The following is a 57,671-nucleotide window of genomic DNA, read 5'->3' as shown; positions in this document are numbered from 1 at the left end:
GAATCGCTGTTTACCCAGTCGGGTATCGAGCTATCACGTACCACCATGGCTAGGTGGGTCATCCAAGTCAGTGAGAAGTTCGCCCCGCTGTATGCGGCCTTGAAGGAGAACCTGCTTCAACAAGTGGTGGTTCAGGCGGATGAAACGCCGCTCAATGTGCTCAAAGAAGAGAAGAAGTGTTATATGTGGCTCTACTGCTCAGGCGCTGACTCACCCGAATCGGCACTGCGAATGTGAAAAATATTGCCTTGTACAACTATCAAAACAGTCGCGCGAGGGCGTGTCCCGTGGACTTTTTAGGTGACTACAACGGTTATCTACAAACCGATGGCTACGCGGCTTATGATGGACTTCATCACGTCACCAAGGTAGGGTGCTTAGCGCATGCTCGTCGCAAGTTCATGGATGCGAAGAAGCTTCAAGGGAAAGGTAAATCAGGCAAGGCTGATAAGGCGCTGGCTAAAATCCAAAAACTCTACGGGATAGAATCACGCTTAAAAGGTGCGCCTGCCGAAGAGCGAAAAGCAGAGCGTCAAGCGCTTGCCAAGCCGATACTGGATGAGCTTTACCAATGGATGACGACCCAGAAGGTGATTGGCTCTAGCCCACTAGGCAAAGCGATAAAATATACGCTTGGGCAGTGGTCAAAGCTTATTCGTTATATCGACGATGGTCACTTATCTATTGATAATAATCGCGCTGAACGCGCAATTAAACCACTGGTCATTGGCAGGAAGAACTGGCTGTTCTCTAACACACCAAACGGTGCTGATGCGAGCGCGATGCTTTACAGCATCATCGAGACCGCGAAAGCCAACGGTCTTATCCTCTACGACTACATGGTCAAGTGCATGAAAGAGCTGGCGAAAGCTGAGCCTGATATCGACGCACTCCTGCCTTGGAACTTCAAACACTGACAAGTCGCCCCGTGGGTTCATGGGGCGGATACTGTTATCTCGTTCTTTATGAACAATCAAAAAAGTCCACTGAATGTGGGCTTTGATGTAGATCTTGTCGTCTTCTAAGCTAAGCTCGAATGATCATTTGCTCGCGCTCAGGACCTACCGATACCATCACGATTGGCACACCCATCAGCTCTTCGATACGAGTAACGTAATCTTGCGCTGCTTGAGGAAGGCTCTCAAACGTGCGGCAACCCGTGATGTCTTCATCCCAGCCAGCCATATCTTCATATACGGGCTTTAGCTCAGCCGTTTGTGGCCAAATCGGGTTCTCAGTATGTTCACCTGAGTAAGCGGTACAGATTTTAAGTTCAGACAAACCAGACAGGCAATCGATCTTAGTCAGTGCTATTTCCGTTGCAGCTTGTAGGTCAACACCGTTGCGAGTTGCCACTGCATCAAAGTAACCCATGTCACGTGGGCGGCCTGTTGTTGCGCCGTATTCGTTAGAGCTTTCGCGGAAGCTGTCTTGTTCTTCCATTGCAGTTACTAGCGTGCCAGTACCAACAGACGAGCTGAATGATTTAGCAACAGCGATAACACGTTCAGGACGAAGTGCAGGTAAACCGCTACCAATGCCAGCATAAGCTGCGGTTACATTCGAAGATGTTGTCCAAGGGTATTCACCGTAGACAAGGTCGCGACCTGCGCCTAACTGAGCTTCAAACAGTAGGTTTGCGTCTTGTGATTGCAGCGCTTTAAGCGGCTCAGTTACGTTGCAGATGAACGGGCGCCACGCTTTAGTTACTTCAAGTAGCCATTCTGTCATTTCAGAAGCAGTCTGGGAGAAGTCACATTGAGGGTAGAGCGCTTTAAGCTGAGGCATCTTCCAATCAAGTAGGAATTGAATACGCTGCTCTAAAATTTCAGGTTGATTCAGCCAACCGACAAGAATGCCTTTCTTCATTACACGATCGCCGTACGCTGGTGCAATGCCTTGACGTGTAGAGCCGTAAGCGCCATCGCCCAAACGCTCTTCTTCAAGCGTATCTTCAAGAGCATGTAAAGGGAGACACAGTGTCGCACGATCTGAGATCGCCATTTTCACTTTGATGCCAGCCTCTTGAACTTCTGCAATCTCTTCAGTTAGCGCAGCAGGGCTGATCACCATGCCAGGGCCAAGAACCGCCGTACAATTAGGATTAAAAATACCACTAGGTAGTTGGTGCAGTTTGAATGTACCGAAGTCATTTACCACAGTATGACCTGCATTGTTTCCGCCTTGGAAACGAATGCTAGCAGAAGCTTGGTCTGCTAAAAAATCGACGATGCGGCCTTTGCCTTCATCACCCCAGTTTGCGCCCACAACAACGATAGATGGCATAATTTTTCTCCTAACTGATTGAGGAATCATGTTAGGCCTACAAGGTGGATAAGAGAAATTAATTATCTTTATTATCTTGATAAGGATTTCATATATCCTTAAAGTCTTAAGCTACAAACGAGATTCCCTATCACGTTCGTTCCTCACTGTAGGGAATGACGATGGGGCATTCTTTACTTTTAGGGAATGATATTAGTGACACGAGAGAGAGGACATGATGCTCGATATTAATTTGTTGAAGACGTTTGTGACGCTTGCGGAGTACAAGCATTTTGGGAAAGCGGCCAATGCACTGCACATGACACAACCCAATGTGAGTTTGCACCTAAAACAACTGGAACAACAAACACGCATAAAGTTGATAGAGAGAAGCCCTTTTCAATTGACTCAAGCGGGTGAACGGCTATTGGAAACAAGCCAAAGAACGCTACTCGAACTGCAGATTTGTCAGGCCGATCTCAATGCCATTAACGACCTTAAAATAGGGACGTTAACCATTGCCGTAAGTGACATCATTTCTCGATTTTTGCTAATTCGTCCGTTCCAGAAGTTCAAAGCGCAGTATCCCGGTATTGACCTTACGCTCTTGAATACCACGTCATCTCAGGCATCGAATTTAGTTAAAAATGCTCAAGCGGATATTGGTTTTGTTATCGCCAAAGAGCAGCACAACGAGTCTTTGTATTTCACTAAGCTGCAAGAGCTTTCTTGGTGTGCGCTTGGCGATGGGTTTGATATCCGAGACTCTGATGCAGAGCTCACTTTGATTCTACTAGGTCATGATACGAGAACGCGTGACTTTATTGATGAAGGTTTACCAAGCCTTAATCTACCTAATTATAGGGTGATGGAAGTAGGGAGTGTCGATGCTCAAATCGACTGGGCAGAAGCGGGATTTGGTGTGGCTATTGTCCCGGAGTTTGCGGTATCAACCAAGCAGCACCTGCATTCGAAAGTGACACCATTGACCAACTTCTCGAGCACCAGTCTTGGTTATATTGTTCGGCAAAACCAAGTCTTGTCGAAAGCAACCAAGCAGCTGTTAGGTTGGGTGAATGATGAGATTATTTCATTGCAAAACAAATAAATACAATCATTGAGTTTGACTCAATCAGCCCACCTCGAGTGGGCTTTTTTGTCCCTGGAAAGCCTCGTTTTTACTGAATCAATAATCTTTGGAACAAACTAGCGCTCACCATCAACTATTCGTCCCGCAAATCAGAGTTTCAAAATTCATCGTTGACAAAGTTTGATAATCAAACTAAATTTCAAATTATTACTTTGATTGTCAAATTACTTGTCAATCAAAGGGCTTTTATTTGCAACGATCATCTAACCACAAACACAAGCTAAGGACGCCATTTTGAGTTTTCCAACACGTCACCAACACAACTTTTCTTCACATAACAGTCAAGGTGAGAAACGCACGTTCTATGTCCTGTTATTGACCGTCGTTACCATGGTTGTCGAAATTGTTGCAGGTACTATTTACGGCTCGATGGCATTGCTTGCCGATGGTTGGCACATGGGGACGCACGCCGCAGCGTTTGGTATCACCTTATTTGCATACCGTTATGCGAAGAAACATGCCGAGAGCGAACGTTTCTCTTTCGGTACTGGCAAAGTCAGCGTGTTAGGGGGCTACACCAGCGCGATTGCATTGGGGATTGTGGCATTGTTGATGCTGGTGGAATCAGTACATCGTTTGTTTAACCCACAAGCGATTCAGTTCAATGAAGCGATCATCGTTGCTTGTATTGGTTTAACTGTGAATGTGGTGAGTATGTTTTTACTTGGCGATCACCATCATGATCACGGACACGAGCATGGCCACAATCATAGTAAGAATCACGGTCATTCACATAGCCATGAGCACGACAGCGACCATGGTCATAAACATGGCGAGCATCACGGACACCATCATGATCACAACCTACGCGCAGCCTACATGCATGTGTTGGCGGATACTCTAACTTCGCTGCTTGCGATTGTTGCGCTGCTATTTGGTAAGTTTTACGGTTGGAACTGGTTAGATGCAGCAATGGGAATGGTTGGCGCATTCGTGATTGCTAAGTGGACGATGAACCTTATGAAACAAACCAGCCCAATCCTGCTGGATGAGAATATCGACCAAGATTATCGTGACTCAGTGACCAAAACCTTAACGCCTTATGCGTCGGTCACCGATTTCCATATGTGGAAGGTGAGTGGGCATCACTATTCAGCAGCGATTACTCTTGAATCAAACAGTGATAAAACCGTCTCTGAATATAAACAAATGCTCGCCAAGTTTGATAAGATTAATCATCTTACTCTTGAAGTGCATTCAAACGACCATGCGAAATATAGAACAGCTTAACCAAATACTGACTGAGTTCTACGATAAAATGTCTTCGTGGGAGCAGTCTGTTGTCAAAGAGACGGGTTATTCCCTGGCTCAAGTACACACCATTGAAGTACTTGGTATGCATGGTGCGTTAAGAATGAAAGAGCTCGCTGAAAAGTTGGGTATTACCACGGGTACACTTACTGTTCAAATAGAAAAGTTGGTTAAAGCTGAATTGATTGAGCGCCATGAACACCCAACAGATCGTCGTGCGATTGTGGTTGCCTTGACGGATGAAGGGCAGAAGATACACGTTCACCACAATCAGCTTCACTTGAATTTGGTTAATGAGCTGACGCAAGATATCGAAGAAGACGAGAAAGCGGTGTTATTGAAGTGCCTAACCAAGATGGTAAAAGCGTTTTAGCCACCCTTGAATTCGCACCTAACTCTTTAGCTGCAAAGCGATTGACTAGAAAATCAAAAGATGGACCTGACTCGAATTGAGTAGGTCCATTTTTTTCGCCGTTTACGCTCTACTGTACAATCATCAATAGACGGATTCACTGTTTAAAAACCAAGTCAAAACCTCCAATATTGCGCTTCGTTCGTGCTCTTCTGGAGAGCCAAAAAAATGTCATCATAAATAATGCATCCAAATGTGCGTCAAAGTCTTTTAATTCAATGCCTTGTATACCATGACATTCAAGCCATTTATGTTCCGTCAAATAGCTGTCTCTCACTTTTATCATTCAACTAATGTACATGTATTCAATTTGTGTTATTGATGCTTTTATCTTTAGTGAAAAGATTCATTCTCTGTTTGAATACCATTGAGAATGTCACTGCTGGTGGGCTGAACAGTCGCTAGATTTAGTGCTCATTACTGATACAAAAAATATAACAATAACCAGGTCGCGCAAGTTGGATATCCATTCTTTGATGCGATTTATTTAGATACTCATAGTTAATTTAGTAAAGACGAGCCACGTATATGAATATAAAGAAAAAGCTCTATTCGTTGGGGATGTTCTCCATCTTCGGCATGATTTCACTGCTGTTTACCACATCACAATTTGCAGACACCACCGCTCAAATGAGCGAAGCCAAACAAATTACCAAAGAGGTTGAAGTGCGTTTGCTCAACCTTCGCCGTAACGAGAAAGATTTTTTACTGCGTAGCGATATGAAATACCTCGACAAGTTCGACGTAAACTACAAAAAATTCTTAGCGTCTGAATCTGAGCTAGATACAGTGCTCAGTGATTTAGGTTTAGCCAACAGCACACACCTACGTGAAGACATCGAAACTTACCACACCAGCTTTGTTAACTTAGTTAAAGCGAGCGAAGTCTATGGGCTATCACGTGACAAAGGTATGCTAGGCGAGTTTCATGTTTTGCTCGATAACATCAGCGCGACAGCCAGTGCGGAACAAAAAATCGAGCTTTACCTGTTCAATGACTTAATTGAGAAGGGGGAGTTTGACCCGAGTGTTCTTTCTATAACTTCAAATATGAGTAGCTCAGCGGCTTTGATAGACGCTGCTCGCCAAGTGGTTGAGCAAAAGCGCGTGATCGGTTTGAAGCATAACGAAGGCCTGCTAGGCGAAGCGCGTTCTGGTTCGCACGTTATCGAGACTCAGTTTAAAGAATTCTCGGCGGTGCTAGACCAACAAACGCAGCAAGAGATGGACAAACTATCGCTGATCAACAACATCCTTTGCGTCACACTACTTGTGTCGATCATTCTGTTCAGCTGGTTAATCGTCCGTTCTATCATTGGCAAAATTGAGTCACTGCTTTCGGTTATCCGTAATATCGTTAACTCAAACGACGTGTCTATTCGCTCTCACCTAGATGGTAAAGACGAACTCAGCACGCTAGGCCAATACTTCAACCAACTGTTGGATCAACTGGAAGGGCTTATCGCTGCCTCTCAATCTAAGTCACTGCAACTGACACAAAGCACATCGAACATGCATGATGAGCTAGAGTCAGTAATCAAACAGTTTGAAGTTCAAGCAAATCACACATCTACAATGACAACGTCAGTTCAAGAGATGGTACTCACCATTGGCGAGATCTCTGAAAGCACATCGGTTGCCGCTGAAGGTGTACATCAAGCGAAAGTGAATGCCGATAAAGGCCGTGAAGTGGTGGTTGAAACCATCAGCAACATCACCCAGTTGTCTGAACGTCTTTCAAGCAGCCAAGATTCGATCAGTTCACTGAACCATCATGTTGACCAGATCGGCGATGCAGTAAACATCATCCAAGGCATTGCAGAACAAACTAACCTATTGGCATTGAACGCAGCAATTGAAGCAGCACGTGCGGGTGAACAAGGTCGTGGCTTTGCGGTAGTTGCCGATGAAGTACGCGCACTAGCAAGCAGAACGCATCAATCGACCACAGAGATAACTTCCGTGGTGAGTGCAATTCAAAGCCAGATGCAGGCGTCGATGACAGAGATTGGCGAGTGTAATCAACAAGGTCAACTAACGCTGAAAGATTCGGAAGAGCTGGATGCGAGCTTGCAACTTATCTTGAGCGACATGGAAAGCATCCAAGGTAATTCAGAACGTATTGCTTCAGCGATTGAAGAGCAGGGCGCAGTAATGGCGCAAGTGAGTGACTCAATTACTGAGCTGAACACTATCTCGAACGACAATAACGCTTCGGCGCAGCATTGCTTAGTTGAAGTGGACAAGGTAGCAGAGCAAGCGAACGATATGGACCAAGCGGTCGCGCAGTTCAAGACTTCATAAACAACATAGAACTTACTAAAACAAAAGGCGTGGATCATCTACGCCTTTTTTGTGCCTGAAATTCAAATAGATAAATGACGAGAATAAAAAAACGGCCCGATCTGGGGGAAGATCTGGGCCGTTATATTACGTATTAAAGGGGGGACTACTTATTTCGGCCTTCCAGCACATCTAGTGCCAGTTCAACCGCTTTATCAATATTGTCGCATCCCGCTAACTTACCTGAGCTGATAGGACCAAGCACATTAGCGTATAACGAGAGCTGCTTGTTAAATGGCAGGCTCAACTGCTCATATAAACGCTGGCGAATCTCGGCATGTTGCTCAGGAGCGTGAGCAGCAAGGCTTTTCAAAGTGTCATAAACAAGAGTGGTGGTAGTGTTCATTCGTCTCTTTATCTTTGAGTGGGGGATTTCTATTTTAATATCATTTGGGTACAAGTTGCTGTGATATATGTCATACAATAAGTCAAATAAACTTAGGGTGAGCATTTTGGTCTTAACTGACAAGTGAGAAATCATCAATGATTTTTAACGCACCTGAAAAATCATTGTTTATGTTGAAAGAATGTTGAAATGCAATGACTTCACAACCACTAGCTAAACCAGCCTGAAGTCCTGGAGCCGAGTCTTCAAAGATAATGGTTTTACTTGCGGTTACATTTAATCTAGATAGCGCCAACAAATAAGCTTCCGGATCTGGCTTGTGCATTGAAACATGCTCTTTAGCGATGACAAGATCAAACAAGTGCTCAAGTTTACAAGCTTCCAGTATTTGGTTAGCCATCCACTGTTGCGCAGAAGTTACAACCGCACATCGCTTCCCAGAAGATTTTAGTTGCTGTAGGAGGCCAACGACACCTTTATTGATAGATAATCTTTGTGAAAGGAGTAATTGATAATGTTCCTTAAATTTATCGTTAAACTCTTGTCTCTCTGGTTCGATTTCTCCAACTTTGAAAAAATACTGAACGACATTTTCCCATTTCATACCCATTACATTTTGATAAATACGGTGGTCAACGATGGAACCATAGTCTTTACAGGTCAGCGCTAATGCTTGGCCTTTGAGCGGCTCGGAGTTTACTAATGTTCCATCCATATCAAAGATAAAGGCGTCGTAATAAAGTTTTATTGGTTCCATTTCAATACGTTAACTCAGGATTAATTCGTTAATGGTGGGTAGCATTCAATAATCTCGACGCCATCGTCTGTTTCTATCGTGATATTTTCAATGCCAGCCGGGCAGAAAAATTTATCGTACTTATTGAGTACTAAAATTTCTTCGTCTAATTTAATCGTACAACTGCCAGCAGCAATAACACCGACATAAAAGTCGTTCTCAGATTTGGTGATGCTGCTAATGACTTTTGTGCGACAAACTCGATATCTGTCGGTTGTTTTGTCATCAATGAGAGACTCTTTTACCGATCCGTCAGCATAAGCTGTTAATAGTTGAGGTGTCTTTTTGTTCTGAGTTGCCACAGCTTCAACCGACTTCTCTGAATAGTCAAAAACATCAAGGCAAAAGTCCAAATCTCGCTTCATGTAGCGAGCTTCTTCAGGAAGTGTATAACCAGCTCGTTCAAACTCAAATCGAACAGCCCAGTCCGATGGTTCCATTATCTCAATCATTAGAATGCCTTCGCCAATCGCGTGAGGCATTCCTCCTGGAATAAAGTAACACTCACCAGGAGATACTTTGATTTTTTCGAAGCAAGTTTTCAGTCGGTTAATGTCTTGTTCAACAATGATCTCTTTCAACGTTTCTTTAGTCGGAGGCGTCTGAAATCCGAGATAAATATAAGGATCATCAATCTCCTCACGAACTTGTAAAATATAGTAGGCTTCAGCCTTGCCTGAATTTGAATCTAGGTGCTTTTGGGCAAACTCTCTGGTTGGGTGTGCTTGGAAATGTAAGCGAATTGAAGAGTCTAGAAACTTAATCAAAACCATAGGGTTAGGACCGAATCTACTGAAGTGCTCTTTACCTAAAAAATACTCAGGATCTAGATCTAATAATTCGGCGAAATCGAGTGAGTGATCGCCGATAATCGCAGTTGATTGACCTTCACTGATTGTTTCTCGACCTGGGTTAACGGCTTTAGTGACCGATGCAATCCAGTCTTCAGGAAAATGAGAGTCGACCGGAACGCTTTCGTTATTAATTTGGTCTAAAACCTTACCACCACTGTAAGAGCGCCAAACGCGGTTCTGACCAAATCGAATCAACTTATTTTTGTATTCCATGCCTAGCCCTTTAAGTTCAGTGTTTTTGTTAAGTTATGTAAAGTTTGCATTGCACCAACCTCTTGAATACATTCGAAAAGGTCGACTATCTTATTTACGAATTCGGCATCTGCAAGAAGGCTAGATTCAAAAATACCATCAATGCTTAATAAAGAAATGACAGCTTCACGAGGCGTTTTACTTTCTTGTTTGATTTGCTTGAACACGCCAGCCATTGGATCATGAACCTCGATAGCATCGCCGTTGTCATCCATGCCAATCACATAAGCCATCCACCCTGCAATGCCCAACTCTAACCAAGTTGTTTGAACAGCATTTTCACGGTTATATTTGAGAGATTCACAAAATCGTGGTGGTAATTTCTGACTTCCGTCCATTGCTATCTGAGAGGTAAGGTGTTTTAAATTTGGGTTAGAGAAACGTTCAATCAGCGAATCTGCGTAAGCTGCAATGTCAGTTTCCTTTGGTAACGACAATGAAGGCGTTTGCTCATTCATCATGAAGTCTAGAATCACCTTCTTAAAATATGGGTCTGAAATCGCTTCTGACACATACTTATAACCACTCAAGTATCCCAAGTACGCAAGAAGTGAGTGACTACCATTTAGCATGCGTAGCTTCATCTCTTCAAAAGGTATGACATCATCGACAAATTGCGCGCCCACTTCATCCCAATTTGGTCGACCAATTACAAACTTATCTTCTATTACCCATTGTCGAAAAGGTTCACAAGCGATGGCACATGGATCCGAGTAGCCGATAGCTGTTTCTATATAAGATAAGCTTTCTTTACTCGCCGCTGGAACAATACGGTCTACCATAGTGTTTGGGAATGTGACATTAGCCTCTATCCAAGAATACAACTCCAAGTCGACCAATTTTGCAAAACTAAGAATAGCCGACTTCGCTACTTCTCCATTGTTTTGAATATTGTCGCAAGACAATACGGTGAACGCGTTAATATTCCTTTCTTTTCTGAGTCTTAAACCTTCAACGATATAACCGATGGCGGACACTGGACGAGAAGGTGAGTCGAGATCGAGCTGGATGAGACGATTGTTAACATCAAGAGAGCCAGTACTTGGTTCAATGCAATAGCCTTTTTCTGTGATAGTCATTGAGACTATACGAACGTTTGGATTCGCAATTTTTTCGATGATAGTCGACTGACCGTCTAGATCTGGATGTAAGGATTGAGTGATTGCCTTTGATATTTTTATTTGTTCGCTTGTCGCACCTCTCTCCAAAACAGTGTAGCAATGACCTTGCTCTCTTAACTGCTGAATAAGCGATTGTGAACCAAATAAGTTAATGGAACAGATCGTCCAGTTAGACTTTTTATTGTCTAACAATTCGCTTGTATATAAAGCTTGATGAGCTCGATGAAAAGCCCCTAAGCCAATGTGAACAATTCTCTGTTCTTCTTTTAAGTATTGATTTAAAACATTTTTATTCATACTTCCGCACTCTCACTCCAATTTTTAAAATCAGACGGCTATAAAAATTACCATTAGAGAGTAACATTCATTTGTATTATTTAAACGGCATATCATCAGAGATTTATTTTTTTGTGAGAAGTGTCAACCAATTGGTAGACCAATTTTGACAGCCAATATCTAGGGGCGATATAAAAGAAAGCGAAAGGTGTTTAGTTTTTAAATATCACGGTTAGGGATCATTATGAATATCGATATACTTATAGTTATAGGCTACTTCGTTTTCCTCCTCGGAGTAGGTTGGATGTTTCGATCAGCAACGTCATCGACAAGTGATTACTTTAGGGGGGGAGGCAAAATGTTGTGGTGGATGGTTGGGTCCACAGCATTTCTTCAAGCACTGAGTGCTATGACGTTTACTGGCGTAATGGGAAAAGCTCTTGATGTTGGCTTATCCATCTCTGTTATCTTTTTTGCGAATGCTCTTGGTTACTTTTGTAACTACTTATTCTTTGCTGCAAGAGCTCGACAGATGCGAGTTATCAGTCCAATCCAAGGCATTCGCAAACGTTTTGGTCCTGTTAGCGAGCAAGTTGTAACGTGGGCGACGGTACCGTCGAGTGTACTTCAGGCTGCGCTATGGCTGAATGCATTAGCGATCTTTGCAAGTGCGGTATTTAATATCCCAATTGAAACAACGATAGTTGCTGCGGGTATGGTTGTACTTCTTATGTCTCTGGTCGGCGGAAGTTGGGCTGTAGTTGCATCAGACTTTATACAGATGATCATCATTACTGTTGTTACCTTCATAGCGACAATCGTAGCGATATACAAATCTGGTGGTGTAGCACCAATCCTAGAAGCGGGTTTGCCTGATCAAGGGTTTGTTGGAGAAGGGTATAGCTATACCTACTTATTTGTTGGCTGGTTTATCTGTATTTTCATCAAACAGTTCTTCAGTACAAACAATATGATTGATTCTTACCGCTATATTGCAGCAAAAGATACTAATAATGCACGTAAAGCTGCAATCCTAGCGTGTTGTCTAATGGCGTTTGGACCTTTCATTTGGTTCCTTCCTGCTTGGTATGTAAGCGGAAATTACCCAGATATGTCTACATGGGGCCTCGATGTTCTAGGCAAAGATATTTCTAATGCCACTTATTTTGTCTTCGTTCGTAACGAGATGCCCGTTGGGATGGTTGGCTTGATGATGTCAGCTATGTTTGCTGCAACCATGTCGTCAATGGACTCTGCATTAAATAGAAATGCCGGCATATTCATTAAAAACGTTTATGAACCTTACATGGCAAAAGACAAATCAGATAAATCGATCTTGTTTGCAAGTAAAGTTTCTACCGTGGTATTCGGCTTGTTGATTATTGTTTGTGGCTTGTTCATGAGCAAACTGCAAGATTTTGGTCTATTTGATGCACTTATGATGGTGAGTACGCTTGTCGCGTTCCCTGTGCTTATTCCGTCACTGCTTTGTTTCTTTATCAAGAAGACTCCAGATTGGTCATGTTGGGCAACCATTGCCGTAGGCGCTTGTGTTTCAGCCGTTATTGCTTCAACAAATGCACCAATGATCGAAAGCCTGTTTAATTTATCTGAACCATTGTCTAGTCGTGAATTCGCTGAAATGAAATCGATAACCATGGGCGTAACAGGGCACATTATTATCACAGGTGGTTTCTTCTTGCTGACTCAACTTTTCTATAAAGAGCCAACAGGTAAGCGTGCTGAAGAAATCGCAGAGTTCTTTAGTAATGCAGAAACTCCAGTAATTGTAGAAGATTCGCCTCAAAGCTTCGAAGCTGATAGACAACAGTACATTTTACTTGGTCGAGTGTTATTGGCGACAAGTGCAGCGCTTCTCCTATTAACGCTGATACCAAACCCTATGTGGGGAAGAATGTTATTTGTATTAATGGCAGCGATTGTCGGGTTTATATCTTGGTTATTACTACGAGCTGGTAAGTTAAATGATGTAAAACTAAAAGCTTACACTGTCTAATTAAATAAAATATCAGACGAAGCCTTAATAAGGCTTCATCAAAAAAATTAATAATAGGTAATAACTTATGAAGCAAACTTGGCGATGGTATGGTCCAAATGATATTGTAACGCTTAATGATATTCGTCAGGCTGGGGCAACAGGAATCGTAACGGCATTACATCATATTAAGAATGGTGAAATATGGTCTAAAGAAGAAATACTAAAACGTAAAAAGTTAATAGAAGAAAATTCACTTACATGGGAAGTTGTCGAAAGTATCCCTGTTCATGAAGAGATCAAGACTCAAACTGGAAATTTCATTCAATGGATAGAGCACTATAAGCAATCTATTATCAATTTATCTGAATGCGGAGTTGATACAGTTTGCTATAACTTTATGCCAGTTCTTGATTGGACGAGAACAGATTTAGAGTATGTACTCCCAGATGGCTCAAAAGCATTAAGGTTTGACCATATTGACTTTGCTGTTTTTGAGCTATGCATACTAGAACGAGAAGGTGCACATGAAGAGTATTCAAAAGAAGACATTGCACTTGCTCGAACTCGTTTTTCTAACATGCCTGATGACAAAATTGCACAGCTAACATCGAATATTATCGCTGGTCTACCAGGTGCGGAAGAAGGCTATACTCTTCAGCAGTTTAGAGAGCAACTGGATCAGTACCAACACATTGACGGCAATAAGTTACGTGAAAATTTAGTTTACTTCCTAAACGAAATTACCCCAGTGTGTGAAGAGTACGGCGTGAAGTTGGCCATTCACCCTGATGATCCACCACGCCCAATTCTTGGTTTACCGCGAGTGGTATCTACGATTGAAGATATCGAATTCTTGACGCATCGTGTACCGAGCAAAATGAACGGTATTACTATGTGTACCGGGTCTTATGGCGTGCGAGACGATAACGATCTTGTGAAGATGATTGAAACTTTTGGTGATCGAATTTATTTCACGCATCTGCGTTCAACAAAGCGCGAAGAAGAACCCGGCAACTTCCATGAAGCAGCTCATCTCAATGGTGATGTTGATATGTATGAAGTGATATTTGCACTTCTTAAAGAAGAAAATCGTCGTACTAATAATGGACAAAGTGATTTAATTCCAATGCGGCCTGATCATGGTCACCAAATTATTGACGACTTAAATAAAAAAACAAACCCAGGGTATTCTTGCATAGGCCGTTTAAAAGGCTTAGCTGAGATTCGTGGTGTCGAGTATGCATTGACTCGGTCTCATTTTAATTAATGTGTTTTCAATTCGATATTGGGTTTTTAAATTAAGCTAACCCAGGGATATTATCGGATTAGCTTATTTAGTGTCAGTGAAAATATTGATAATCAATAAGGGAAGTCGTTACTGTTACTTCCCTTTATTTATAGGTGATGATATGTCGGTTCAACAAAAATTTGGCGGTGAACTTTCGGATGAGGAATTTAGAAAATTCACCCTATATACAACACAAAGTAATAATAAACATGATGACGAGTCGAGAGCTCAAATCTTAGGCTTCACCAACAATAATGTTCGAGTTGCTCCAGGAGCTATCGTTCGCATTGGTGAAAACCAAATCGGAACACGAAGTTATATAGGCCTATACAGCTACATTAATGGTGATGTGGAGGTTGGTGAAGACGTTTTGGTAGGGCCACATGTTTCTGTCGTTGCGTCTAATCATTTATTTGACCCGACTTCAGAGAGCTTTAGTGGTCGTAGTGATTTGGAAAGCGGAAAGGTCACAATCGCAAAGGGTGTTTGGTTGACATCTGGTGTTGTTGTCACTCCAGGAGTGAGCATCGGTAAATGTTCATTGATTTGTGCTAATTCGGTAGTGACATCCGATGTGCCCCCATATTCGATTTTTGCAGGGACCCCAGCGAAGCAAATTGGTCATATTGATGCAGAGACAGGGCAATATCATTGGTCGAAATAGAGGAGTAACACATGCTACAACTAGAAAGAACGCATGATTTCCAAATTTTTTTGTCGCCTTGTAACGAAATTTCCTCAGTCAATCCCCCAAGTTTCAATTGGCCTCAAGGAGAGTATGGTTCTGCATATAACATCGAACTTGAAGACAAAGACGGTGAGCAAAAATGGGATTGGAAATCGGTGCAGTCTCCTTTACAACCGACATTTCAGTTACCTCAAGGTAGCTATCGCTGGAGAGTGACTTGCCTCAATACTCTAGCAAAATCTGATTGGATTGTTTTTGAAATCACGACGGAGTCAGAAAACTACTTGGCACCGGACGCTATGTCACTATTCTCACTGTGTACTAATAAAGACCAGTTTATGATGTATCTCGATGAAGATATTGACGCAGTCAGCAATGCTTCATTAAGTGCAAGAGACAAGTTACGCAATAGTGTTGAACTAACTGATATAGATGACATTTTATATTCTAATCATTATCGCCGTGGTAATGAAGAAGGGAAGCGTACAGCTATCGCTAACGTAAGACGTTGGATTGATCGCGATCTTATCGCACTAACATTACTATATAAGGTGTGGGGTGATGAGGTGGCAGGACATAAGGCATGCCAAATTTTATTGCGCTTATCCGAGTGGAGCCCTGAAGGCCCGGCGTCACTGTTAAGGCCTTGTACGTGGGGAGATGAAATTGGCCTGTCAATGACGCGAAATTTGTATCTTGCCTATCATTGGTTGTCTCCATTGCTGACGACCGACGAGTGTTCATTCGTCAGGCCGCTCTTAATTCGATATGCCTATCAAATGGAAGAGCGCTTAGAGCAAGATAAGTTTAAACAGTACCCGGGACATTCACATACATCGCGTTTGCCTGCTTACTTAGGCGTTGCTGCCCTTGTGTTACACAAAGAGTTTGAACTTAAAACTTGTGAACGTTGGCTTAATTACGCCTTAATGATTTACCGAGGTGTGTTGCCTTTCTATGGCGGAAAAGATGGCAGTTGGGTTGAGGGGCCTTTTTATTCTTCTTCCTATACCAAGTGGCACCATCCGTTTTTCTTGTCGGTTGAGCGTTTAAGTGGCTTTTCTTTCTATAATCACCCGTTTTATAAGAATTACGTTAAGTTTGCTTTGGACTTTGTGGCGAATAACGATCGAATTCATCCCTTTGGTGATGGCTTCTGGTGCAAGAGAGAAGGTAAAGAGTGGCCTGGTTTCTTTGCGCAAAATCCACTCAGAATATATGCACCACGGTATGGTTGTACGAAGTCGATATTAGAGTCCAAGAAGTTAGAGTCCAATATTGAGACTTACAAGCTCCATTTATTAGATATAGTACCGACGTATCCGCAGTTACAATTTGAAAAATCGGATCAACATTCAACCGTTTCTAATACGTTAATGACTTCAAATGAGGCGTTTGTTTCTGACGAGACTGCTCTGTGTGTGAGCCCTGCGTCGAACAACATTTACTATTCATACGCAGGGTTAGGTAAAACTGCCCATAGTAAAATGTCGGTGTACTACCGAGCAAGTAAGTTTGGTAATAGTTCTCATCGCCATGCTGATCAAGGGAATGTTGCACTAGTCGATGATGGCGTTAATGTTCTTACTCCGAGTGGCAGTTATGGCTATAGGTTTGGTAGCAAACATCATAGTTTATGGACTCGAACTACGCAGGCGCATAATTTACCCTTATTTGGTGGTGTCAATTTAGACGATAGCGTTACCAACGCGACTGAAGGTCAGAAGATAGATTGCGCAACAGCTCAAGCAACAGTAATCACTCGAATTGATAGCAATGAGTTTCAATGTGTCGTTCTAGATCTCGCGAATGCTTATGAGAGTTGTGAGTCGTTTGTGCGAACAATAATACAAGTTGCAGATAACGGGGTCGTTATTGTCGACAACATTAGGCTATCTGAACCCAAATCGATGCAATGGCGAGCCCATACCCCGCTCGAAGTTGTTATTAAGGGGGGGAGTGTTGATTTGTACCATGAACAAGAAACTTATTATCTTGGAATGATGAGTGATCCTTCTTGTGTAGTTAAGTTAACAAGTGAAATTGATGACGGTGATGGTTTCAAAGGGAATGTTGAATCTGACGCTCAGAAAGATATTAAACATCTAGAATGGTTCATAGAAGAACAGCAGCAACATCAAGTGGTTATGAGTTGCTTAAAACAACCAATAGATTACGTGTTAACTGACGAAAATACTTTGATACTTGCCCATGCGGGCCAGTCTTTTAAGCTCAATGTAGAAACTGGTGAGGAGATCACTCCGTAAAAATCAGGTGACATAAGTATTTTATGTCACCTATTTTCTAAAGATTGTCTTTTGATGTCGCGATAGCGGGAATGGAGTTAAACAGATAACCATCAAAATTAGGGTCGGTAAAATCAGAAAGCTCTAAAAGCCTAATCTTCACATGTTCTAGATGTTGCCACATCGCTTGCTTGGCTTCGATTGGGTTCTTGCGTCTCATTGCTAGCAAAATAGCAGCATGATCATCTAGCCACTCTTTCCTATAGTCTTGGATCTCGATATGTGTATGCAGTATCTTCCACATAGGGCTAGACTCACGACGTTCCCACGATTCCTTTAGAATATCGACCAGCACAGAATTCTGTGTCGCTTCGGCAATACACTGATGGAACATTCTGTCACCAACCGGATTTTGGACATTGTTTTCAATTTCGCGGCGCTCAATTTCTAGAGCTTCACGCATTTTTTCGATATCAGCAGGGGTTGCTTGTGTTGCAGCAAACTCAGCAATACTGCTTTCCAATAACTGTCTTGCTTGAAGCATTTCAAAAGGACCTACATCTTCATTTTGTGCCACTGTTGATGTAGTCGGTAAGTTAACGATGTACACTCCCGAGCCTTTCTTTACTTCAACGAGTCCCTCAAGTTCCAGCATGATGATTGCTTCTCTAACCACAGCTCTGCTCACGGATAGACGCTCAGCAATATCTCGCTCGGGCGGTAAACGACTTCCAATCGGGTAAAGACCATCAGATAGTTCTTTTCTCAAGATAAGACCGAGGGTTTGATAAGGGCGTTTGGGTTCGAAGTTGATCATGGAAATGCAGTGTACCTTTGGATCTGTGGTTTGAATTGAAAGTTTTCGCTAACTCGAAAGTCATTGTAAACGCTTATAAATGTCAATTCGAGTAAAAACCTAACTAATCCAACTCTCATTGTATCAAAGCGTAACGGTTCGTTGTGGTCACTTTTATGTACATGAACAAAAGGTTATCAACTTCGATATTAAACTTTCAAAAGCCATACAAGGAACGCGCTCATAGTTTTGAAGTGAGATTAAGCGTATTTCGTATAATCTTGAGTTTTTGATCAATAGCACAAGCCGTGAATAACCGCTATGTTCAATAGAGTTATATCACCTAACAAGTTGATATTGATAATAAACAACGGTGCTTGTAAAAATACAGATATAAACTTCAAGCCTAATCTGATTGAGAGTAAAAGGAACAACATGCACTACGACGTATTCAACGGAGACGCAGATGGCATAATCGCGTTGTTACAGCTGCGATTAAGTGAGCCAAGAGAGAGCGTGCTCATTACTGGTGTTAAGCGTGATATTAAGTTGGTCTCTCAAGTTGTTACTCAAACTATGGAGCCGGGTAAGCAAGGTGATGTTTCTTCCGTTACCGTTTTAGATGTATCGATGGAGAAAAACCTGCCTGCACTGCACTCACTGCTAGACGCAAACATCAATGTATTTTATTGCGATCACCACCGAACAGGGGATGTCCCAACTTCTAGTCATTTAGATACTCTGATTGATACCGCGCCAGAGAGCTGCACGAGCTTGCTGATTAACCAGAAGCTGAATGGTGCGCATGTGGCTTGGGCAATCGCAGCTGCCTTTGGCGACAATCTAAAAACGGTGGCGGCGCGGCTAGCGGATGAAAATGGATTCGCTCAATCTCAAAAAGAGTTTCTAGAAGAGCTAGGTACCTTGGTTAACTACAACGGTTACGGTTCGTCACTGAGTGATTTGCATTTCACGCCAGCTGAGCTCTACAAAACCCTTTATCAATACCCGAATCCGTTTGATCTTTTGGATGATAAAGACTCTGTGTTTTATCGACTACGAGATGCTTATCAAAATGATCGCCAGCAGTTATCAAACCTTGCTCCTGTTTATGAAAGTGAAGTCGCACGTGTGTTTGAACTGCCAGGTGAGACGTGGGCAAGGCGCATCAGTGGCGTATTTGGTAATGAAATCGTTAATCAAGATCCAAACCGAGCGCAAGCAGTATTAACGAAAAACCAAGACGGCGAGTCTTACACGGTGAGCTTACGAGCACCATTATCAAACAGAACGGGTGCAGACGAAATTTGCTCAAGTTTTGCGACTGGCGGAGGAAGAAAAGCAGCGGCTGGAATTAATCAACTTAATGAACTTGATAAGGTGAATTTTATTTCACTATTGGATGCATATTATTCATCTGGCACTGACGGTTAACTGAAAAAATCCCGACGTATACATTCAAAATCCTACAAATTCTTGCTCCTATATTCCGTTATACGTGTGTATTGCTAGCACATGTATGATGGCTATATCCAGGCTGTTTTAGTGATATCACTCGCAATGGTATCTGGTCTTAGGTCAGTAATTACGGCGTATTTGGGATGATTTTTGCCGATTTAAAGTTTATTTTTTCCTATCGGTGATTTTTTATATTTTTGGTTAATTATCTTAGTGAATTAAGGTTGATTAAATATTTATATGGTCAATGCATTCAGCCGAAAATAACAGTTTTTAGCATTTCAATTTGAATGAAAAGTCAAAATCATATTGATTCTGATATTCAATCTGTGACTTAAAATCACAAGTTAAATCAAAGGTCATCTTTTCCTATAAATTCCATTACTTTTCTATAAATATTCATGATTACAATGAATTGGTTCGGTTGTGATTGGCACAGCTGTTAAGTAAGGAAGTGGGACTAATGTTGAAACGTAAAGCTCTACAATTAGCAGTATCGCTCGGCATGGCGGCAATGTCTGGCGCTGTTTATGCGAATGGTTCAGATATGACGAATCCAGACTCTGGCGTGGTGGTTGGCTATTGGCATAACTGGTGTGACGGTGGCGGCTACCAAGGTGGTAATGCGCCATGTGTGACGCTGGATGAAGTGAACCCAATGTACAACATCGTGAATGTGTCATTCATGAAGGTCTACGATGTGGCTGATGGTCGAATCCCAACTTTTAAACTGGACCCAACCATTGGGCTTTCAGAAGAACAATTTATTGACCAAATCTCGGAACTCAACAAGCAAGGTCGCTCTGTGCTGTTGGCTTTAGGTGGTGCGGATGCACACGTAGAGCTAGAAACCGGTGATGAAAGAGCCTTTGCTGATGAGATTATCCGTCTAACTGAGCGTTACGGTTTCGATGGCCTAGATATTGACCTTGAACAAGCAGCCGTAACCGCCGCAAACAACCAAACCGTGATTCCGGATGCACTTAAGCTAGTGAAAGATCACTACCGCGCAGAAGGTAAAAACTTCCTTATTACAATGGCGCCTGAGTTCCCGTACCTAACGACAGGCGGTAAGTACGTTCCTTATATCGATAATCTAGAAGGCTACTACGACTGGATTAACCCACAATTTTACAACCAAGGTGGCGATGGTATCTGGGTTGAAGGCGTGGGTTGGATTGCTCAAAACAACGATGCGTTAAAAGAAGAATTCATCTACTACATTTCTGATTCGCTTATCAACGGAACGCGTGGCTTCCACAAAATCCCACATGACAAGCTCGTGTTTGGTATTCCTTCAAGTATCGATGCTGCAGCGACAGGTTTTGTGCAAGAGCCACAAGATTTATACGACGCATTTGATAGCCTAACGGCGCAAGGCCAACCGCTACGTGGTGTAATGACTTGGTCTATTAACTGGGACATGGGCACCAACAAAAACGGCCAACAATACAACGAGCAGTTTATTAAAGACTACGGCCCGTTTGTACACGGTCAAGTAACGCCACCACCAGTAGAGGGTGAGCCTGTTCTTAAAGGTGTCGAAAATACGCGTGTTCTTCACGGAACAACGTTTGATCCTATGGATGGCGTAACGGCAACAGACAAAGAAGACGGCGATCTAACGTCATCAATCGATGTTGAAGGATACGTCGAAACGGCGGTTATCGGCACTTATGTACTGACTTACCGTGTTAAAGATAGCGATAACAATGAAACAACCAAAGCAAGAACGGTAGAAGTTTACAGCCAAAAACCTGTATTCGATGGCGTGTCTGATACTACTGTCATGTTAGGTAACGCATTTGATCCGATGGCGGATGTTAGTGCAAATGATGCTGAAGATGGTGACCTAACAAGCACCATCACACACACTGGCAGTGTCGATGTGAATGAAATCGGCAACTACACACTTGTATACAGCGTAACAGATAGCGCGAACCAAACCGTAACTGCTGACCGTAAAGTGTCAGTAACTGATGGTTCTAACTGTGCTGCTCCATGGGATTCAAACACAGTTTATGTGGAAGGTGACCAAGTTTCGCATGACGGAGCAACGTGGGTTGCAGGTTGGTATACTCGTGGCGAAGAGCCGGGAACAACAGGTGAATGGGGTGTTTGGAGAAAAGTTTCAGACTCTTCATGTGGTGGTAACCCAGATCCGGGCGATGACTTAGAGCTTTCGGTTTCAGGACTTCAATCACAATATGCGCCAGATAACGGCAACGTGCGTTTAGATCTGACACTGACATCAAATGAAGCATTAGATGTTACCGCTATGGTGATCAACAATGCAGGTACTGTGGTTGAGCAAACTAAGGTTAACGTAACGGACAGCCGTGCTATTACCATCGACTTATACGATGTAGCGGAAGGGCAATATGCACTTGAAGTAGTCGGTAAAGCATCTGACGGTGAAATGGTGATGGTAAACGATTCGTTCGCTGTTAAAGACGGTGGCGGAACAACACCTCCTCCAGGTGATTACCCTCCATATGAAGCGGGCACAAACTACGCAGCGGGTGACATTGTGGTCGGCAGCGATAATGGCTTGTACGAATGTAAGCCTTGGCCATACACGGCATGGTGTGCAAGCGCGTCTTACGCTCCAGCAGATAGCCAATACTGGCAAGATGCTTGGACAAAGCTGTAGTCTGATAGCTCAACGCTAGCAATATAAAGTAGACGATCAAAGAGAGGCCATTGTGCCTCTCTTTTTTATGTTTAAACAGTTCTGACTTAGAGCTTTAAAACCCACTTAACCTTAAACTCTGCTCTGCATATTGCTCTAGATCAAAATAGGAGTGATTATCAATTGTATTACATGTTAAGAAATAGCACTATGCGCACATTGAATTTTATATATTGTTAATATTTGCATAATGAATCTTGCTCAAGTCGACCTCAATCTACTCGTTATTCTTAAACACCTTCTTGAAGAGAAGCACGTTTCCAACACGGCATTGGCGCTGGATATGAGCCAACCTACGGTGAGCCGATCTCTGCAAAAACTGCGTACCGTTTTCAATGATGATCTATTGGTGCGAGCGGCTTATGGCTATGAGTTAACGCCAAAAGCAGAAGCCATTAAGCAAGATCTCAATTCGGTACTGACACGTTTAGAAAAGCTGGTACATGGCGATGTATTCGAGCCGCAAAGCAGTGACAGTACGGTTCGCTTCTTTGGTTTAGTGCCTAATGTCGCGCACTTGCTGCCCAAGGTAGTTGCGGAGATACGTCAACAAGCGCCAAACATGACTGTTGATATCGACTCGATTCCTAAACGACACTTTGAGCCTCTGTTATCCGGTGATGCGCACTTTGTGTTGTCGACCCACGAGCCGTTAAGTTCAGAGCAAAATTTGTATCGAATGTTCGTGATTAGCCGCGATTACCGTTTGCTGATGAGTAAAAAACATCCTTTGGCGGACAAAGAGATCACGGTTGATGACTTGTTGAATAGCCAACTTGGTCAAATCTCACTGCAAGGGGATAAGAAGCTCTCGATCGAAAGTCGATTTAAAGATCTTGGCTTGATTGATAAGCAGCGCCAGCTGTCCATTCCAATTCAGCTTTCCAATTTTAACGTCGCGCCGGATATGGCAGAAGCAACCGACATCATCTTTCATTTACCGACACCTTTTGCTCAACAAGCCGCTACGCAAAGAGATCTTGTTTGTAAACGCGTGCCTAAAGCGTTGCGCCACCCATCAGAAGACGTCTACTTATACTGGCATAAGCGCTTTCATAACGACCCGATGTGTCGCTGGGTTCGCAATATATTCAAAGAGCTTTATACATAATCCATCTGCAGGGTGAATGAAAATTACGAATACCTATCGAGTTGGATATAGATCTCTTTCATTATTTGAATGGTGAATAACGAGAATCGATTTTTGGTATGAAACTTTCGTTGATAAGAGTGGTAGTTGGTTGTTTAATGCAAACCATTATCATTACCAATCACATATAAGAATGAATATCATGTCTGAGAGATCTCTTTTGATTCGCAAACCTCTTTTGGTTCGTAAACCCCTTTCGATCGCAGTCGCTGTTATTTGTACCTCACTTTCAGCTAACGTGTTGGCGCAAGAAGAAGCGCAAGCAACAGATGAGCAAATGGTTGTTACGGCAACTCGTACCGAGATGGCACTAAAACAAGCACCAGCTTCAATGTCGGTTATCACCGCGCAAGACATCGAAGACAGCCCTGGTATTACCTTGGCAGACATCGTTGCCGAATCAACGAGTGTTGAGTCTGATTTTGATAGCACACGTGCTGGCCGTCAGATGATCTCTATTCGTGGTATGGATTCAGATTACACTCTTATCATGGTGAACGGTCGTCGTTTAAGCTCTGCAAGTGCCATCATCCGTGGTAACGACTTCGACCTATCAACGATTCCTGCTGATTCGATCGAACGTGTTGAAATAATCCGTGGCCCAATGTCTGCACTTTACGGTTCAGATGGTATGGGCGGTACAATCAACATCATCACTAAGGCTCCAGAAAACGATTGGAGCTCTACACTGAGCATGGACACTTCATCTCCACTTGATGGTGATGGAGGGGAAGAGTATTCGATGGGCTTCACGACATCTGGTGCGTTGATTGAAGACGAGTTGTTTGCTCGCCTATCTGTTAACCAAACTAGCCGTGATGCTTGGCAACCCTATTCTGGTATGCATAGCTCTGGTTACGATCGTTCAGACATTACTGCGTTAGAAGAAAGAGAGACATTAAGCTTACTCGCGAGCCTGACATGGAATGCAACAGACAACCAAACCATTGATTTCGATTTTGGTTACAGTGACGACGAACGTGAGTCATCTGCGGAAAACGTATCATCTGTGATTGAGTCTGACACACGTGTTGTACGTCAGAGCCAAGCGATCACACATAGTGGTTTTTGGAGCTGGGGTGACACGCAAGTACGTTATTCACGTGAAAATGTGACAGATAATGATGCTGCGGACTCAGATACTAACTATAGCAGTGACATCGAAGAGCTGACTCAAATTGTTGAAGCTTCGGCGACCACTTATCTTGGTGATAGTCACACCGTAACGTTTGGTATGGACTACCAGTTGAGTGAATTAACCAACAAAGAAAACTTAGTCAATGGTACATCTGAAGCTTATCAAGGTGCGTTATTTGTTCAAGACCAATGGTTAATGACGGATCAACTAACGGCAACCATTGGTGGTCGTTTAGATAAGCATGAACTGTACGGTGAAGAGTTCAGCCCACGTGTGTACTTGGTTCATCAAACAACGAATGACCTGATCATCAAGGGTGGTGTGGGTAAAGCATTTAAAGCACCAACATTGACTCAAAATCAGACAGACTACACAGTTAATAGCTGTAAAGGCGTATGTGATTTACATGGTAATGAAGATCTTAAGCCCGAAACCAGCTTGAACTATGAGATCGCTGCGATTTATAGCCAACCTCGTTGGAATGTTGAAGGTGCCTTATTCCGAAATGAAATCAACGACCTAATTGATCGTGATGAAACCTATTGTGAGAACGGCGGAGTGTTTGAATCGGGTAAAGGTTGCGCTGATAGTTCAAGCTCAACTGGCTATGTGAATGGTAAGCGTACTTATACAAACGTATCAGAGGCTGTAGTTCAAGGTGCTGAGCTTACAGGCCAATTCCAAATTACTGATGAATGGGGTGTGTCTGGTAATTACACATTCTTAGACACTGAAGATAAGTCTACTGGTGACGAATTACTTGAGCGTTACAAGCATTCGGGTTTAGTTAAACTGAACTGGAGCCCAACTTACGATCTAAGTACTTTCGTGAGTGCGCGTTACCGTGGTGAACGTCAGATCGAAAGCGATCTAACTCAAGACGCTTACACAACGCTGAACCTAGGTGCTGTCTACAACGTGAATGCTTCAGTACGACTACGTGCAGGTATCACGAACTTAACTGACGAAGCTGTATCACAAGAGCTAGAGAGCATGGGCTATGTTGAAGAGCCACGTACTTACTACGTAGGTATGACAGCGGACTTCTAATTTAGAGTTCAGTAACTGATAGCTTGATACAAAAGAACCCACACTGGCTGATGCTCTAAAAGGAGAATGGCGAGTGTGGGTTCTTTTTTGATCTATAGATTTGGTTTAATTTGCCGTTTATCTATTAATCTAGATTTTGACACATGTGATCAGCGCATTACCGGACTGAGTATCCCAAGGAATCAGCTTGTCGTAATCGTGCTCGAAGATATTAACCTCGAAGTAGGGCTTCAATATCTCGATTAACTCTTTAAACGAGAATGCCACCATTGGGTGTTCATCATTCCACACTTGAGTTTCACCAGCAGTCGTCTTTTCGATGCTAAGCTTTAGCGCTTGCTTATCACCCTGACCAGAGTAATACCAACCAGAACGGAACGTGAAATCGTCTTTGTCTTGGTTTGTTGTGTGTCTAACAAACAGGTCGTTGCTGATCTTGTCTTTATCAACCACGTTAAAACAGAAAATACCTTCTGGCTTTAACGCACGATGCACACTTTCAATACACTCTTTAAGCTTCTCAAGGCCATCGTTGTAATGGATGGAATACAGGAAGCAAGTGATAAGATCGAGTGGTTCCGTGACCTCAAAGTTACTCATGTTTTGTACTGAGAACTTGGCTTCCGGGCAGCGAACTTCTGCGATATCTAACATCGGCTTGTTAAGATCTAGGCCACCGCTTTGGTAACCGAAATCAATAAAATGACGAACGTGTGGGCCAGTGCCACAAGCTAAGTCGAGGTGTGTTTTTCCTTCATTTCCAAAGATTTGATGGAGTCTACGTACGCAGTTACTTTGCGCTTGGTAGTCAATATCTACACACATTAAATCATAGTAACCGGATAGGTCGGTATAGAGTGCGTTGGCGGACATATTTGCCTGCAGCATAAGCTGAAAAATTAGGGTGGCGCATCATATACCGAAATTGGAAAATCGCAATCAAATATTCGATCAATGAAAGCGTTTTATTTTCTAACTTATGGTCGTTTTAAATGAGACCGTTTAAAGGGATGTTTAAGCTGCCAACAACATCAGTACGCGTGTCATCGCTATTCACTTTGCCCTGACTACTTATTCGTTAACTAAAACAGGTGTTGCTCCCTCAATGCAGCGACCATACGGGCTTTGCGGAACGCTTTTATCACGAGACGAGATAGGAAAAATATGGTATCTAGGTAAACCCAGTGTGACATTTATAATTTTATGATTAATCAGTAATTTTACTGATTCAAACCGAGTTCTTGAAAAGGAAACAATTCAGGAAAGTGGGCTGTTGATAAAAACCAAATCACTCAAGCTAAATAAGCGAACTAAACAAGGAGAGTTGAAACAATGACATCAGCAATAAATGCACAGGGTTCAATGGAAAATAGAACAGCATTGGAAAGCAGTGCTTCAATAGAAATTAAGGTGGATGACTTGTCGGGTGGGGAAGTCATTGAATTACTTGAAGAGCACCTCGCTGATATGTACGCCACTTCGCCAGCCGAAAGCGTTCATGCACTGGATCTAGATGGGCTCAAGTCACCAGAGATTACTTTTTTCAGTGCTTGGAAAGACAGCCAACTACTTGGGTGTGTTGCCATTAAAGAGCTAAATACCCAACACGCTGAACTCAAATCGATGAGAACCTCACAGTTTGCTCGAAAGTCAGGTGTTGCGAGCCAACTTTTACAGCACGTATTGGATACAGCAACCGCCCGCCAGTATCAAACAATCAGTTTAGAGACCGGCTCAGAAGACTACTTTAAGGCTGCGCGTAACCTGTATGAAAAGTTTGGCTTCGGATACTGTGAACCCTTTGCTGATTATGTGTTAGACCCGCACAGCCAGTTTATGAGTATTGAGTTGCGTTAAGAGACTAGCCTTAGATGTCGACTTACTTTGCAGGTTTCTCCCTTGGCCTTTCGCTGATTCTTGCGATTGGCTCTCAAAATGCGTTTGTTTTAAAGCAAGGGCTTAAGAACCAACACGTATTGGCAGTTTGTGCTGTATGTGCCATTTCTGACGCCTTACTGATTAGCTTTGGCGTGACGGGCTTTGGCGCAATCGTTAAGCAGTTCCCACAAATTGAGCAGTTCGCCCGTTATGGTGGCGCTATCTTTTTGGGTGTCTATTCATTCTTAAGCTTCCGATCAGCATTTACCGAAAACCACGCCTTAGAAGCCACGGCAGAAACTAAAGACTCATTAACCAAAGCGATTGCGATGTGTTTGGCGTTCACTTGGCTTAACCCGCATGTGTATTTGGATACTGTGGTATTGCTGGGGTCTATCTCAACTCAATATCAACCGGATCAAATGTTGTTTGGCGCTGGGGCGGTATCGGCGTCATTCGTGTTCTTCTTTTCACTTGGATATGGCGCTCGCTTCTTGGCTCCAATGTTTAAGAACCCGAGAGCGTGGAAGGTGTTGGAATTTGTCGTTGGCGTGATCATGGCATCTATTGCAATATCTTTGATTGTCTAGCTGCGCGTAATTAGGCTTCCATTTTGGTATAGGTGTTGAATACACGCCAGTAGAAAGCCTAACCTTACGTTTAATCTCACAAGCAGATGCAGTAAATATCGAATTCTTCGGCCCGAAAGCCGTGATGTAGCGTTTAGCACAGTAACTCTGGGCGCTTCGTACAATTTTTGACGACCTCTGTGAAATAGCTTAAAGCTAAAGCTATGGACACCTAAAACCGCTCTAACGTTGAGCGGTTTTTTTATGTCAAAAATAACGATTGGTCACGCTATGGGCGGAGTTGGTCCAAAGCCTGAAATTAGTTGGTTTTCACAAGCTTATAAAAGGGAATTATCTCGACTATTTTGGTAGATTAAAGGTATTACCGACTTCCAGTGAGCAGCAATGAAGATTCTTCACACGTCCGATTGGCACCTTGGCCAAAACTTCTACAATAAAAGCCGTAAGAATGAACATGAACGGTTTTTACAATGGTTACTTGAGCAAGTTACAGAGCACGACATCGACGCGATCATTGTTGCTGGCGACATTTTCGATACCAGTACACCGCCGAGTTACGCTCGTGAGATGTATAACAAGTTTGTGGTCGATTCGAACAAGATCGGTTGCCAGTTGGTGTTATTAGGTGGTAACCATGACTCGGTGTCTGTGTTGAAGGAGACACAGCAATTACTGAAGTACATGGGCGCAGACGTAATTCCGAACACCAATGAAGATCATGCGACTCAGGTTGTCGAACTAAAAGGTAAGAACGGCGATGTAGAAGCGCTGGTTTGTGCCATTCCTTTTATTCGCCCTCGCGATGTGTTGATGAGCCAGGCGGGTGTCACTGGCGTTGAGCGTCAGAAGCAACTCGGCGATGCAATCAAACAGCATTATCAAAGTGTTTATGATGCGGCGGTTGCTAAGCGCGCGACGTTTGCAAACAGCGAGCACATGCCGATCATCGCTACCGGCCACTTAACTGCGATGGGTGTTCAACAATCGGATTCGGTACGTGATATCTATGTCGGCAACCTTGATGGTTTTGCCGCTGATGGCTTCCCAGACGCAGACTATATTGCACTTGGTCATATCCACCGCCCACAAGTGGTGGCAAAGCGTGAATACATTCGTTATTCAGGCTCTCCAATCCCACTAAGTTTTGATGAACTTAAGTCTCAAAAACAAGTGTGTGTGGTTGAGTTTGTTGAAGGTGAGCGCACCATTTCTCAACTGCCTGTTCCCACATTCCAACCTCTAGCTGAAATCAAAGGCGACTTGAGCGAGATCGAATCTCAGCTTAACCAATACATAGGTTTAGATAGCGACCAAAGCGTATGGTTATCGATAGAAGTGCAAGCGCAAGATTACTTGTCGGATCTACAAGAACGTATGCGCGCACTGACCGAAGGATTGAATGTGGAAGTACTTCAACTGCGCCGAGCAAGAGAGCGTCGTAATCAAGCATTAGAGCAAGAGTCGGCAGAGACCTTATCTGAACTGAGCCCGATGGACGTGTTTACGAAGCGTATTGCCTTAGAAGAGTTTGAAACCGATTCTGAAAAAGCGCGTTTAGAGCGCATGACGGTGAAGTTCAAACAAGTGATGGTCGAAGTGTCTGAAAGCGCTCAAGCGCCCAATAAAGTAGAAGAGTAATCGTATGAAGATTTTAAGCCTAGAATTTGAAAACCTGAACTCTTTGAAAGGGCGCTGGAAGCTCGATTTTACCCAATCGCCGTTTGCAGAAAACGGTCTGTTCGCAATTACTGGTCCAACTGGGGCGGGTAAAACCACCATTCTTGATGCGATTTGCTTGGCACTTTTCCATCGCACACCGCGTTTGAAAAGCATTGCTAAAGGTAATAATGAATTAATGACTCGTGGTATGGGCGAGTGCTTTGCTGAGCTTGAATTTGAAGTGCAGGGTAAAACGTACCGCTCTAACTTCCACCAAAAGCGCGCACGTGGCAAACATGATGGCGCACTGCAAACGCCGACCTGTGAATTTGCAGATGCCGACACAGATAAAGTGTTAGAGACCATGCTCACTAAGAAGATCAAGTTGGTGGAGCAGGTCACGGGCCTCGATTTCTCACGCTTCACTAAATCCATCATGTTGTCTCAGGGTGAGTTTGCGGCGTTCTTAAATGCCAATGCTAACGACCGTGCAGAGCTACTTGAAGAGCTGACGGGAACAGAAGTTTATAGCCTGATTTCAGAGCGTATCTACGATCATTTTAAGTCGAGTGAAGAGTCGCTTAATCAACTTAAAGCGAAAGCTGAAGGTGTGAGCTTACTGTCTGAAGAGCAAATCAAAGAGCTGACCGCAGAGCGTGAAACGCTAGAAGTAGAGCAGAAGCGTTTAGCCGAGCAATTAAAAGAGTGGCAAGTGCATCTTAGCTGGTGGAAAGACGTGACCAAAGCTGAGCAAACTATTGCGGCCAGTGAGCTCGATCTGAAAACCGCTCAAGATGAACTAGACCGTAACCAACCGTCACTAGAGCGCTTGGCAAACAGTGAGCCGGCTGAAAAGCTGCGTCCAGTACACAAAGATTTAAAGCGTTGCGAACAAGAGGTGAACACTACTCAAGCTCACCTAGATAACAGCACCAAGTTACTTGCCGTTCGTGATGCAGAAATGCAAGACGCGCAAACTAAACTGACTCAAAGCAGTGCGATTGTCGAACAGGTAAAAGCCGAACAGCAGGATCAAGAGAAGATCATCGAGCAGGTTCGCCCGTTAGATAACCAAATTGCCGTACTCAAAGATAAGCAAACTGCGGCCGTTAGTGCAGCGAATACGCTTAACGAGCAACATACGCAGCAGCGTAATCAACAGATTGTTTTAGTCCAAAAAACAGATGCACTGAAGCAACAAGATAAACTCAGCACTGAGTACCTAAATACGCATCAAGCTGACCAACATCTGGAAAAATACCTAGGTCAGTGGCAAGCAAAGGTCGAGCAAGTTCGTACTCTAGAGCGCCAGCATTCAGAGCAGTTGAATTCAGCGAAGCAAGCTTTGTCTGCAGTTGATGCACAGCAAACGATCATCAAATCCGCGCAAGATGCTAAAGCAACGCAAGATAAAACTTTAGCTGAATTGGTTGTTCTCGAGAGTAGTGCAAAGCAACAGTGGGAAGCCTTGCAAGGCAACACTAGCGAGCAAGTGTTGAATTCGCAAAAAGATCTGTTGGAGTTTTGGAATCGCAATACGCACTCATTACTCGAGATCAATCGTGGTTTCCTAAATGCCCAACAACAGCTGCACGCAAAAACACAGGCACATCAAACCAACACCCAGTTGGTCGACAAGCTTTCGAAAGAGCGTGAAGTGTTGCTTCTGCGATACCAAGAAAAAAAGACCTCACTTGAACGTTTAGTTCGCTTAATTGATCAAGAAGGTGACCTTGCGAAATACCGAGCGTCATTGAAGCCAGGTATGGATTGTCCATTGTGTGGTTCAACAGACCATGCGATCGAACAATCACAAAGTTCGAAGGATTTGAATGCCCAGAAAGAGCTTGAGGAACAAGAATTAGCAGCGATTCAGAAAGAAGGCCAAGAGCATCGTCAGCAGTTAGATTCTCTTACCCTTGTGATTGTGGCGCTTAACGATGACATTCAACGTGCGCAAGCGGACATTCAACAAGCTCAACTGAATTGGCAAGGCGTTGTCGGCAAGCTTCAACAGAGCTTAATTGGCTTCGACGATGCAGATCCGGAACTAGCGCTGCTAACCAATGATGATTTAGGTAATGAAGCGGCAGTGGTTTATTTCACCGAGCAGTATGAGCAGCAATTAAATTACACCATTCAGCAGCTCAAAGCGTTAGTTGATGCCAAAGCACATTTTTCTGAAGTTGAAAAAAAACGCCTGTCTGCGAGTGTCGAAGCTGATAAAGCGCAGTCTAATTTAGAGTTAGCTGAGCAGCGCTTAGCGGATCTGAATAAGCAAAACCAAGTCGCAAACGAACAAGTGACTCAGATAACTCAAGCGAAAGAGCAGCAATGGAACGCTTTGAAAGAGAGCATTGTTCAAACTTCTATCGAAGCACCTGAACTTGAGCATATCGATGATTGGTTTACTGCGAAATCGCAAGCATCAAGCACATGGCAGCAAACCAAACAGCAACAGGCCGATATTGAGAAGCAACTGATTACTCAAAATGCCGAATTGAAAACGTTAGACGACAAGCTAAGCAGTGTTGAGAAAGAGCTCGCGACACTGACGCAACAGAGTGAGTCTTTAGTGTCAGAACTCACTCGTGTAACGGCTGAAAGAACAGAGTTGTTTGGTGACAAAGACATTCAAGCCACCAGCAATGCGATGAAGCAAAGAGTCACTGAAGCAGTAAATGCATTTGATGCCGCGCAGTTAGTGCTTAACCGCAGCGAACTTGAACATCGAACCGAGCAAACCAAACACACTGGTTTCTCGGACGAGTTAGTCAGTAAGCAATCGAGCTACACACAAGCGTCGAATGCTTGGTTAGAAGCGCTGAAAACTAGCCCGTTCGAAGATGAGGCTAATTTTGAAGCAGCGTTGTTAGATGAAGAGGTTAGAACTCAACTTCAAAGCCTGAAGAAGTCTTTAGACGAAGCGATTGTCAGTGCGCAAGCTAGGTTGAACGCCGCCAAAGCGACACAAGTGGATCTACTAAATCACGAAAATGCGAAAGCATGGCAAGAGCAAGACCAACAGCAAGTTGAAGAAGCGACTACTGAGTGTCAAAACGCACAGCAAAGCCATGCGACCAAGATCGGTGCAATTTCTGCCAATCTTGAAACGGATAGCCAGAACCGCAGTAATCAGCAAGATCTGTTTAAGCAAATTGATGAGCAACAAGTCGAGTTTGATGATATCTCTCGTTTGAACTCACTTATTGGCTCTAAGAACGGCGACAAGTTCCGTAAGTTTGCCCAAGGTTTAACATTGGAAAACTTGGTGTACCTTGCGAACAAGCAGCTACAACGTTTGCATGGTCGTTACGAGCTTAAACGTAAAGCCGACGATGGTTTAGAACTGCAAGTGCTCGACACATGGCAGGGCGATGTGATGCGTGATACAAAGACTTTATCAGGTGGCGAAAGCTTCTTGGTGAGCTTGGCGTTGGCATTAGCGCTATCTGATCTTGTGAGCTACAAAACCAGTATTGATTCTCTGTTCTTAGATGAAGGTTTCGGCACGTTGGATAGTGACACATTGGACATTGCCCTTAACGCGTTAGATAACTTGAATGCATCAGGCAAGATGATCGGTGTCATTAGCCACGTTGAAGCACTGAAAGAGCGAGTGCCCGTTCAGCTTAAAGTGACAAAACACTCTGGCTTAGGTGTGAGTGAGATGGAGAAGCAGTACAAGGTTGTCGCTTAGGTTGTTACTTTGGTTCTTGCTAAATTTATCTGCGCAGAAATAGAAACAGAGCTAGATGAAGCAGATCCCCGACTCAGTCGTTCCTCCTTCTCGAGGATGACGGAGTCGGGAGTAGTCACAAATCACTACGCAGTCACTCCTTAAAGTCAGGAACGAACGTCATAGAGAACTAGGCTTTGTTCGTATTGCCTTCGTCATTCTCTAAAGCGAGGTACGAACGTAATAGGGAATCTAGATTTGTTCGCATTACCTTCGTCATTCCCTAAAGCGAGGTACGAGCGTAATAGGGAATCTCTAGTAAACGCAGGAAGTGGATGCTTCAAGAAGGGAACGGCCATGCACAAGAAACCCCATTTACCGACTAAGATATGTCCTGTTTGCCAAAAGCCTTTCGCATGGCGTAAAAAATGGCAGCGCTGTTGGGATGACGTGATCTACTGTTCTGAACGTTGTCGTCGTAATAAGTCTTAGTCCCATAATCTGAATAGATCAGGTCAATACTCATGATCTAAACCCGTTAACTCCAATATTTCCTTCCTTTGTCGTAATTTTGATGATCCTTTAATCGTTTCGTCATTCATTTCTCAAGTTAATATTTCTATCTGTAAGATAAGTGATGTATAAAGGCGGCATGAAGATACCTAAAAGAATACAGCCTTTAGTTGACGACGGTTTAGTCGACGAGGTGACAAGCCAACTCATGAGTGGCAAAGAAGCATCGGTGTACATTGTGCGCTGCGGCGATACGATCCGTTGTGCCAAGGTATATAAGGAAATAAGCCAACGCAGCTTCAAAAAAGCGACCGCGTATCGTGAAGGCCGAAAAGTCCGAAATAGCCGCCGCGCTCGAGCGATGGAAAAAGGCTCTGGCTTTGGTCGTGAACAACAAGAAAAGGTTTGGCAAAGTGCTGAAGTGGATGCCTTATATAAACTGGCAGAAGCGGGTGTTCGTGTGCCTGTCCCTTATGGTTGCTTTGATGGCGTACTGCTTATGGAGCTGGTCACTGACGATGAGGGTTACGTTGCACCACGTTTGAACGATGTGGTGATGCCAGCAGAGCAAGCGATCGAAGACCACGCCGTGATGATGACTTACGTAGTTAAAATGCTGTGTGTTGGTTTGATCCATGGTGACTTGTCTGAGTTCAACGTATTGGTGGATGAGTACGGTCCAGTAATTATCGACCTACCACAAGCGGTTGACGCTTCGGCTAACAACAACGCTGAGTGGATGCTGGCTCGTGACATCAATAACATCCGTGACTATTACGCTCAGTTTGCTCCTGAACTGGCAAAAACCGAGTATGCCAAGGAAATGTGGGCGCTGTACGAGAAAGGCGACTTGAAGCCAGACAGCAAACTGACGGGTGAGTTTACGGAAACCGACGACTTGGCTGATATCGAAGCCATCATGCAAGAGATAGACGCTGCGCGAATTGAAGAACAACATCGACGCGAGCGAGCTAAAGAAGAGAAAGAAGGTGTTGACGATACTAAGTTCAATTGGGCTGAATAATCGTGATGATCAGTTTTGATCTTTAGCTAGATATCAACCAAACGCCTTTTAAAACAGAGGCGTTCTTTCTAAATAAAAACCCAATGGAGCTTCAACTCTGTTGGGTTTTCTTTTTTAGCACTAATGAAAGACGGACACTCGTATCAACTACCAATTTAACTGTTCACCATCGTAAGCGTAGAAGTGCCCACTGTTATCCGGTGTGGCAGTGCGAATAATATCGACCAACTGATGGGCGACATAGCTTGACTCAAACAACTTACCTTCAGGGACATTGGTCTGAAAAGGCTTCGACAGAGCTGTGTCTGTCGTGCCCGGGTGCAGAGCCAACACGGTGCCTTTCTTAATGGTGCGTTGCCATTCGATCGACATGGTTTTGATGAACATATTTAGGGCTGCTTTCGATGAGCGGTAGCTATACCAACCGCCTAATCTGTTGTCTGAAATACTGCCAACCTTTGCGGATACCACAGCAAACTTTGGATTGTCGCTCGCTTTAAGTATCGGCGTGAAGTGTTTTGCTAATAACAAGCTGGGCAGGGTATTCACAGAGATGTTTTTGAGGAAAAAATCAGGGTCGATGGACGACAAGTTTTTCTCCGGTCCAAGATCTGGAGTGTGGAGCATACCCACGCAGTTGATCAACCAATCAAGTTGTTCAAACTCAGAACTCAAACGCTTGATATCAGCTTCGTCGGTGGCGTCGACTTTGTGCCAGGTCAAGCGATTGTTTTCTAGTTCCGGCTGTTGAGAGTGGTAAGTCGCGTCTACATGCACATCAAGAAAATCAAACCGAGAGAGCTCAGATAATAGGTGTTTAACCACAGCGAAACCAATACCGCCGCTCCCACCGACCACCAATATGTGTAATCTGAGTTGCTCCACCATTATAAGTTCTCCAAGTTTGTGATTCGTTGTTCAGCAGTATCGAGAATCGCTTGTTGTGATTGCTCATCCATGTTGTCCCAAGAGCGATATAACATGCCCATACGTGCGTTGCGGTTTAACGCATCGCGGTGCTGGTCCATAAAGCGCCAATACAAGCTATTGAAAGGGCAAGATTGCTCGCCGCTGCGTTCTTTTATCTTGTAGTGACAGCCTTTGCAGTAGTCACTCATGCGGTTGATATAGGAACCGCTGGCAGAGTATGGTTTGGTTCCTACGATCCCGCCATCCGCAAACAGTGCCATACCTCGCGTATTTGGCATTTCAACCCACTCAATCGCGTCGACGTAAATACCGAGGTACCAACTATCGACTTGGTCAGGGTCTATACCCGTGATTAAACAGAAGTTGCCAGTGATCATTAACCTTTGGATGTGGTGCGCGTAAGCAAACTCAAGAGACTGGTCAATCGCATGCTTCATGCAGTTCATCTTGGTTTGTCCGTCCCAAAAGTAATGGGGCAGGTTATTATGTGCTGAGTAATGGTTTTTGTTGGCGTAAGCAGGCATGTTTGCCCAATAGACGGCGCGTATGTACTCTCGCCACCCCAGTATTTGGCGTACAAATCCTTCGACCTGTGCAATATCGATGCTTGGCTTATCTGGTGAGCTGTCTCGAAGACAGGATGCTTGGTAGGCCGACAGTGCTGCATCAATCACTTCTTTAGGGCTCAGCAGTTTACTGTTCAGCGAGAACGATATACGGCTATGATACAAGCTCCATTTAGAGTCGTGCTCTGTCGTCATCGCATCTTGAAACTGCCCAAATAACGGCAAGCAGACTTGGCAGAAATGAGCGAGTAGAGACAAGCTTTGTGCGCGGTTCACCGGCCATAGTAACTGGTTACCGACTTGACCAATGGTTTGTACTTGGTGACGTTCGATACGTTGCAAAATGTCGGTTATATCATTGGTAAACATCAGCGGCTGAGGTAGGTTTTCGATGTCTTGTTTCTTGAGTTTCTTTCGATTGTTCGCGTCGTAATTCCATTTGCCGCCAACGGGCTTTCCGTCTTCTAGCAAAATGTCGAAACGTTTTCTCATTCGGCGATAGAAGTGTTCCATCATGATGTGTTTGTCTTTTGGAAACTGTTGTTCTATCTCCTCGAATGGAAAGAGGAAGTGTTCTGTATCACAACAACCTTTGGTCGCATTGGTCAGCTTGAGCTTGTTCATCTGCTCTAAGAGGCGATATTCATCTGGCCTTTGATATTCGAATTTCTCTGCGCCGAATTCGTGTACATAGTGCTTTAAAAGTGTGTCTAGGTTTTCAAATTGCGTTGTGTCGTCAAGAGTAAGGTGGAGTACTTGATGACCTTGTTCTTTGAGTTCGTTAGCGAAGTAACCCATCGCACAGAAAAACGCGGCCACTTTTTGAACGTGAGAGGCAACATAATCTGTTTCTTGTTTTAGCTCAGCAATGATGTAAATAACGTCATCGTTAACCTGTCTAAACCATGAATGCTCAATGTTGAGTTGGTCACCTAATACAAGTCGTACCGTTTTAAATTTCATAATGCGTCCTGGTTTGTGAGGCTTGTTGTGACTGCGTTACCGCCTGTCCATTGATTGATGAAGGCATGGTCTGGGTCGTACATTTCAGTACGTTGATTCAAATCGAAATGACGTGATTTGTTAATTATTAGACGCTTACGAGTTGATAGGCTGACAAGATCACAAATGACTACTCTAAGTGGGAAATAGGAGATTTCGATCAGGATGAGTGTGTTGAAGAGGATATCAAGCCAACCAATAATACCGATAGAGGTTGGCAATGCCGGTTATTTTTGAGTGTCGAACTGGAGCTTCTATTCCATTGGAACAACGAGAATATCGATAGGGGAAGTATCGATGATCTGTTTAGAATGGGAGATGAGCTTATGCCAAAAATCATGGTGATGGCCGCATAGCAATAGGTCAACGCCGTTGGCTTCGATGGCATTTTTGAGCTTATCGTTCAAATCACCCGTTCCCACGAAAATGTGCTTGATTGGGTGCTTGGCGTAGGCTTCAAACTCTTTCAAATGCTTAACGGCATCTTCATTGATGGGTAAATCACCGTCATTTCCCTGAATATCAACGAGCTCTGGATAAATTTCTCCATGCGTACCATCGATATAAACAAATGAAATGCCAGCCTCCAGTTTATCAGCGAAGAAGGTCGCTCTATCAATGAGAATCTTGGTGTCGTCAGACAGTTCAAGTGCGACCAGAATATGTCGGTAATCCATAATTAAAGCCTCTTGTTGTGAGTTATGTAACAAGCATAGTTTCTGTTGACGCAAATGATATCGAAGAGATCTCATATTCCGTAAAATCATCATTCAATGTTCTTCTAAGCACTATCGTATTTATATCGCTTTGATTGGTAAGAAATTTACAAAAGGTTGATATAGTGGTTGAAGCGCTAGCTTATGCTGTTAGATAGGCTTGATAGTTCAATGCGCCAATAACGAAGAGGCATCAATGACAGCACTACTAACCATTCCCACTCGAACATTAGGTTTCGACTACGATATTGAGATCCGAGACTGGTCTCAAAAGCTCGTCGGCTTTCATGTGTTTGAAGATGGTAGACGACCGCTTGATGGAGGCATTGGGCTGAGCCTCAACCTTGTTGAACAGTTTGACGTGAATGGTCGTTGGCTAAATTCATTACCTGCGCGTTATCGTGAAATCACCGACGACTTTCCAGAATACCAATACCAGATGTTGTGGCTTGCTGCGAATACTTATGAAGCCGCGCAATTGCTTGAATTAAGGCCTGTTATTTTGGCTTTGATCTGCATGAAATACAGTGTCGACAACAAGAAAGCACTGGCACTAAGTCGCTTAGGGCAGAAGAAGATCCTTACCAAGTTGGGCTTAGACGGCAGCAAGGCGACACTCAAATTCATCGACAAGCTAGAGCTTCATTACAATGTTGGTGATGAACTCGACCACATTGTTCGTATTCTCGAACCGCTGCAAAGACGAGTCCTTAAGTTTAAGCATTACTCAAAAGTTGGATACACAGCCCTGCGTTTGGACCAAGTTCATCCATTTCTAACTGGCAGCCGATTAGGGATTGCAATGGTGGAAGAGGGTAGACTTAATGCACCGTCGAAGATGGCGATGTTCCAAGATGCGATATTGTTAGGGCAAGATTTGGAGATGGATGATCCACTGCGTGCGATTACCAGTCAGAACTCTTTTGCGATGTTTGAGCAACTGCATGACCGCTGGACGGAGCAACGCCAATTACGACGCTTGGAGGGTAACTGCCCAATGGATAAAGACATCCCTTATCCCGTTCCTTTACTTGGCAATGACAACATTCATCCGCTCACGGATTATTACGACCTTGAACACGAAGGCATCGAGCAGAAGCACTGTATTGGCGTGTATCACAACCGAATCATGAGCGATCGTTATGTGGTGTTCCGCATGCTCAAGCCTCAGCGTTTAACCATAGGTTTACGCCGCGTCCCGAGCAAAGCATTTCCTTTTGAAATAGACCAAATCTGCGGAAAACGAAATGCACCTCCGTCGGAATCCGCTCGCCAAGTGATTCACGACTGGCTAGAAGCGAGTAAGCAAAAATATCCTAAGCAATAGCCATTAAGTAGAAGGAATACAGGATGTTTCAACAAGGCGATCTTTGCCCTCATTGTGGTTTGATTATTGTGATGCCTACGGATCTGCAAGGTGAATGCCTAGGATGCGGCGAAGAAATTAATCAAGACCCAGCAGACGATTACGACGAAGAAGAGTAGCTTTACCTACACTTAGATTAAACAAGGCTAGGATAGCCGAATTACTCTCTTTAAAAGGACGGAAAAATGCAGAAAGTAATCTTTAGAAATTGCGATGAAAACTCACCTTATTGGCATGAGTTAGAGGGCTTATTTCAAAGTGAATGGTCTGATTTCAAGTTTAAAGATACATATAAAGAAAACGTACAACTCCCTCCAGTAATAACAGTACTTCGCGATAATGTGGTCATTGGTGGCTTGGCGTATTCCTATTTTCAAGAACCTCACCAAGTTCGTGATGTAGTGTGGATCAACGCTGTGTTTGTCGACCCTCAATGGCGCGGTCAAGGCATTGCCAGTGAACTGATTAATCGTGGTGTCAGACAGGTTTCTTCTGCAGTGCAAACTCAACTCTACGCGTACACCAATATCATGGGTCTCTACCAAGGGCTAGGTTGGTCAATCGTAAATATCGAATCAGAACCGAACCATAAAGTGATGAGTATTGAGCTTAATCGATAAGCTCGGAATAAAAGCCTGATATTAGTTTATCTGCCGTTCGAGTAATGAATTTCTCCCTTTCATCCATAATGCATAAACCTGTTAAATTTTCGTTGAAACTCATGCCGATATCGCCTTTAAATCAAACAACTAGCTGTTGATTAAAACGATCAAGACGATTTATTGCAGCAGTTGTTGAGCACAAAGCCTATATTGACTAGAATGACGCACTTTTTTTATTTACGTACATACAGGTAATGAACATGAGCGATACTAATTCAAGACCAGCTTTACCAGATCATCTTGCAGGCAACCCACGCAGCCCACACCACGTTGCTGAGTGTTTCGAATACCCAATCGGCATTCGTCTAAATGGTAAAGAGCGTACTGATGTTGAAGAATACTGCATCAGCGAAGGTTGGGTTAAGATCCCTTCTCCAAAAGCGCTAGATCGTTTTGGTCAGCCAATGCTTATTACTCTAAAAGGCACTGTAGAAGCTTTTTACATCGACGCATAATCATGTCGTGTGGCTAGCTAATACATCGACGCATAATCATGTCGTGTGGCTAGCTAATACATCGACGCATAATCACGTCGTGTGGCTAGCTAATACTTCGAGTAATTAGCTAATGTTTGCTTAATTAGCCAACATCAAGCCACCAAGCGTTATTACCTAAAAGGGTCTAGAGAAATCTAGACCCTTTTTGTTTGCATTGATTTTAGCGAACTTCTTTAACCAATAGCCCAAACCACCTTCATAACTCCACAGATTCAACCAAAATTGTTGTTATTCACTATGCATTCGCAGTAATAACAAAGTTGTTGTTGGTTGATTTATGTTCGCTCGCTCTTTTTGGATTTATTCGTACTCGAAAGTTCTGATGTTTAATTAAACAGATACAAACAAAAATATGAAGCGCAGTCTAATTAAATGAAACTAATATGCTGTATTTAAAGTTATTTTTTGTTAATAACTACCTCTATCACAGAAATTAATCCTGAAGCACATACAATTCCCTTGATTTCGAATGAGCGCTAAATTTTTTCGTTCGAGCATTTAAATTCTTCCTTCGCCCAATAATTATGAGGTTCCTATGTTTGGAATATTCAAACCTATGGCGCATATCGATCGCTTGTCATCAGATAAGATCGATAGCACCTACACACGACTACGATGGCAGCTGTTTCTTGGCATCTTCGTTGGTTATGCGGGGTACTACTTAGTCCGTAAAAACTTTAGTTTGGCGATGCCTTATCTCATTGAACAAGGTTTTAGCCGTGGAGAACTAGGGGTTGCATTAGCGGCGGTATCTATCGCTTACGGCTTATCTAAGTTCTTAATGGGCAGTGTTTCTGACCGTTCTAACCCTCGTTACTTCCTCAGCGGTGGCTTGTTAATGTCGGCACTGGTGATGTTCTGCTTTGGCTTTATGCCTTGGGCAACAGGCAGCATCACTGCGATGTTTATCCTGCTGTTCTTGAATGGTTGGTTCCAAGGTATGGGTTGGCCAGCTTGTGGACGAACCATGGTCCACTGGTGGTCACGAAAAGAACGTGGTGAGATAGTGTCAGTATGGAACGTTGCTCACAACGTGGGTGGCGGTTTGATTGGCCCAATGTTCTTGTTGGGGCTGTGGGCTTTTAACGACGATTGGCGAACCGCTTTTTATGTTCCTGCATTTTTTGCCACTCTCGTTGCTGTCTTTGTTTGGTTTACTGTAAGAGATACACCTCAATCTTGCGGCTTACCACCGATTGAAGAACATAAAGACGATTACCCAGACGACTACGATACGTCTCATGAGAAAGAAATGACGGCGAAAGAGATCTTCTTTAAGTACGTTTTCTCTAACAAACTGTTGTGGTCAATCGCTATTGCCAATGCGTTTGTTTACCTTATCCGCTATGGCGTACTCGATTGGGCTCCAGTTTACTTAAAAGAAGCAAAAGACTTCTCTGTAGATAAATCATCTTGGGCTTACTTCTTGTATGAGTGGGCAGGTATCCCTGGCACCTTATTGTGTGGTTGGATTTCAGATAAGTTATTCAAAGGCCGACGTGCACCTGCAGGTATCTTGTTCATGGTTCTAGTGACAGTCGCTGTGTTGGTATATTGGCTGAATCCAGCAGGTAACCCAACGGTTGATATGCTGGCACTGGTTGCGATTGGTTTCCTTATCTATGGTCCTGTAATGCTGATCGGTTTGTATGCACTGGAACTTGCGCCTAAGAAAGCAGCGGGTACAGCGGCTGGTCTAACGGGTTTGTTTGGTTACTTAGGTGGCGCGGTTGCTGCGAACGCAATACTCGGCTTTATGGTTGACCATTACGGCTGGGATGGCGGCTTCATTATTTTGGTCGGCGCTTGTGTGGCTTCAATCATCTGTCTGCTTTACGCCTTCTTAGGTGAGCGTGCGCACCATAAACAAAAAGATCTCGAACGAGAGAGAGAAGCGCTAGCTCAGTAGTGTATTTACTGAATCACATCTATAAATAACAACAGAGGCAGGTATATCCTGCTTCTGTTTTATCAAGGGAAACAATAATGAAAACAACGTCACTGTCTCTGACCTTATTAGCACTAAGCTTATCTGCAAATGCATTAGCAGATCCTTTAGTGATTGCGCATCGCGGCGCTTCTGGTTATTTACCCGAGCATACATTACCGGCTAAAGCGCTCGCTTACGCAATGAAACCCGACTACATCGAACAAGATGTCGTGATGACCAAAGACGACCAATTAGTGGTTTTGCATGACCATTATCTAGACCGCGTCACCGATGTCGCGGATCGCTTTCCAACACGCGCTCGCGCAGATGGCCGCTATTACGCGATTGATTTTACGCTTGCCGAGATCAAATCATTAAAAGTGACTGAAGGCTTTAACCTAGATGACCAAGGTAATCGAGTGGCTGGGTTCCCAGCACGCTTCCCAATGTGGCAGTCTGATTTCCGTGTCGCTACCTTTGCAGAAGAGATTGAGCTGATCCAAGGCTTAAATAAGACCTTAGGTTATGACGTGGGTATCTATCCAGAGATTAAAGCACCTTGGTTCCATCGTCACGAAGGCAAAGACATCTCTAAAGCTGTGCTTGCGACCTTGCAACAATATGGGTATTTATCGAAAGACGACAAAGTGTATTTGCAGTGCTTCGACGCCAATGAACTTCAACGCATCAATGATGAACTTATGCCAGTGATGGAAATGGATCTTAAGCTCGTTCAGTTGATGGCCTATACAGATTGGAATGAAACCATGACCTACCAAGGTGACAAAGCAACGCCGTACAGTTACGACTGGATGTTTGAAGCTGGTGGCATGGAAAAAGTGGCGTCTTATGCGGAAGGAATAAGCCCTTGGAAGCCAATGTTGGTGGACGATGCATCGACCAAAGATAACATCATTATTAAACCGTTAATGAAGTCAGCAAAAGACGCGGGCTTAGATGTTCACCCGTACACGTTCCGTGCTGACCCAGGAAGAATCCCAGCTTATGCTGATAACTTTGATGGCATGTTGGATGTCTTCTACAACCAAGTCAAAGTTGATGGTGTGTTTACCGACTTCCCAGACAAAGCGGTCGACTTCTTGAACCGTTAATACCCCGTCAGTTACGAGCTATTAGTAACGAGATACTAAGAGCCAAAAGCACCGACTAAAGGTGCTTTTGGCTCTTCTTTCACTTTTTGGATCTCCTTGTACTGGCCTCGAAATCCTACCTATATTCTTCTTTCTCAGCCCACATTTTGATATTCACTCGGTTTACAGCTATAACCTGACTTGATAGGTTACTCCCAATGCAGCCAGATGCTTAATCTATAAGTGTTTATCGGCTCAACCTGATATTGAATTTGGAAAGATCATAGAAGAAAGAAGCAAAGCTTATCTTGATAGCTACCTCAACACATTACCAGCAGACGTTGCTTCGCAATACACCTCTTTTAGTGCCGACTATTACTGTGCTGATGAATACAACGCCAACCTCTGCGCCCAGTTAATTCTCAAGGGTGAAAAACAAGCGTCTTGCAGCCTTGAATATTGGTACAGCCATGAAGGCGAGACGAGACCAGTAGTTGGTCACTTGCAAGTCGTCACTGACTGGGATGGCAAGCCAGTTTGCATTGTAGAGATCACTTCAGTCTCACAGTGCAAATATAACGAAGTGACGGCGGAGTTTGCTGCTGCCGAAGGCGAGGGTGACAAAACACTCGAATGGTGGAAAGAAGCTCACTGGAACTTCTTCTCTCGTGAATGTGAAGAGCTCAAGATCTCACCAAGTGAAGACATGTTACTTATGTTGGAGCGTTTCAAAGTGGTTTATCAATAAAGGGTATTTTGTGTTTAGAAGATCGTGCTCCATAAACAGTAACAAGGTTGTCCATAATGAGCCTAACCGTCCGAGAAGTTTTTATAGGCTCGCTTAAACATTAGATAATTCATCGTATGCAGGAGGCAAGATGACAAAGCTAATCGAATTAACAGAAATAGTCTTATTCGACTGGGGCAATACGCTGATGGTCGATTTGCCAGACGCACAAGGGAAGATGTGTGACTGGGAAACCGTACAAGAAGTGAGTGGTGCTCGTGCATTACTGGGGGAGTTGTCGAAAACTCATCTAGTTTATGTTGCTACCAATGCTGGTGATTCCAGTAAAGACGACATCATTCGAGCCTTTGAGCGTGTTGGCCTGTCTCAATATATCTTGGGTTACTTTTGTAAGGCGAGCATTGGCTTTTCTAAGTTCGAGTCGGGGTTCTATCCTGCCATTATTTCTAAGCTCGGTGTTTCACCACAAGAGATCACCATGGTAGGCGACACTCTAGAGAAAGACATTTACCCAGCACTTTAAGCGGGTTTGCAAGCGGTGTGGTTGAACACGGAAGGTGCTGAGCTTAAGTCACAGCATCCAGGTATCGTACAAGTTCAATCCCTAAGCGAACTGTTGGAGTAGCGCGATTAACTCTCTGATATTAAGTTCAGATAAAGCGCTTGTCCGTTTTGACGTAAACCTCTCATCTCTTTGCTGTTTAATCCTCTAAGCTAACTCTAGTTTCCACTATGAGGGCTAGGTTATGAGTGTCGAACGTCACGGAATATCGGTTGGAATTGAACGTGTTAGCGGTGAAACCATCGTTGTGTTCAAAGCGAAAGGCAAACTCACACACGATGACTATCAGGCAATGATGCCAATTCTAAATACCACGCTAGAAGAACTCGATTCATCTAAACTCAAGATGCTGGTCGATATCTCAACCTTAACAGGATGGGAGTTACGTGCAGCTTGGGATGATTTCAAATTGGGATTAGAGCTCAATTCGAAGATAGACAAGATTGCTATTTTCGGCGATAAAAGCTGGCAAGAATTCGCTTCAAAAGTAGGGAGCTGGTTTGTGTCCGGTGAGATTAAGTCATTCGAAGACCATGACTCTGCGCTTAAGTGGCTAGTCGATTGATACTATTCGCGGGCAGCTAGAGAGCAGTTCGTAAACATCGCCAATGACAGTTGACGAGAATTGTCTCGAACGCTGTCATTTTTCGTTTTGGTTATGATATTTCCTATTTGATTCAATAGAGTATATTCATTCCAGCGTGTAACATACCCAGGCTTTGTTTGGTCGTGACTAATAGAATAGCGCGGCCAGATTCAGTAATAACGAGAACTAAAACAGAAATAAGGTCTAACGACATGCATAAGGTAATTGATAAGCTGGCTTGGATATTCATCAAAGACGGCAAGTTGTTGATGGTGAGATCAAAAGGCAAAGAACTGTTCTATCTACCGGGTGGTAAGCGTGAAGCTGGCGAAAGTGATGAGCAAGCACTGGTTCGCGAAATCAAAGAAGAGATCTCAGTCGATTTAGTGCCTGATTCCATCAAATACGTCGAGACGTTTACAGGCCAAGCTGATGGCAAAGCGGAAGGCGTATCAGTGCAATTGACTTGTTATCTTGCTGATTATACAGGCGAACTGTCTCCAGATGCTGAAATCGAAGAGCTTAAGTATGTGGATATCAACGACAGAGCGGTATGTTCATTGGCAGCACTGGTTGCGCTTGATTGGTTAGAAGCGAACCAGTACTTGGCTTAAGGTTTTAGCGGCTATTAGCTAATGCTGAAGATTGATCTTCAAAAGATCATCGCTTACGAATAGCTTGAAGGGCGGCTGTCTTTCATCAACAGGTCGAGTTTCCTTTGAGCTTTCTTCGTGTCTTGTAAATCCACCACCTCAATCATTTCACACTCATCTCGTACCATCTCATTAATTAGGCTTGGGTAGTGTCGGCAATCTTCTGGTCGGTCTAAGTAAATGCTACATGTGTACTTGGCTTGAGCCTTGGTGTCTTTCGTCGGAACCAGCTCCAGAAAAGGGCAGCGAGTTAAACGTTCGCCAGATTCAGGGTCGAACCAGATCTCGCTTCCTCGAACATATTCAAAGATGTCTGGGTTGAACAACTCCCACAAATCGATCTCTTCTTGAGTCGCGGCAAGGTCGCCATCTCCGTATTTGATACAGCATTTTCCGCATTGATTACAATCTTTCATTATCGACTTCATAAGTTGGTGAGCTTTTATCATTTTACCACTGATAGGCGTGGCACGTTGATTTTGTTGTTCATGGTTAAGCCGTTACGGGCGGGAACTTGGAATAGCGGTACTTAAAATCAATTTATCTATGAACCGCCACTCCAATCAAAGCTGTAAACAGTGATACAATTTGCGCCTCTCACGTTATTCAAGCAAAGGCATCAAGATGAGAACCGTATACACCACCGAAGTCAACATTAACGCAAAGAAACAAAAAGAGGCTTACCCAAAGCTCGCTTTATGTGACAAGTGCGTTGGTGACTATGTGGTTATCGAGCAAGGTGAACGAACTTACAAGCCTTGTGCTAAATGTGGTGCCGACGATTAATGCGCCTTGATAAATACCTATGTAAAAGCACTGACCTAACCAAGCCTGAAGCGATTGAACGCATCCATAATGGCGAGGTGAACGTAAACAGTGAAACAGTCACCGATGAATCGACTCAGGTTCATGAAACCAACGCCATCTTGTTTAATGGCATGCCGCTTAAATTGCGTGAATTTCGATACCTCTTAATGCACAAGCCTGCGGGTACTATCTGTTCTAATGTCGATGAATTTTATCCTTCACTGTTCAACTACATCGAGATAGACAAAGCATCAGAACTGCACATCGCAGGGCGCTTAGATGCCGACACAACAGGCTTAGTCTTGATTACCGATGATGGGCGATGGTCATTCAACATCACTCTGCCAACCAAGTCATGTAAGAAGGTATATCGCGTGACATTGTCACGAGATATCAAAGATGATGTCGCTGACAAGTTCAAAGCGGGCATTCAATTGCAGGGCGAACAAAAACTGACGCGTCCGGCAGAACTCGAAGTGATTACCAGTAAAGAAGTGCTGTTGACCATTACAGAAGGTAAGTTTCATCAAGTAAAACGAATGTTTGCCGTAGTAGGGAATCGAGTTATTGGACTACACCGTGAGCAGATTGGTGATGTTCGTTTAGATGTTGAAGCAGGTCAGTGGCGTTATCTAACTAAAGCCGAAGTCGACTCATTTCAGCAAGACTCTGAATAAACGCTGTAACCACTTAAAGCGTTAAGCGTGTCAGGACCAGAATATCAGCACTATAAGGATGTAAGATGGAAAACCTTAAAGTCTCGGAAATTAAGTCTTTCGTGCCCGCGAAAGACTTCGATTTATCTAAGCGTTTTTACCAGTCAATCGGCTTCGAAGTGATGTCTGAATTTCACGATATCGCCTATCTACGACACGGCAGTTGCGCCTTCCTTTTGCAAAACTTTTATGAACCTGCGCACTGTCACAATTACATGATGCACTTGCTGGTTGAAGACGTAAAAAGTTGGTATCAACACATCCAAAACTCTAATGTAGTGTCGGAATTTGAAGTTACCGTTTCCGAGGTTGTTGAGCAACCTTGGGGAATGCTTGAGTTTTGTATCACCGACCCAAGTGGTGTGCTGTGGCGTGTGGCTGAAAACATCAGGCCGCGTTAATTCATCCAACTTGCATTGATAGTATGTCTAGGTTCACGGTGCTTTTCTGTCCTATTTGCTAGAGTGACAATTCAATGAGCATGGAGGTTTTATAATAGGAACTGTAATCGGTTTGGTGATTTTAGTTGCTATAGATTGGTATCTTGTTCGTAAAACAGGGCTTCATATTCATAACTGGATCTCTAAAAAGTATGCCGTGTATTTGTCGGAGAAGGGAAACAAAAAATAGCCTTTCTTATTAAGTCATCGGTATAAAAAGCGTTATCGGCTATTCATTTTACACACATTGCAAAGATTGGAGGATTTATGAAAGGTAAAGGAAAGTGCCTATGTGGCTCGGTTAAGTTGGAAGTAGAGTACGCCAGTAATGAATTGGGGGCTTGTCATTGTAGTATGTGTAGAAATTGGTCGGGCGGTCCGATGTTAGCCATTGATTGCGCTGATTCAGTTAAAATATCAGGTGAATCGAATGTAGTTAGATATAAGTCGTCCGATTGGGCTGAGAGGGGTTTCTGCGGTAAATGTGGTACTCACTTGTTTTACTTTTTGGTGCCAAATAATCAGTATCACCTTCCTGTCGGTTTATTGATGTCTGGGGATGACTACAAGTTAACTCATCAGATATTCATCGATGAAAAGCCCGAATACTACGAATTTAAAAATGAAACAAAAAATATGACTGGTGCAGAAGTATTTGCCCACTTTGAAAGTGGAGAGTAGCACTTAGTTTTTATTAGCTTAAGACTAATTCACAGCGCTCGGCATTTTTTAGTTTCGGTCGAGTTTTGTGTTTGCGGTGTAATGGTTTCGGTTAGGTGGTGCTCACGCCTAACATCCCAGCATCAACCCCCAACTTGAAGTACCTCGAAACTCGATTATGTGAACTCCTAATAGCTGAATAGTTACTCTAATATACAATGAGTTTTCTAATGGCTCTGAGGGGGCGGACATGACAGATATGGCAATATCAAGTTACCTTGGCTGGTTGTTACTTCTTATAGGTTGTTATCCTTTCTTGCTTGTTGGTGTCAGTATGTTTTTCTATGATGCAGAGCGTAAACAAGCATTAAGGTGGTTGAACGGAGTTAGTTTTCTATTGGCTGTATTCCTTCTTTACATGCATATGCAGACAGAAGTCATCTATGGTCGGGAACTGCTCGAAGCCTGGTATCATGATAACCCAGAAGATAGGCCTCAATAAAAAGTACATAACAAGTGTTTATTATCCATTTCGGTATATAAAAATGATGCTAAACGATTGGCATTTCCAGCTAGAATCAACTTTAGTGTTTTCGGCACAATGGGTGAGGTGAGGTGATCGCGATGTCAGCTACTTCAAGCGGCGATAACTCTTCTAACCAATAGTGCTTATCGGAGTGAACCATGTTCTCTTAACAAGTATAGCTCACCATTTTTGGCATAAACTACGTACGGTTTTTGACTGGTTAAAAGAGTTACTTAATGTTGGTAATTACTTAGGTTACTATTTAGCTCAGTATTGATTTGATATACAAAATTTTTGGACGAAGGTTATGAGAAAAATAATATTAAACATTGTCTTACTATCGGTGTTTGTTGCGTCTTTATTTCTAACAATTTCATCAGCAATAGACATTTCAAAAGAAGTGACAGTAAAGCTCCATGAGTTTGATTGGAGTGGTGTCTCCGGTGTAATGGACATGGTCATGGTTATTTTAACTTTCGTCTTACTGGTTGGACTGAAACAAGGTTCGAAATCTATTGAGGAATCGACCCGAAGTCGTAATGCCGAATTGTTGAATTGGGCGATGGAAGAGATGTCAGCATTAAAACCTGCGATTAGGTTGGTGACAGACGCTCACAAAAGAGAGCCTTATAGTCAGGTAACTAGTGACGTTAGTGTGGATTATGTATCGACATGGAGCAAAGAAGAATTACAAGCAGCTCAAGCTGTAAGTGTCGCGTTGCAGAGAATGGGGTACTTTGCTACTCATGATTTGGTATCAAAAAAGCATTTTCTGAATCTTTGGGGGCCTTTATATCTATCATGTTGGTATTCACTCGAAGGTTGGGTTAAACATAAGCGACTTCAACTTGATGAACCTTTTGATATCGCTGATGGTGCATACTCGAGACTGTACTTTGAAAAATACGCCATGTACTGTGAAGAAAAGTTACCGCCTTTGTTATTGAATAATACAAGAAAGCAGTTTGGCTTAGAGCCAATGGTTCAACCCAAAGCCCACATTAAGTTGGGCATAAAATTGAAAGCAAGGCTCACAGAAAAGGTTGATATCTAACTATTCACATCACAATACTTTTTGGAATCAAAGGGGCTTGTTAACGCGATCAACACATAAATGCCAAGAGTGTATTGGCTGATCGTATATTGAAGAATGTTTCTTCAAAGGGAGATGCATGTCATTGGTTATGTGTAATGGAGAGAATAAGGGAATAACGAAAGTACTAATTGCGGGGGCTAGTGGATACATTGGTCGTCACGTTACATCGCTATTCACAAAAAGTGGCTTTGAAGTTTTTACATACGGTAGAGACAAAGTCGTCACTCCTCCTTTAGTTGGGTTAATAAAAGATAGAGCTGACTATGAAGGCTTCTTTGACGTGGTTGTGAATTGTGCGCGTCCACATTGGTCACAATTCTCCGCACATGAAATTGCCGATGTGGAGCAGGAATTGCTCTCTGAGTTAGACCTACTTGCTGCTAAAGGAGCAACAAAGATACATACATCAGGTGTTTGGCTATTTGGCAACGCCTCTAGCGCTGATTTGAGACAGTTTAGACTGAAACCCTTAGACGCCGTTAGATTAGACGTAGAAACGATACATAGCGCTATTAGAAACAGGTGGCACGTCGTTTACTGTCCTAGTTTGGTTTATGGCGGTGAGGATTGTCAGCTAAAACGAATTGTAGAATCTTTCGCTAGCCAAACGATTCAAGTAGGTGTGCCGTCTATCGGCTATAACCAATATGTTCATGTCTACGACATTGCGAAGTTCTATCTACTTTTGGCGCAAGGCCGAACCTTAGAAAAGCAGCATTTTATTGCTGAGACGCAAGGCTATAGTCCTGCAGAGTTCGCTCGACTCTTACTAGCTGCAAAAGCTGTAACAAAAGTAAGAAAGATCCGTTGGGAAGAGTTTGAGGTAGAAAACGGTTCGTTAGCTGTAGAAGTCGAGAAGATGAACCTTACACTTCCAATTAGTTATTCGTTTGAGGCTACTGAGTCAATTAGCGAATATATTGGAAATTACATATAGTTGAGTGCTTATTTCTGATTCCCAACCCTCGGTACTTTTAGTTGAGTTTAGTCTCTCCGGCGTATGAGCTTAAGTTAATCAGCAGCGTCATTTTTTAGTTAGCTCGCATTGAACGACAAGCGCGCTCCACACCTTTATACAGCATGAGGCTTACCAAACATGGAGAAGACCTTGATCGTACGGACTGCGACGAAAGAAGACTCAAGTGTCTTGTTAGAGTTTATTGAACAAAAAGCTGACTTTGACCGGAGTATGAGAGGGTTTAGTGGTGAAATCTCGACAACTATAGAGAAAATCGAACGCACACTATTTGGTGATTACGCATTTGCTCATGCATTAATATTGGAACTGAATTGTGAGCCTTTTGGCTTCGCACTGTATCACTATCGATATTCATCCTTCAGTGGAGAGCCATCAATCTGGCTTGACGACCTATTGGTAACAGGAAATCAAAGATCAAAAGGGTATGGCCATGAACTTATGTTGGCTTTAAAGTCACAAGCGGAGTCATCATATGCCTCTCACATCTCATGGACGGCAAGTCCACATAATAAGAAAGCGCATGATTTCTACAAAAGGTTGGGTGCAGAGGTTGAGCGAATGGATGGTCAAAGACCTTATTTCCGTTGGGCAATGTGCGATTCGTAAATGAATCAAAAGGAACTATGAAAATAACGACGCTGGTTGACAACTCTCGACTGGATAACAGGAAAGATTTAGCCGTTGAGCGCGGACTATCACTGCATATTGAAACTGAATCGCTAAAGATCTTGTTCGATATGGGAAGTGGCGATACGTTTTGTCAAAACGCACCATTACTGGGTATTGATATCAAAGATGTAGACCTCGCTGTCATATCACACAGGCATCATGATCATTGTAATGGCACCGCTGATTTTGTTGCTCATAACTCTAAAGCCAAAGTGTTTCTGAAAAATTGCGAACAGAAAAGCTATCATTTCCGGGCTTTCGGTTTCAAAAGTGATGTCGGGATCAATCCGGACTTACTAGAAAACAGCAACGAGCAGTTAGTCTTCGTTAATCGTACGACTGAGATCGCCTCAAATGTCTTTGCTATCACAGATATTAGCGTGAAACACGAACAACCTAAGGGTAATAAATACCTTTATACACAGTCGAAGAATCGACAGGAGCGCGACTCATTTGATCATGAATTACTGTTGGTGATTAAAGAGAAAGACGGTTTAGTTATATTTACTGGTTGTGCGCATAGTGGCGTTCTCAATATGGTTGAAACAGCGGTTACTATGTTCCCAGTAGCGAGAATAAAAGCCGTTGTCGGGGGCTTTCATCTAGTGGGGTTACCATTATTGAATAGTATTGGTGGCACAAAGCAAGACATTAGAGAGCTTGGATTGACGCTGTCTCAATACCCCATTGATAAACTGTATACAGGGCACTGCACAGGCAAGAAAGCTTATGGCCTGTTGAAAGAAGTATTAGGCGAGCGTTTGGAAGCAATGCCGACAGGTCGGCGTATTCATGTGTAGCGTTGGTCAAACCTTAGCTGTACGTTTGTCACTTGGTAAGAATTAAGGAGTTTTAAGTGAGTCAGGAAGTAAGAGTAGGTGTAGCTGCGGTTATTCTACGTGAAGGACGAGTACTACTTGGAGAACGAATTGGTTCTCATGGGGCTCATACGTGGGCAACGCCGGGCGGACACCTTGAGTGGGGTGAAAGTATCGAAGAGTGTGCCAAACGCGAAACACTCGAAGAGACTGGTTTAGTTGTTAGTGCATTTGAGAAGCTTTCTTTTACCAATGATATTTTTGAGAAAGAGAACAAGCACTATATAACGCTGTTTGTTGTTGCTTCTGACGCTAGCGGCGAACCAGAGATAACAGAACCTGATAAATGTAAGCAGTGGAAATGGTTTAAGCTCGATGAGTTACCAGAGCCATTGTTTCTTCCTCTGACGAATTTGCTTAACGATCCGGTCATCCTTGGGAAGCTAGCGCCGTAAACGTGAACGATTGGAGGGCATATCAATGAGATCACCTTTTCAAGTTTTAGTCTTTCCCTACAAAACAGTCGATAACAAATCTCGATTTTTAATCGCACGCAGAAGGGACAATGGTGTTTGGCAGGCAATATCGGGTGGTGGCGAAGACAATGAATCATTACTTGAAGCAGCAAAACGAGAACTCTCTGAAGAGACTCAGCTAGTCGGTTGTAATTGGCAGTTGCTCGATTCAATGTGCATGCTTCCAAAAGTCTTTTATGCAGGAAATCACAATTGGACTGAGCATCCATTCGTAATTCCTGAGCATTCCTTCTCAGTTAAAGTGACGAAAGATCCTCAATTATCAAATGAACACACAGATTACCGTTGGTGTGACTACCAAGAAGCTATTGAACTTCTAACATATGACTCGAACAGAAACGCGCTTTGGGAGATCAACGAAAGGCTTTACAAAGCTAGCTAAAGTATACAGATTAATTAAATCTATATTAGAGTAGAAATCCTGATTAGATTCTTACTAATCTCTCGCTATTTAGTGAATAGGTAAATCATGACATTACGAGTAGTTCCAGAGCTTTATTGTTTCGATATTAATGTGAGCAAATCCTTCTTTGTCGATGTGTTGGGGTTTGAAGTGAAATACGAGCGCCCAGATGAGGAGTTTGCTTATCTAACGCTTGATGGTGTTGATGTGATGCTTGAAGGGATTGCGGGCAAAAGTCGAAAATGGCTTTCAGGTGACCTGGAATTTCCTTTAGGGTGTGGCGTTAACTTTCAATGGGATGTTATCGATATCGAACCACTTTATCAGAGAGTTAACGAAAGCGCCGCTGATTCTATTTACTTAGCGTTAGAGTCGAAGTCTTATCAATGTGGGGGTTTGATCGCGACTCAGAAGCAGTTCATCGTTCAAACTCCTGACGGTTATCTCTTTAGGTTCTGCCAAGATATTCGTTAACACATAAGTATTATTAGCTACTCATTTATTACGAGAAACACGGCTAACTAAGTACCCGTATAAACAAGGAGAGTAGAGTGGTCAACATTCGGGAAATGGACATTTCAGACTACGACTCAGTGATCGCGTTGTGGTGCCAGACAGAAGGCATGAGTATTCGCGATGCCGATTCGAAAGAAAGCATTGCGAGCTATTTAGAGCGTAACCCCGGTCTGAGTTTTGTGGCTGAAAGTAACAACGAGATCATTGGCGCTGTGTTGGTCGGAACGGATGGACGTCGTGGGTATTTACAACATTTAGCTGTCTCGGCCAACTTCAGAGGGCAAAAGTTAGGTTGTAAGCTTGTTGCAGAGGCGGTCAACGCCCTTGCAGGGTTAGGCATCCCGAAGACCCACTTGTTTGTCTATAACGACAACATCAATGCTCAACAGTTTTACGAAAAGTTGGGCTGGTTTCCTCGAGATGAAGTTCGAATGTACTCGTTTAATAGTTCGGATAATAGTAACGTTTAGCTTTAAAGGTTCGCGCTGGCTGAGCTTGAATTTGTAACAGGTTCGCGCGCATCCGCCCAATATCAAAACAATCCTTGGAGTATTTAGAAATGTTGTTTTCTAGTCTGTCTAAACCATTGGTTCATAGCTCCGAGTTATGTTCTGAGCTGCTCAACTTCTTAACCGAGCATAAGAGTGATTTCGAAGAAAAGTTAATCCCAGACCTGTCATACATCGATGATATGGCACATGTGGTGAACGGTATCAAAATCAAAGACGTTCTACACATCAATGAGAATCAATACCGACTTCAATATTCGTTTGATTGGGAGTTGTTTCTAGGTTGTTCAGATAGGAACGAAACCGGTGTAGAGAATGGAAGTGTTCTATTCACACTTGAGGATGATAACGTTCTTAATATCAACTTCCCAAACTACGGTTCTCGAGACACTAGCGATGAGCTCTAGTCGGTTTTTCGTGGGTGCTATACAGAAGGAAGAGCAATGATAACTATCGAAAGGCTTGAAGAATCCCATGTGGCGTCAGTTCAGGCCATCCAACTCGCCGATGAACAGGTTAAGTTCGCTGGTACAGCTGCAGAGTTTTTATTAGACGGCAGTGAAACGACGCACTTGCACGTGATTAAGTCTGATCACGAAATTGTTGGTTTCTTTAAGCTGGATATCGCTTACGCAGAGCACTACCAATTCTGCCCTGAAGGAAGCATTGGGCTAAGAGCTTTTGTGCTTGATAAAAACCAGCAAGGTAAAGGTTTAGGAACTGGCACGGTCAAAGCTTTGTTTCCATATTTAAAAGCGAATTACTCAGCGTATCAGTCGATTTACTTAACTGTGAATTGCAAAAATCCCGCAGCATTTAACTGTTATCAGAAAGGCGGCTTCGAAGATACCAATGAACAGTATTTAGGTGGCGCAGCAGGCCCGCAATTTATCATGCGCGGTCGAATTGCTTAGTAATATGAAACCGATTAATTGTTGATGGGACACTCCTGAACAGCTATATGCAGGTTGAGAGTCTTAAAGAACACGAAAAGGAAATTTGATGAAGGTTCAATATCTTGAAGTGGTTACCCCAGAAGTCGATGTTGTTTGTGCAACATACGCTCAGCTCTACAACGTGAAGTTCAGTGGTGCAGATGTAAACCTTGGTGGGGCGCGCACTGCAAAGCTATCTAATGGCGGGGTAATTGGCATTCGAGCACCGCTTCGTGAAACTGAAGAACCAACTGTTCGTCATTACACGTTGGTTGAGGATATTCAGTCTGCAGTAACTGCAGCCGAGAAACTAGGCGCCGAAGTTGCGGTGCCGCCAATGGAGTTACCACGTCACGGGATGTGTGCCATTGTCATTCAAGGTGGCGTCGAGCTCGGATTCTGGCAGTTATAAATGATGTATACCTTTTAGATTGTGACGGACGAGATACTACGATTTATGATGCGACACCTAGTGTCTTTACCTGCTTCATGGCATCATTCCACGCAGCTAAAACCCCAACAAGGTATGTTATGAAACAGAATATTGTCCACATTGCACTCGTGGTAAAAGACTACGATGAAGCGCTTGATTTCTATGTAAACAAGCTTAAGTTTGATCTCATCGAAGACACGTATCTGCCAGAAGAAGATAAGCGCTGGGTTGTTGTTGCTCCACCAAATTCAACCGGTGTGAGCCTGTTACTTGCTAGAGCTTCCAAGCCAGAGCAACTCGATTTCATCGGCAACCAAGCTGGTGGACGCGTATTCCTATTCTTAAACACCGATGACTTCTGGCGTGATTACGAACGTATGACGTCTTTGGGCATTAACTTTGTCCGAGAGCCTAAAGAGCAAGGCTACGGCACCGTTGCTGTGTTTGAAGATCTTTACGGTAACTTGTGGGATCTGCTTCAGTTAAATCCTGAACACCCTATGGCTAACAGGTAGATAAGCTTAGCCCACAACCATCGGGTGTTGCGTATTACAAAATGTCGGTTCATTGGGAGTAACGCTTCTCTTTCGTTAGGTTAACCCTCCGCACCGCTAAATCATCAACTTAAGTTAAGGAAGCTCATCGTGGAAGAAATCAAAGGCATTCTGCAATTCATGGTCGAGATTGAACAATTAAAGGATGTTCATCGACAGACAAAACCGGTTGGATTGGATCGATATGAAAACTCCGCTGAGCACAGTTGGCACGTCTGTTTGAGCGCACTCATGTTGAAAGACTATGCCAATGAAGAAATCGATATTACGCGAGTAATGAAGATGCTGCTGATTCATGATCTTGGGGAAATCGATGCCGGAGACACCATCATTTATGCCAGTGAAACCGAAGAAAACAAGCTCAAAGAGAGAAACTGCGTCGAGCGGTTGCTGAAATCATTGCCGAGCCATTCAACAAGCGAGTATTTGGATTTATGGCTTGAGTTCGAAGCCGGTGAGTCACCAGAAGCTAGATTTTGTAAGGCGATCGATAGAGTGCCGCCTTTGCTTCATAACATCCATGGTGGTGGTCACAGCTGGAAGAAGCACAACATATCCAAAGACAAAGTACTGACCTTCAATGGCGAGCGTATTTCTAAAGGCAGTCGTGCCTTATGGAAAGAGCTAGAAGTGCAACTTGAAGGTGCTGCGGAAAAAGGGCTATTAAAGTAAAAGTTAATTTCATACCTTAGCGTAAGAATAGCTTTAGCTTTTCAATGAGGGAGATCTCGATGGTAACTGATTCAAGATGCATGGCACTTACCTTGTGTCTCATTTCTTTCTAATAAAACTCTAGTGTCGAGTAGACGACACTTGTTACCAAGTGCCGCCCCTCTAAGAACCGTACGTGC

General features: G+C 43.4%; 56 protein-coding genes and 3 pseudogenes (1 of these 59 running past the window's edge). 48 read left to right on the top strand and 11 right to left on the bottom strand.

The window, feature by feature from the left end; translation table 11 throughout:
* Positions 1-917: pseudogene (gene tnpC / locus AB6D06_RS13490) on the top strand (IS66 family transposase) (it extends 612 nt beyond the left edge of the window).
* A 109-nt stretch (positions 918-1,026) separates the two neighbouring features.
* Here tnpC and AB6D06_RS13485 read toward each other — a convergent pair.
* Positions 1,027-2,286 (bottom strand): adenylosuccinate synthase, encoded by a 1,260-nt coding sequence (locus AB6D06_RS13485; RefSeq protein ID WP_017059182.1) that lies wholly within the window; start codon positions 2,284-2,286, stop codon positions 1,027-1,029.
* Between the two features lie 214 nt (positions 2,287-2,500).
* Here AB6D06_RS13485 and AB6D06_RS13480 point away from each other — a divergent pair, with 214 nt between their 5' ends.
* The 4 genes from AB6D06_RS13480 (at position 2,501) to AB6D06_RS13465 (ending at position 7,382) form a co-directional block, all read left to right on the top strand.
* Entirely contained in the window at positions 2,501-3,373 is an 873-nt protein-coding gene (locus AB6D06_RS13480) for a LysR family transcriptional regulator (RefSeq protein ID WP_017059183.1), read from the top strand.
* Between the two features lie 276 nt (positions 3,374-3,649).
* Entirely contained in the window at positions 3,650-4,645 is a 996-nt protein-coding gene (gene dmeF, locus AB6D06_RS13475) for a CDF family Co(II)/Ni(II) efflux transporter DmeF (RefSeq protein WP_017059184.1), read from the top strand.
* Positions 4,623-5,039, top strand: a complete 417-nt coding sequence (locus tag AB6D06_RS13470; RefSeq protein ID WP_017059185.1) for a MarR family winged helix-turn-helix transcriptional regulator — start codon at positions 4,623-4,625, stop codon at positions 5,037-5,039. Before dmeF ends, AB6D06_RS13470 begins: the two co-directional genes overlap by 23 nt.
* A gap of 618 nt (positions 5,040-5,657) precedes the next feature.
* Complete coding sequence (locus tag AB6D06_RS13465; protein WP_372110547.1) at positions 5,658-7,382, top strand: methyl-accepting chemotaxis protein; 1,725 nt, start codon at positions 5,658-5,660, stop codon at positions 7,380-7,382.
* A 145-nt stretch (positions 7,383-7,527) separates the two neighbouring features.
* Here the strand turns inward: AB6D06_RS13465 and AB6D06_RS13460 are convergent, their stop codons facing one another.
* The 4 genes from AB6D06_RS13460 to AB6D06_RS13445 form a co-directional block, all read right to left on the bottom strand.
* Positions 7,528-7,767: a PAS factor family protein gene (locus AB6D06_RS13460; RefSeq protein WP_004733935.1), complete on the bottom strand. Its 240-nt coding sequence runs from the start codon at positions 7,765-7,767 to the stop codon at positions 7,528-7,530.
* 112 nt (positions 7,768-7,879) lie between these two features.
* A complete protein-coding gene (locus AB6D06_RS13455) occupies positions 7,880-8,524 on the bottom strand; it encodes an HAD family phosphatase (RefSeq protein ID WP_065583616.1) in 645 nt (214 codons plus the stop codon).
* A 20-nt stretch (positions 8,525-8,544) separates the two neighbouring features.
* Entirely contained in the window at positions 8,545-9,630 is a 1,086-nt protein-coding gene (locus AB6D06_RS13450) for a class I mannose-6-phosphate isomerase (protein ID WP_065583617.1), read from the bottom strand.
* Between the two features lie 2 nt (positions 9,631-9,632).
* The gene (locus AB6D06_RS13445) at positions 9,633-11,087 is read right to left on the bottom strand and encodes a mannitol dehydrogenase family protein (RefSeq protein ID WP_372058411.1); all 1,455 of its coding nucleotides are present in this window, start codon (positions 11,085-11,087) and stop codon (positions 9,633-9,635) included.
* A gap of 223 nt (positions 11,088-11,310) precedes the next feature.
* On the opposite strand from AB6D06_RS13445, the gene AB6D06_RS13440 reads away from it, so the two are divergent.
* From AB6D06_RS13440 to AB6D06_RS13425, 4 genes are all read left to right on the top strand, one after another.
* Positions 11,311-13,083: a sodium:solute symporter family transporter gene (locus AB6D06_RS13440; RefSeq protein ID WP_065583619.1), complete on the top strand. Its 1,773-nt coding sequence runs from the start codon at positions 11,311-11,313 to the stop codon at positions 13,081-13,083.
* A 67-nt stretch (positions 13,084-13,150) separates the two neighbouring features.
* Entirely contained in the window at positions 13,151-14,332 is a 1,182-nt protein-coding gene (gene uxuA / locus AB6D06_RS13435; RefSeq protein WP_065583620.1) for a mannonate dehydratase, read from the top strand.
* 142 nt (positions 14,333-14,474) lie between these two features.
* On the top strand, positions 14,475-15,017 hold the full coding sequence (locus AB6D06_RS13430) for an acyltransferase (RefSeq protein WP_065101257.1): 543 nt from the start codon (positions 14,475-14,477) through the stop codon (positions 15,015-15,017).
* An 11-nt stretch (positions 15,018-15,028) separates the two neighbouring features.
* Positions 15,029-17,308, top strand: coding sequence for a heparinase II/III family protein (locus AB6D06_RS13425; protein WP_102428733.1), 2,280 nt, complete (start codon positions 15,029-15,031; stop codon positions 17,306-17,308).
* Positions 17,309-17,345: 37 nt separating this feature from the next.
* On the opposite strand, the gene AB6D06_RS13420 is transcribed toward AB6D06_RS13425, so the two are convergent.
* The gene (locus AB6D06_RS13420) at positions 17,346-18,104 is read right to left on the bottom strand and encodes an FCD domain-containing protein (RefSeq protein ID WP_083190198.1); all 759 of its coding nucleotides are present in this window, start codon (positions 18,102-18,104) and stop codon (positions 17,346-17,348) included.
* A 414-nt stretch (positions 18,105-18,518) separates the two neighbouring features.
* Between AB6D06_RS13420 and AB6D06_RS13415 the strand changes: the two genes are divergently transcribed.
* The 4 genes from AB6D06_RS13415 (at position 18,519) to AB6D06_RS13400 (ending at position 25,571) form a co-directional block, all read left to right on the top strand.
* Positions 18,519-19,517 (top strand): acetyltransferase, encoded by a 999-nt coding sequence (locus AB6D06_RS13415; RefSeq protein ID WP_102321015.1) that lies wholly within the window; start codon positions 18,519-18,521, stop codon positions 19,515-19,517.
* Positions 19,518-20,004: 487 nt separating this feature from the next.
* Positions 20,005-22,194, top strand: coding sequence for an immunoglobulin-like domain-containing protein (locus tag AB6D06_RS13410; RefSeq protein WP_372110476.1), 2,190 nt, complete (start codon positions 20,005-20,007; stop codon positions 22,192-22,194).
* Positions 22,195-22,423: 229 nt separating this feature from the next.
* A complete protein-coding gene (locus tag AB6D06_RS13405; protein ID WP_017059189.1) occupies positions 22,424-23,344 on the top strand; it encodes a LysR family transcriptional regulator in 921 nt (306 codons plus the stop codon).
* A 181-nt stretch (positions 23,345-23,525) separates the two neighbouring features.
* Positions 23,526-25,571, top strand: coding sequence for a TonB-dependent receptor domain-containing protein (locus tag AB6D06_RS13400; RefSeq protein ID WP_229647289.1), 2,046 nt, complete (start codon positions 23,526-23,528; stop codon positions 25,569-25,571).
* Positions 25,572-25,700: 129 nt separating this feature from the next.
* On the opposite strand, the gene AB6D06_RS13395 is transcribed toward AB6D06_RS13400, so the two are convergent.
* Positions 25,701-26,444 (bottom strand): class I SAM-dependent methyltransferase, encoded by a 744-nt coding sequence (locus AB6D06_RS13395; protein ID WP_029235856.1) that lies wholly within the window; start codon positions 26,442-26,444, stop codon positions 25,701-25,703.
* Between the two features lie 459 nt (positions 26,445-26,903).
* Between AB6D06_RS13395 and AB6D06_RS13390 the strand changes: the two genes are divergently transcribed.
* The 7 genes and pseudogenes from AB6D06_RS13390 (at position 26,904) to AB6D06_RS13360 (ending at position 34,914) form a co-directional block, all read left to right on the top strand.
* Positions 26,904-27,428 (top strand): GNAT family N-acetyltransferase, encoded by a 525-nt coding sequence (locus AB6D06_RS13390; protein WP_017059192.1) that lies wholly within the window; start codon positions 26,904-26,906, stop codon positions 27,426-27,428.
* A 14-nt stretch (positions 27,429-27,442) separates the two neighbouring features.
* The gene (locus tag AB6D06_RS13385; RefSeq protein WP_017059193.1) at positions 27,443-28,039 is read left to right on the top strand and encodes a LysE/ArgO family amino acid transporter; all 597 of its coding nucleotides are present in this window, start codon (positions 27,443-27,445) and stop codon (positions 28,037-28,039) included.
* 13 nt (positions 28,040-28,052) lie between these two features.
* Positions 28,053-28,210: pseudogene (locus AB6D06_RS13380) on the top strand (porin family protein); the annotation flags it as partial.
* Positions 28,211-28,423: 213 nt separating this feature from the next.
* Complete coding sequence (gene sbcD / locus AB6D06_RS13375) at positions 28,424-29,677, top strand: exonuclease subunit SbcD (protein WP_017059194.1); 1,254 nt, start codon at positions 28,424-28,426, stop codon at positions 29,675-29,677.
* 4 nt (positions 29,678-29,681) lie between these two features.
* Positions 29,682-33,398: an SbcC/MukB-like Walker B domain-containing protein gene (locus tag AB6D06_RS13370; protein ID WP_372110473.1), complete on the top strand. Its 3,717-nt coding sequence runs from the start codon at positions 29,682-29,684 to the stop codon at positions 33,396-33,398.
* A gap of 336 nt (positions 33,399-33,734) precedes the next feature.
* Complete coding sequence (locus AB6D06_RS13365) at positions 33,735-33,869, top strand: DUF2256 domain-containing protein (protein WP_081324519.1); 135 nt, start codon at positions 33,735-33,737, stop codon at positions 33,867-33,869.
* A gap of 160 nt (positions 33,870-34,029) precedes the next feature.
* Positions 34,030-34,914, top strand: coding sequence for a PA4780 family RIO1-like protein kinase (locus AB6D06_RS13360; RefSeq protein ID WP_372110471.1), 885 nt, complete (start codon positions 34,030-34,032; stop codon positions 34,912-34,914).
* A gap of 147 nt (positions 34,915-35,061) precedes the next feature.
* On the opposite strand, the gene AB6D06_RS13355 is transcribed toward AB6D06_RS13360, so the two are convergent.
* The 3 genes from AB6D06_RS13355 to AB6D06_RS13345 all read right to left on the bottom strand — a co-directional run bounded on the left by AB6D06_RS13355 (position 35,062) and on the right by AB6D06_RS13345 (position 38,089).
* The gene (locus tag AB6D06_RS13355) at positions 35,062-35,802 is read right to left on the bottom strand and encodes an SDR family oxidoreductase (protein WP_372106268.1); all 741 of its coding nucleotides are present in this window, start codon (positions 35,800-35,802) and stop codon (positions 35,062-35,064) included.
* Positions 35,802-37,373: a cryptochrome/photolyase family protein gene (locus AB6D06_RS13350; protein WP_372110469.1), complete on the bottom strand. Its 1,572-nt coding sequence runs from the start codon at positions 37,371-37,373 to the stop codon at positions 35,802-35,804. The genes AB6D06_RS13355 and AB6D06_RS13350 overlap by 1 nt, the downstream gene beginning before the upstream one ends.
* 293 nt (positions 37,374-37,666) lie before the next feature.
* Positions 37,667-38,089: a universal stress protein gene (locus AB6D06_RS13345; RefSeq protein ID WP_017063967.1), complete on the bottom strand. Its 423-nt coding sequence runs from the start codon at positions 38,087-38,089 to the stop codon at positions 37,667-37,669.
* Between the two features lie 235 nt (positions 38,090-38,324).
* Between AB6D06_RS13345 and AB6D06_RS13340 the strand changes: the two genes are divergently transcribed.
* From AB6D06_RS13340 to AB6D06_RS13295, 10 genes and pseudogenes are all read left to right on the top strand, one after another.
* Positions 38,325-39,455: a PcfJ domain-containing protein gene (locus tag AB6D06_RS13340; RefSeq protein ID WP_017059201.1), complete on the top strand. Its 1,131-nt coding sequence runs from the start codon at positions 38,325-38,327 to the stop codon at positions 39,453-39,455.
* A 23-nt stretch (positions 39,456-39,478) separates the two neighbouring features.
* Positions 39,479-39,613, top strand: a complete 135-nt coding sequence (locus AB6D06_RS13335) for a hypothetical protein (RefSeq protein ID WP_017059202.1) — start codon at positions 39,479-39,481, stop codon at positions 39,611-39,613.
* Between the two features lie 66 nt (positions 39,614-39,679).
* Positions 39,680-40,114, top strand: coding sequence for a GNAT family N-acetyltransferase (locus AB6D06_RS13330; RefSeq protein ID WP_017059203.1), 435 nt, complete (start codon positions 39,680-39,682; stop codon positions 40,112-40,114).
* Positions 40,115-40,356: 242 nt separating this feature from the next.
* Positions 40,357-40,611, top strand: a complete 255-nt coding sequence (locus AB6D06_RS13325; protein WP_017059204.1) for a DUF3297 family protein — start codon at positions 40,357-40,359, stop codon at positions 40,609-40,611.
* Positions 40,612-41,188: 577 nt separating this feature from the next.
* On the top strand, positions 41,189-42,562 hold the full coding sequence (gene glpT, locus AB6D06_RS13320) for a glycerol-3-phosphate transporter (RefSeq protein ID WP_029235174.1): 1,374 nt from the start codon (positions 41,189-41,191) through the stop codon (positions 42,560-42,562).
* Between the two features lie 77 nt (positions 42,563-42,639).
* Positions 42,640-43,695 carry a glycerophosphodiester phosphodiesterase gene (glpQ, locus tag AB6D06_RS13315; protein ID WP_372110466.1) on the top strand — a complete coding sequence of 352 codons (1,056 nt, stop codon included), beginning with the start codon at positions 42,640-42,642 and terminating at the stop codon, positions 43,693-43,695.
* A 262-nt stretch (positions 43,696-43,957) separates the two neighbouring features.
* Positions 43,958-44,422 carry an ASCH domain-containing protein gene (locus AB6D06_RS13310; RefSeq protein WP_017059207.1) on the top strand — a complete coding sequence of 155 codons (465 nt, stop codon included), beginning with the start codon at positions 43,958-43,960 and terminating at the stop codon, positions 44,420-44,422.
* Positions 44,423-44,552: 130 nt separating this feature from the next.
* Positions 44,553-45,047, top strand: a pseudogene (locus AB6D06_RS13305) (HAD family hydrolase).
* A gap of 121 nt (positions 45,048-45,168) precedes the next feature.
* The gene (locus AB6D06_RS13300) at positions 45,169-45,549 is read left to right on the top strand and encodes an STAS/SEC14 domain-containing protein (RefSeq protein ID WP_372110464.1); all 381 of its coding nucleotides are present in this window, start codon (positions 45,169-45,171) and stop codon (positions 45,547-45,549) included.
* Positions 45,550-45,782: 233 nt separating this feature from the next.
* Positions 45,783-46,184, top strand: coding sequence for an NUDIX domain-containing protein (locus AB6D06_RS13295; RefSeq protein ID WP_017070706.1), 402 nt, complete (start codon positions 45,783-45,785; stop codon positions 46,182-46,184).
* A 53-nt stretch (positions 46,185-46,237) separates the two neighbouring features.
* Here AB6D06_RS13295 and AB6D06_RS13290 read toward each other — a convergent pair whose 3' ends face one another.
* A complete protein-coding gene (locus AB6D06_RS13290) occupies positions 46,238-46,639 on the bottom strand; it encodes a YkgJ family cysteine cluster protein (RefSeq protein ID WP_017065706.1) in 402 nt (133 codons plus the stop codon).
* A gap of 208 nt (positions 46,640-46,847) precedes the next feature.
* Here AB6D06_RS13290 and AB6D06_RS13285 point away from each other — a divergent pair, with 208 nt between their 5' ends.
* From AB6D06_RS13285 to AB6D06_RS13200, 18 genes are all read left to right on the top strand, one after another.
* Complete coding sequence (locus AB6D06_RS13285; RefSeq protein ID WP_017066554.1) at positions 46,848-47,009, top strand: hypothetical protein; 162 nt, start codon at positions 46,848-46,850, stop codon at positions 47,007-47,009.
* On the top strand, positions 47,009-47,707 hold the full coding sequence (locus AB6D06_RS13280) for a pseudouridine synthase (RefSeq protein ID WP_372110462.1): 699 nt from the start codon (positions 47,009-47,011) through the stop codon (positions 47,705-47,707). Before AB6D06_RS13285 ends, AB6D06_RS13280 begins: the two co-directional genes overlap by 1 nt.
* 65 nt (positions 47,708-47,772) lie before the next feature.
* On the top strand, positions 47,773-48,147 hold the full coding sequence (locus AB6D06_RS13275) for a VOC family protein (protein ID WP_017059214.1): 375 nt from the start codon (positions 47,773-47,775) through the stop codon (positions 48,145-48,147).
* A gap of 306 nt (positions 48,148-48,453) precedes the next feature.
* A complete protein-coding gene (locus AB6D06_RS13270) occupies positions 48,454-48,867 on the top strand; it encodes a GFA family protein (protein WP_017059216.1) in 414 nt (137 codons plus the stop codon).
* 229 nt (positions 48,868-49,096) lie between these two features.
* A complete protein-coding gene (locus AB6D06_RS13265) occupies positions 49,097-49,348 on the top strand; it encodes a hypothetical protein (protein WP_017066550.1) in 252 nt (83 codons plus the stop codon).
* Positions 49,349-49,679: 331 nt separating this feature from the next.
* Positions 49,680-50,426, top strand: a complete 747-nt coding sequence (locus AB6D06_RS13260; protein ID WP_017061792.1) for a hypothetical protein — start codon at positions 49,680-49,682, stop codon at positions 50,424-50,426.
* 118 nt (positions 50,427-50,544) lie between these two features.
* The gene (locus tag AB6D06_RS13255) at positions 50,545-51,405 is read left to right on the top strand and encodes an NAD(P)-dependent oxidoreductase (RefSeq protein ID WP_017061793.1); all 861 of its coding nucleotides are present in this window, start codon (positions 50,545-50,547) and stop codon (positions 51,403-51,405) included.
* A 159-nt stretch (positions 51,406-51,564) separates the two neighbouring features.
* Positions 51,565-52,053, top strand: a complete 489-nt coding sequence (locus AB6D06_RS13250; protein WP_372100426.1) for an N-acetyltransferase family protein — start codon at positions 51,565-51,567, stop codon at positions 52,051-52,053.
* Between the two features lie 17 nt (positions 52,054-52,070).
* Complete coding sequence (locus tag AB6D06_RS13245) at positions 52,071-52,916, top strand: MBL fold metallo-hydrolase (RefSeq protein ID WP_372100424.1); 846 nt, start codon at positions 52,071-52,073, stop codon at positions 52,914-52,916.
* A 56-nt stretch (positions 52,917-52,972) separates the two neighbouring features.
* Complete coding sequence (locus tag AB6D06_RS13240) at positions 52,973-53,389, top strand: NUDIX hydrolase (protein WP_017061796.1); 417 nt, start codon at positions 52,973-52,975, stop codon at positions 53,387-53,389.
* Positions 53,390-53,414: 25 nt separating this feature from the next.
* On the top strand, positions 53,415-53,852 hold the full coding sequence (locus AB6D06_RS13235) for an NUDIX pyrophosphatase (RefSeq protein ID WP_017061797.1): 438 nt from the start codon (positions 53,415-53,417) through the stop codon (positions 53,850-53,852).
* An 87-nt stretch (positions 53,853-53,939) separates the two neighbouring features.
* On the top strand, positions 53,940-54,347 hold the full coding sequence (locus AB6D06_RS13230; protein WP_017066549.1) for a VOC family protein: 408 nt from the start codon (positions 53,940-53,942) through the stop codon (positions 54,345-54,347).
* Between the two features lie 77 nt (positions 54,348-54,424).
* Positions 54,425-54,859: a GNAT family N-acetyltransferase gene (locus tag AB6D06_RS13225; RefSeq protein WP_029235822.1), complete on the top strand. Its 435-nt coding sequence runs from the start codon at positions 54,425-54,427 to the stop codon at positions 54,857-54,859.
* Between the two features lie 89 nt (positions 54,860-54,948).
* Positions 54,949-55,305 (top strand): hypothetical protein, encoded by a 357-nt coding sequence (locus AB6D06_RS13220; RefSeq protein WP_102428717.1) that lies wholly within the window; start codon positions 54,949-54,951, stop codon positions 55,303-55,305.
* A 36-nt stretch (positions 55,306-55,341) separates the two neighbouring features.
* Positions 55,342-55,812 (top strand): GNAT family N-acetyltransferase, encoded by a 471-nt coding sequence (locus AB6D06_RS13215; protein ID WP_017066546.1) that lies wholly within the window; start codon positions 55,342-55,344, stop codon positions 55,810-55,812.
* Positions 55,813-55,900: 88 nt separating this feature from the next.
* Entirely contained in the window at positions 55,901-56,245 is a 345-nt protein-coding gene (locus AB6D06_RS13210) for a VOC family protein (RefSeq protein WP_017061800.1), read from the top strand.
* Between the two features lie 119 nt (positions 56,246-56,364).
* Entirely contained in the window at positions 56,365-56,781 is a 417-nt protein-coding gene (locus AB6D06_RS13205) for a VOC family protein (protein ID WP_017061801.1), read from the top strand.
* 129 nt (positions 56,782-56,910) lie between these two features.
* Positions 56,911-57,492 carry an HD domain-containing protein gene (locus AB6D06_RS13200; RefSeq protein WP_017063928.1) on the top strand — a complete coding sequence of 194 codons (582 nt, stop codon included), beginning with the start codon at positions 56,911-56,913 and terminating at the stop codon, positions 57,490-57,492.
* The last annotated feature ends 179 nt before the right edge of the window (positions 57,493-57,671 follow it).

The sequence above is a fragment of the Vibrio sp. 10N.239.311.G01 genome (assembly GCF_041465805.1).
In the GTDB taxonomy this organism is placed as follows: domain Bacteria; phylum Pseudomonadota; class Gammaproteobacteria; order Enterobacterales; family Vibrionaceae; genus Vibrio; species Vibrio crassostreae_C.
Note: the sequence above shows the minus strand (reverse complement) of the source record. Positions and strands in the feature narration are given on the sequence as shown.

What these genes read in the sequence shown, in the direction of transcription:
- AB6D06_RS13485 (WP_017059182.1), bottom strand. Translation starts at nt 2,286, where the DNA reads ATGCCATCTATCGTTGTTGTGGGCGCAAACTGGGGTGATGAAGGCAAA.
- AB6D06_RS13480 (WP_017059183.1), top strand. Translation starts at nt 2,501, where the DNA reads ATGATGCTCGATATTAATTTGTTGAAGACGTTTGTGACGCTTGCGGAG.
- AB6D06_RS13470 (WP_017059185.1), top strand. Translation starts at nt 4,623, where the DNA reads ATGCGAAATATAGAACAGCTTAACCAAATACTGACTGAGTTCTACGAT.
- AB6D06_RS13465 (WP_372110547.1), top strand. Translation starts at nt 5,658, where the DNA reads ATGATTTCACTGCTGTTTACCACATCACAATTTGCAGACACCACCGCT.
- AB6D06_RS13460 (WP_004733935.1), bottom strand. Translation starts at nt 7,767, where the DNA reads ATGAACACTACCACCACTCTTGTTTATGACACTTTGAAAAGCCTTGCT.
- AB6D06_RS13455 (WP_065583616.1), bottom strand. Translation starts at nt 8,524, where the DNA reads ATGGAACCAATAAAACTTTATTACGACGCCTTTATCTTTGATATGGAT.
- AB6D06_RS13450 (WP_065583617.1), bottom strand. Translation starts at nt 9,630, where the DNA reads ATGGAATACAAAAATAAGTTGATTCGATTTGGTCAGAACCGCGTTTGG.
- AB6D06_RS13445 (WP_372058411.1), bottom strand. Translation starts at nt 11,087, where the DNA reads ATGAATAAAAATGTTTTAAATCAATACTTAAAAGAAGAACAGAGAATT.
- AB6D06_RS13440 (WP_065583619.1), top strand. Translation starts at nt 11,311, where the DNA reads ATGAATATCGATATACTTATAGTTATAGGCTACTTCGTTTTCCTCCTC.
- uxuA (WP_065583620.1), top strand. Translation starts at nt 13,151, where the DNA reads ATGAAGCAAACTTGGCGATGGTATGGTCCAAATGATATTGTAACGCTT.
- AB6D06_RS13430 (WP_065101257.1), top strand. Translation starts at nt 14,475, where the DNA reads ATGTCGGTTCAACAAAAATTTGGCGGTGAACTTTCGGATGAGGAATTT.
- AB6D06_RS13425 (WP_102428733.1), top strand. Translation starts at nt 15,029, where the DNA reads ATGCTACAACTAGAAAGAACGCATGATTTCCAAATTTTTTTGTCGCCT.
- AB6D06_RS13420 (WP_083190198.1), bottom strand. Translation starts at nt 18,104, where the DNA reads ATGATCAACTTCGAACCCAAACGCCCTTATCAAACCCTCGGTCTTATC.
- AB6D06_RS13415 (WP_102321015.1), top strand. Translation starts at nt 18,519, where the DNA reads ATGCACTACGACGTATTCAACGGAGACGCAGATGGCATAATCGCGTTG.
- AB6D06_RS13410 (WP_372110476.1), top strand. Translation starts at nt 20,005, where the DNA reads ATGTTGAAACGTAAAGCTCTACAATTAGCAGTATCGCTCGGCATGGCG.
- AB6D06_RS13405 (WP_017059189.1), top strand. Translation starts at nt 22,424, where the DNA reads ATGAATCTTGCTCAAGTCGACCTCAATCTACTCGTTATTCTTAAACAC.
- AB6D06_RS13400 (WP_229647289.1), top strand. Translation starts at nt 23,526, where the DNA reads ATGTCTGAGAGATCTCTTTTGATTCGCAAACCTCTTTTGGTTCGTAAA.
- AB6D06_RS13395 (WP_029235856.1), bottom strand. Translation starts at nt 26,444, where the DNA reads ATGTCCGCCAACGCACTCTATACCGACCTATCCGGTTACTATGATTTA.
- AB6D06_RS13390 (WP_017059192.1), top strand. Translation starts at nt 26,904, where the DNA reads ATGACATCAGCAATAAATGCACAGGGTTCAATGGAAAATAGAACAGCA.
- AB6D06_RS13385 (WP_017059193.1), top strand. Translation starts at nt 27,443, where the DNA reads ATGTCGACTTACTTTGCAGGTTTCTCCCTTGGCCTTTCGCTGATTCTT.
- sbcD (WP_017059194.1), top strand. Translation starts at nt 28,424, where the DNA reads ATGAAGATTCTTCACACGTCCGATTGGCACCTTGGCCAAAACTTCTAC.
- AB6D06_RS13370 (WP_372110473.1), top strand. Translation starts at nt 29,682, where the DNA reads ATGAAGATTTTAAGCCTAGAATTTGAAAACCTGAACTCTTTGAAAGGG.
- AB6D06_RS13365 (WP_081324519.1), top strand. Translation starts at nt 33,735, where the DNA reads ATGCACAAGAAACCCCATTTACCGACTAAGATATGTCCTGTTTGCCAA.
- AB6D06_RS13360 (WP_372110471.1), top strand. Translation starts at nt 34,030, where the DNA reads ATGAAGATACCTAAAAGAATACAGCCTTTAGTTGACGACGGTTTAGTC.
- AB6D06_RS13355 (WP_372106268.1), bottom strand. Translation starts at nt 35,802, where the DNA reads ATGGTGGAGCAACTCAGATTACACATATTGGTGGTCGGTGGGAGCGGC.
- AB6D06_RS13350 (WP_372110469.1), bottom strand. Translation starts at nt 37,373, where the DNA reads ATGAAATTTAAAACGGTACGACTTGTATTAGGTGACCAACTCAACATT.
- AB6D06_RS13345 (WP_017063967.1), bottom strand. Translation starts at nt 38,089, where the DNA reads ATGGATTACCGACATATTCTGGTCGCACTTGAACTGTCTGACGACACC.
- AB6D06_RS13340 (WP_017059201.1), top strand. Translation starts at nt 38,325, where the DNA reads ATGACAGCACTACTAACCATTCCCACTCGAACATTAGGTTTCGACTAC.
- AB6D06_RS13335 (WP_017059202.1), top strand. Translation starts at nt 39,479, where the DNA reads ATGTTTCAACAAGGCGATCTTTGCCCTCATTGTGGTTTGATTATTGTG.
- AB6D06_RS13330 (WP_017059203.1), top strand. Translation starts at nt 39,680, where the DNA reads ATGCAGAAAGTAATCTTTAGAAATTGCGATGAAAACTCACCTTATTGG.
- AB6D06_RS13325 (WP_017059204.1), top strand. Translation starts at nt 40,357, where the DNA reads ATGAGCGATACTAATTCAAGACCAGCTTTACCAGATCATCTTGCAGGC.
- glpT (WP_029235174.1), top strand. Translation starts at nt 41,189, where the DNA reads ATGTTTGGAATATTCAAACCTATGGCGCATATCGATCGCTTGTCATCA.
- glpQ (WP_372110466.1), top strand. Translation starts at nt 42,640, where the DNA reads ATGAAAACAACGTCACTGTCTCTGACCTTATTAGCACTAAGCTTATCT.
- AB6D06_RS13300 (WP_372110464.1), top strand. Translation starts at nt 45,169, where the DNA reads ATGAGTGTCGAACGTCACGGAATATCGGTTGGAATTGAACGTGTTAGC.
- AB6D06_RS13295 (WP_017070706.1), top strand. Translation starts at nt 45,783, where the DNA reads ATGCATAAGGTAATTGATAAGCTGGCTTGGATATTCATCAAAGACGGC.
- AB6D06_RS13290 (WP_017065706.1), bottom strand. Translation starts at nt 46,639, where the DNA reads ATGAAAGATTGTAATCAATGCGGAAAATGCTGTATCAAATACGGAGAT.
- AB6D06_RS13285 (WP_017066554.1), top strand. Translation starts at nt 46,848, where the DNA reads ATGAGAACCGTATACACCACCGAAGTCAACATTAACGCAAAGAAACAA.
- AB6D06_RS13280 (WP_372110462.1), top strand. Translation starts at nt 47,009, where the DNA reads ATGCGCCTTGATAAATACCTATGTAAAAGCACTGACCTAACCAAGCCT.
- AB6D06_RS13275 (WP_017059214.1), top strand. Translation starts at nt 47,773, where the DNA reads ATGGAAAACCTTAAAGTCTCGGAAATTAAGTCTTTCGTGCCCGCGAAA.
- AB6D06_RS13270 (WP_017059216.1), top strand. Translation starts at nt 48,454, where the DNA reads ATGAAAGGTAAAGGAAAGTGCCTATGTGGCTCGGTTAAGTTGGAAGTA.
- AB6D06_RS13265 (WP_017066550.1), top strand. Translation starts at nt 49,097, where the DNA reads ATGACAGATATGGCAATATCAAGTTACCTTGGCTGGTTGTTACTTCTT.
- AB6D06_RS13260 (WP_017061792.1), top strand. Translation starts at nt 49,680, where the DNA reads ATGAGAAAAATAATATTAAACATTGTCTTACTATCGGTGTTTGTTGCG.
- AB6D06_RS13255 (WP_017061793.1), top strand. Translation starts at nt 50,545, where the DNA reads ATGTCATTGGTTATGTGTAATGGAGAGAATAAGGGAATAACGAAAGTA.
- AB6D06_RS13250 (WP_372100426.1), top strand. Translation starts at nt 51,565, where the DNA reads ATGGAGAAGACCTTGATCGTACGGACTGCGACGAAAGAAGACTCAAGT.
- AB6D06_RS13245 (WP_372100424.1), top strand. Translation starts at nt 52,071, where the DNA reads ATGAAAATAACGACGCTGGTTGACAACTCTCGACTGGATAACAGGAAA.
- AB6D06_RS13235 (WP_017061797.1), top strand. Translation starts at nt 53,415, where the DNA reads ATGAGATCACCTTTTCAAGTTTTAGTCTTTCCCTACAAAACAGTCGAT.
- AB6D06_RS13230 (WP_017066549.1), top strand. Translation starts at nt 53,940, where the DNA reads ATGACATTACGAGTAGTTCCAGAGCTTTATTGTTTCGATATTAATGTG.
- AB6D06_RS13220 (WP_102428717.1), top strand. Translation starts at nt 54,949, where the DNA reads ATGTTGTTTTCTAGTCTGTCTAAACCATTGGTTCATAGCTCCGAGTTA.
- AB6D06_RS13215 (WP_017066546.1), top strand. Translation starts at nt 55,342, where the DNA reads ATGATAACTATCGAAAGGCTTGAAGAATCCCATGTGGCGTCAGTTCAG.
- AB6D06_RS13210 (WP_017061800.1), top strand. Translation starts at nt 55,901, where the DNA reads ATGAAGGTTCAATATCTTGAAGTGGTTACCCCAGAAGTCGATGTTGTT.
- AB6D06_RS13205 (WP_017061801.1), top strand. Translation starts at nt 56,365, where the DNA reads ATGAAACAGAATATTGTCCACATTGCACTCGTGGTAAAAGACTACGAT.